This window comes from Microcella frigidaquae (genome assembly GCF_014200395.1).
GTDB classification, from domain to species: Bacteria; Actinomycetota; Actinomycetes; order Actinomycetales; family Microbacteriaceae; genus Microcella; species Microcella frigidaquae.
Genome location: NZ_JACHBS010000001.1, coordinates 113,701 through 171,371, shown reverse-complemented (window position 1 = coordinate 171,371; position 57,671 = coordinate 113,701). Strand labels below are relative to the sequence as shown.

Here is a 57,671-nt window from a genome sequence, read left to right as displayed (position 1 = left end):
GTGAGTGCCCGCGCACAACTCGCGCGACCACGGGCCGCCGATGTCGACGACGCGCACGGTGTCGCCGTACTTCTCACCGAAGAGGGCCATCGCGCCGAGCGCCTTAGCCTCATCGAGCGCCATGACGCGGGTCTCGACGGGCAGGTTGTCGCGCACCGCGATGTTGCTGATCTCCTCGATCTCGCTGCGGGTCGCCGGGCTGAGAGCCTGGTTCCAGCTGAAGTCGAGGCGCATGTAGCCGGCCTTGTTGTACGAACCGGACTGGTGGGCGTCACCGCCCAGCGTCTGCCGCAGCGCAGCGTGGATGACGTGGGTGGCCGAGTGCGCCTGCGTCGCCGCACGGCGGTACTGGGTGTCGACCTGGGTGCGTGCGACGTCGCCGACGTGCACCTCGCCCGCCCGCACCTGCACGGTGTGGCTGATGAGGCCCTTGACGGGCTTCTGCACGTCGAGCACCTCGAGGTCGAAACCGCTGCCCACGATGGCGCCCTCGTCGCTGTCCTGACCGCCCGACTCGGCGTACAGGGTCGTCTCGGCGAGGATCACCTCGGCGATGTCACCGGCCTGCGCCACCGGCACGCTCTGCCCCCCGACGAGGAGGCCGAGCACGCGGGTCTCGGTCTCGAGCTCGTCGTACCCGAGGAAGACGGTCTCGCCCGCGGCCCGGAACTCGCCGTAGACGCTGAGGTCGGCGAGGGCGCCCTTCTTCGACTTCGCGTCGGCCTTGGCCCGCGCACGCTGCTCGGCCATGAGCCGGTCGAACTCGCCGCGGTCGACGGTCAGGCCCGCCTCCTCGGCCATCTCGAGGGTCAGATCGAGCGGGAACCCGAAGGTGTCGTGCAGCTGGAAGACCGTGTCGCCCGGGAGAGCGGCCGACCCGGTGCTCTTCGCGTCGGAGACGGCGAGGTCGAGGATCGTCGTGCCCGCGGCGAGCGTGCGGAGGAAGGCCTCCTCCTCGCCGAGCGCAAGGCGCGAGACGCGGTCGTAGTTCTCGGTGATTTCCGGGTAGGCGGCGCTCATCGCGTCGCGCGAGGCGGCGAACAGCACCTCGAAGGTGGGCGCGTCGACGCCGAGCAGACGCATCGCGCGGATGCTGCGCCGCAGCAGGCGGCGCAGGATGTAGCCCCGCCCCTCGTTGCCGGGCGCCACGCCGTCGGTCATGAGCATGAGCCCGCTGCGCACGTGGTCGGCGATGACGCGCATCCGCACGTCGTCGTCGTGGTCGGCACCGTAGCGGCGCCCGGAGAGCTCGGCAGCGGCATCCAGCACCGGACGCACCTGATCGATCTCGTACATGTTCTCGACGCCCTGGAGCAGGAACGCGACGCGCTCCATGCCCATGCCGGTGTCGATGTTCTTGTTGGGCAGCTCGCCGAGGATCTCGAAGTCGTTCTTGCCGGTGCCCTCGCCACGGAGGTACTGCATGAACACGAGGTTCCAGATCTCGACGTAGCGGTCATCGTCGGTGGCGGGGCCGCCGTCGACGCCGTAGGCGGGGCCGCGGTCGAAGAAGATCTCCGAGCACGGGCCGGCCGGGCCCGGCTGGCCTGTCGACCAGTAGTTGGTGTCCATGTCGAGGCGCTGGATGCGGTCGTCGGGCAGGCCCGCGATCTTCTTCCACAGCGCGATCGCCTCGTCGTCGTCCTTGTAGACGGTGACCCAGAGGTCCTTCTCCTGGAAGCCGAGGCCGCCGTCGCTCTGCGACGCGGTCAGCAGCTCCCACGCGTAGGAGATCGCCCCCTCCTTGAAGTAGTCACCGAACGAGAAGTTGCCGTTCATCTGGAAGAACGTGCCGTGCCGCGGGGTCTTCCCGACCTCGTCGATGTCGTTCGTGCGGATGCACTTCTGGACGCTCGTCGCGCGCGGGTACGGTGCAGGCACGACGCCGGTGAGGTACGGCACGAACGGCACCATCCCCGCCACGGTGAAGAGGAGGGTGGGGTCGTCGCTGACGAGCGAGGCGGAGGGCACGACGGTGTGGCCGCGGGTTCCGAAGAACTCGAGCCACCGGCGCTGGATGTCGGCGGTCTGCACGGAGGGGTCTGTTCCTGAATCGTTCGGGCGCGGTGCGGACCGCGCCGGTTACTTGAGGCGGCTGGTGAGGTCGGCGATGGTGTCTTCGGCCTCGGCCACAGCGGCGCGGAGCTCGGCCTCGCGCTGCTTGTAGCCGTCGACGACCGCCGACCCGAACTCACGGGCCTTGGTGTCGACCTCGTCGAAGAACTGCCTGCCCTGCGGGGTCTTCGAGACCTGGTGGGCGGCGACGAAGCCGATCGCGATGCCGGCGATGAGCCAGGCGACGTTCTTCATGAGTTCTCCCTCGGTGGTGGGTCGGGCGGAAGGGTCGAGCGCCAGCCTAGCGGGAGGACGCGAACGGGGGCCCGGCTGAAAGCCGGACCCCCGTCGTGACGCTGCGCTGGCGGGAATCGCCTAGCGGGCGGCGTAGTACTCGACGACGAGCTGCACGTCGCAGGTGACGGGCACCTCCGCGCGCTTCGGGCGGCGCACGAGGCGCGCCTGCAGCTTGTCGAGCTCGACCTCGAGGTAGCCCGGGGTCTTGGGGAGCACGTCGACGTGACCGCCGGCGGCGGCCACCTGGAACGGCTCGGTGCCCTCGGAGCGCGCCTTGACGTGGATCAGCTGACCCGGCTTCACGCGGAACGACGGACGGTCGACGATCTTGCCGTCGACCATGATGTGACGGTGCACGACCATCTGGCGGGCCTGCGCGGTGGTGCGGGCGAACGCCGCACGCAGCACGAGCGCATCGAGGCGCATCTCGAGCAGCTCGACCAGGTTCTCACCGGTCAGGCCCTCGGTGCGGCGCGCCTCGTTGAACGCGATGCGGAGCTGCTTCTCGCGGATTCCGTACTGGGCGCGCAGACGCTGCTTCTCGCGCAGACGGACGGCGTAGTCGCTGTCGGCCTTGCGCTTGGTGCGGCCGTGCTCACCGGGAGCGTAGGGGCGCTTCTCGAGGTACTTGGCGGCCTTCGGAGTGAGGGCGATGCCGAGCGAGCGGGAGAGGCGGGTCTTGCTGCGAGTACGTGACTTGGTAGACACGGTTTCCTTCCATGGGCGTGGCCGAGACTCTCACGGCTCACGGACGTACACCTCTCCGTCCGTTCCGGACGCACGTCGGGGCGTTCCGGCGGAGGCTGCGAGGGAGGGTGTGCCCATATCTGACGGGCCGGTAGAGCCTACCAGAGCCCGCCCGGTCACTTCTCGGGCGTGCGCCCCCGCGTGATGGCGCGAAGCTTCGCCAGGCGCGCAGCGATCTCGCGCTCGTGCCCGCGCTCGGTCGGCCGGTAGTACTCCGTGCCCACGAGCGGATCGGGCAGGTACTGCTGCTCAGCGACACCGACCGCCTCGTCGTGCGGGTAGACGTAGCCCTTCCCATGCCCCAGGCGCTTGGCGCCCGGGTAGTGCGCGTCGCGCAGAGGCTTCGGCACGCGGCCCAGACGTCCGGTACGCACATCCGCGATCGCCGCGTCGATGCCGACGTACGCGGCATTCGACTTGGGGGCGGTCGCAAGGTAGACGACCGCCTCGGCGAGCGGGATGCGCCCCTCGGGCATCCCGATGAGCTGCACGGCCTGCGCCGCAGCGACCGCGATCGGCAGCGCCTGCGGGTCGGCCATTCCAATGTCCTCCGCCGCGGAGATGATGACGCGCCGGGCGATGAAGCGCGGGTCCTCCCCCGCCTCAATCATGCGCGCGAGGTAGTGCAGCGCGGCATCGGGGTCGCTGCCCCGGATCGACTTGATGAACGCGCTGATCACGTCGTAGTGCTCGTCGCCCTGCTTGTCGTAGCGCAGCAGCGCGCGATCGACGGCGGCCGCCACGATCTCGGCGGTGACCACCGGATCGGCCCCGGCCTCGGCGTCCCGGGATGCGAGCGCCGACTGCGCCGCGGCCTCCAGGACGGTCAGCGCACGGCGGGCGTCGCCCGAGGCGAGCCGGACGATCGCGTCGAGCGCGGCCGGCTCGACCGCGACCGCGCCCGCGAGCCCGCGCCGATCGACCACCGCGCGCTCGACGAGCATCCGCAGGTCGTCGTCGGAGAGCGCCTCGAGGGTGAGCAAGAGGCTGCGGCTGAGGAGCGGAGCGATCACCGAGAAGGACGGGTTCTCGGTCGTCGCCGCGATGAGGATCACCCAGCCGTTCTCGACCCCCGGAAGCAGGGCATCCTGCTGCGCCTTCGTGAAGCGGTGGATCTCGTCGAGGAACAGCACGGTGGAGGTGCCGTAGAGGTCGCGGTCGGCGAGGGCGCGCTCCATGACCTCGCGCACGTCCTTCACCCCGGCCGTGATCGCCGAGAGCTCGACGAACCGCCGCCCCGACTGCCGGGCGATCGCCTGCGCGAGCGTGGTCTTCCCCGTGCCCGGAGGGCCCCACAGGATCACGGAGACGGCACTGGGCGCGTGCGCCGGGTCCTCGCTCGCCAGGCTGACGAGCGGCGAGCCGGGTGCCAGCAGGTGTCGCTGCCCGGCGACCTCGTCGAGGCGGGTGGGCCGCATCCGCACGGCGAGCGGCACGGCGGCCGAGCCGAGCCCCGGAGCAGCATCCATGCTCCCAGGCTAGCCGCCACCCCGGACACCGGGTCGGCGCTCCGCCGCCGCACGGCGGGCCGCGGACGGCTCGACTAGAGTTCACTGCGGCGCGGTCAGCACCGCGCATCCCGCGACATCACTTGGAGGACCCGTGGCAGCCGGATCGGCCAACTCCCGCGAGGCCCAGGAGCGCCTGCGCCGCTACCAGGCGCGCCAGACGGTGCACGAGACGGCCACCGCCCGACGCAAGCGCGACAACCTCGTCGCGGTCGTCGCGCTCGTCGTCGTCGCCGCCCTCGCGACCACCGCGCAGATCGTCTACTTCACGAGCGGTCCCGGCGCTCCCGAGCCCGTGGCGAGCGCGACGCCGGTGCCCAGCGAGACGCCTGCCACGGCGCCGGATGCCGCCCTGAGCGAGTTCCGCACCTGGACCGGAACCATGACGATCAACGAGTCGATCGCTCTCGACTACGAGCTCGACGGGCTCGCCGCTCCGCAGGCCGTGGCCTCGTTCGTCTCGCTCGTGCAGGACGGCTTCTACGACGGCCTCACCTGCCACCGCCTCACCACCCAGGGCATCTTCGTGCTGCAGTGCGGCGACCCGAACGGCGACGGCACCGGCGGCCCGGACTACCGGTTCGGCCCGATCGAGAACTCGCCGCTCGACGACGTGTACGCCACGGGCGTGATCGCCATGGCCCGCCAGAGCGGCGACGGCTCGAGCATGGGCAGCCAGTTCTTCATCGTGTACGACGAGTCGACGATCCCCTCCGACGCCGCCGGCGGCTACACCGTCATCGGTCGGGTGACCGCCGGGCTCGATGCGCTCGTGAGCGAGGTCATCGCCGCGGGCGTCGACGGCGGCGCGCCCGACGGCCCTCCGGCCGTCGCCACGACGATCACCGGCATCACGATCGAGTAGCGATCGGGCTCGGCTCGCCCCCTCGCCGGGGTCGCCGCTCGGGCCGTGCCATATGCTGAACAACCGCGCGGATGACGCCGCGCGCGCCCACTCGATGAGGATGTAGCAGACGTGTCAGCGAACGAGAGCACCTGGGGCCGGGTCGACGAGACCGGCACCGTGTACGTCACCGACCGCGGGGCCGAGCGTGCCGTCGGGCAGTACCCCGACGGCTCTCCCGAGGAGGCCCTGGCCTACTTCACCCGCAAGTACACCGAGCTCGAGGGGCAGGTGCGGCTGCTCGAGCAGCGCGCCCGCGCCGGAGCGCCGGCCGCCGACGTCGCCAAGACCGTGACGGCTCTCACCGAGGCCCTCGAGACCGCCGCCGCCGTCGGAGATCTGGAAGCCCTCCGCACCCGGGTCGCCGCCCTGTCGACGACCGTCGAGAAGCTCACGGAGGCGCAGCAGGCCGAGGCCGCCGCCGCCACCGAGGCCGCGATCGCCGAGCGCATCGCGATCGTGGAGGCCGCCGAGGCACTCGCCGCGAAGGACCCGCAGAGCATCCAGTGGAAGAAGGCCACGGCCGACCTCGACGCGCTGTTCACCCGCTGGAAGGACCACCAGCAGAACGGTCCACGCATCCCCAAGAAGCAGGCCGATGACCTGTGGAAGCGCTTCCGCGCGGCGCGCTCGACCGTCGACGGTCACCGCCGCTCCTACTTTGCCGGTCTGGATGCGGAGCACAAGGAGGTCCGCTCCCGGAAGCAGGCGCTCGTCGAGAAGGCCCTTGCCCTCGCCCCGCAGGGGCCCGCGGGGATCCCGGCGTACCGCCGTCTGCTCGACGAGTGGAAGACCGCCGGTCGCGCGGGCAAGAAGATCGACGACGCCCTGTGGGAGCAGTTCAAGGCTGCCGGCGATGCCCTGTACGCGGCGAAGGCCGAGGTCGACGCCCGTGAGAACGAGGAGTACGCCGGCAACCTCCAGGTGAAGCTGGCTCTCCTCGACGAGGCGGCTCCCCTCCTCACCGCGACCGATCGGGTGCAGGCGCGCAACACCCTGTCGAGCATCCAGCGCCGCTGGGAGGCGGCCGGCAAGGTGCCGCGCGACCAGGTGCGCGTGGTCGAGGACCGGCTCCGTCAGATCGAGCTCGCCGTGAAGAAGCTCGAGGAGGACCACTGGAACAGGACCGACCCCGAGAAGAAGGCTCGCTCGGAGGGTCTCGCCGCCCAGCTGGAGCAGGCGATCGCCGGGCTTGAGGCCGACCTCGCCGCCGCCACCGCTGCCAAGGACGCGCGGAAGATCACGGAGATCACGGAGGCACTCGAGGCGCGTCGCGCCTGGCTGGGCGCCGTCGACCGCTGAGACTCCGCTGCTGACGAACGGCCGCCGAGCGGCGGTCGCTGGGGTGCCACCTCGGCGTTCTCCACAGGATGACGGCCCCGGCGCCGCGGCGCCTCCTGGGCGTGCACACTGCCGCGCATGACGACGGCACACGCTCCCCGAGGCACCCTCGCCCTTCTCGCGCACCTCAGCACCGTGGAGCTGCGCAGCGCCGTGCTGGATGGCGAGCTCGTGCCGCTCGGCGAGGGCTTCGCCCCGCTCGATCTCCCCGTGACCGCGACCGACCGCGCTCGCACGCTCGCGGCGACGATCGCCGACTCGCGCGTGATCGTCGCCGACCGCACCGCTGCCTGGGTGTGGGGCTGGTGCTCCGCGCCGGGGCGCCTGCGCACCTGCGTGTCGATCGCCGCGCGCATCCCCTCGACCCAGCGCCGCCGACTCGGCGCCCGTGAAGCGGTCATCGACGACGATGAGCACCGCCTCCTCGCCGATGTGCGGGTGACGACGCCCCTGCGCACCCTCGTCGACCTCGCGCGGCACGGCACCGAACCGGAGACGGTGGACCTGCTCGCGCAGGGGCTGCGGGAGTCGGGCATCTCGCTCGCCGCCGCTCTCGCCGCCCTCGACAGGCGCGCGCGACTGTCGTTCGTGCGCGCGGCGCGGCAGCGCCTCACCGAGGCGGCCGCGAAGGCGGACCGGCTCAGCCGTTGCTGACGCGATAGACGTCGTAGACGGCGTCGATGCGGCGCACGGCGTTCAGCACGCGGTCGAGGTGCGTGACATCACCCATCTCGAAGACGAAGCGGCTCAGGGCGAGACGCTCCTTCGAGGTGTTGACGCTCGCCGACAGGATGTTCACGTGGTGCTCGGAGAGCACCCGGGTGACATCGCTCAGCAGGCCGCTGCGGTCGAGGGCCTCCACCTGGATCTGCACGAGGAACACGCTCTTCGAGGTGGGTGCCCACTCGACCTCGATCATCCGGTCGGGTTCATTCAGGAGCGACTGGACGTTGCTGCAGTCGGCTCGGTGCACGCTGACGCCCTGGCCCCGGGTGATGAAGCCGACGATGCCGTCACCGGGCACCGGCGTGCAGCACTTCGCGAGCTTGACGAGGATGTCCGGGGCGCCCCGCACGAGCACCCCCGAGTCGCTCGTCCGCACCGGCGTGCGGCCGCGCGTGGGAACGCTGAACGGCTCGTCATCGCTCTCCGCCTCGACGTGCAGGGCCGCGAGGATCTTCTCGATCACCGACTGGGTCGAGACGTGGCCCTCGCCGACCGCGGCGTAGAGGGCATCTACCGTCTCGTAGCGCAGCTGGGCGGCGACGTGGGCCACCGAATCCTGCGTCATCAGCCGTTGGAGGGGCAGGTTCTGCTTCCGCATCGCGCGGGCGATCGCATCCTTGCCCTGCTCGATCGCCTCGTCGCGCCGCTCCTTGGTGAACCACTGGCGGATCTTCGAGCGCGCCCGGGTGCTGGTGACGAAGTTCAGCCAGTCCTGGCTCGGGCCGGCATCAGGGTTCTTCGAGGTGAAGACCTCGACGGAGTCCCCGCTGCTGAGCGGGGTGTCGAGCGGCACGAGCCGTCCGTTCACCTTCGCGCCCATCGTGCGGTGGCCGACCTCGGTGTGCACGGCGTATGCGAAGTCGACCGGGGTCGCTCCGCCCGGGAGGCCGATGACCTTGCCCTGCGGCGTGAAGACGTAGACCTCCTTCGCGCCGATCTCGTAGCGGAGGTTGTCGAGGAACTCGGTCGGGTCGCTCGTCTCGGCCTGCCAGTCGGAGATGTGCGCGAGCCAGGCCATGTCGGTGTCGGAACGCTCGATGCCCGCCTCGCCGCGCGCGGACCCCGCCATCCGCTCCTTGTACTTCCAGTGCGCGGCCACACCGAACTCGGCCCGCTGGTGCATCTCATGCGTGCGGATCTGCAGCTCGACCGGCCGACCACCGGGGCCGTAGACGGTCGTGTGCAGCGACTGGTAGAGGTTGAACTTCGGGGTCGCGATGTAGTCCTTGAAGCGGCCCGGCATGGGGTTCCAGCGCGCGTGCACGGCGCCGAGCACCGCGTAGCAGTCGCGGATGCTGTTCACGAGGATCCGGACGCCGGTGAGGTCGTAGATCTCATCGAAGTCGCGGCCTCGGTGCACCATCTTCTGGTAGATCGAGTAGTACTGCTTCGGCCGGCCCTTGATCTCGGCCTTGATCCGGGCCTGCCGCAGGTCATCCTTGACCGCATCGATGACCAGCTGCACGAAGGCCTCGCGCTCGGGCGTGCGGTTGCGCACCAGGCTCTCGATCTCGACGTAGATCTTGGGGTGCAGAACGGCAAAGGAGAGGTCCTCGAGCTCCCACTTGATGGTCTGGATGCCCAGCCGGTGCGCGAGCGGCGTGTAGATCTCGAGCGTCTCCTGGGCCTTGCGCCGCGCCGACTCCCCCTCGACGAAGCCCCAGGTGCGCGCGTTGTGGAGGCGATCGGCGAGCTTGACGATCAGCACGCGGATGTCTTTCGACATCGCGACGATCATCTTCCGGACGGTCTCGGCCTGCGCGCTGTCGCCGTACTTGACCTTGTCGAGCTTGGTCACCCCGTCGACGAGCATCGCGATCTCGTCGCCGAAATCGCGGCGCAGCTCATCGAGGCTGTACGAGGTGTCTTCGACCGTGTCGTGGAGCAGCGCGGCGGCGATCGTCTTCGCGCCGATGCCGAGGTCGGCCAGGATCTGCGCGACGGCGAGCGGGTGGGTGATGTACGGCTCACCGCTCTTGCGCTTCTGGCCCTCGTGGGCGCGCTCCGCGACCTGGTACGCCCGCTCGATGAGGCCCACGTCGGCCTTGGGGTGATGCGTGCGGAGGGTTCGGATGAGGTTCTCGAGCGCACCACCGGTCTGCGACCGCGAGAAGATGCGGGGCAGGAGCGCGCGCAACGACGCCGAGCTCTGCTGCGTCGTGTCGGTCATCCGCGCCTCCGCCTCGATTCTACGGCTCGACGGCAGCCCGGATGCCCGCACCCCGTCCGTGGCGAGACCGCCACGGACGGCAGGCTCAGCGCACCGCGCCCGACTCGGTGCGCGCGACCCGCGGGCGCGAGCCCTGCTTCTTGAGCTCCGGCTCGTTCTGCCGCAGGTGCACGTAGAGCGGCGCCGCGAGGAAGATCGACGAGTAGGTGCCCACGATCGTGCCGACGGTGAGGGCGAGCGCGATGTCGCGCAGCGTTCCCGCGCCGAGGAGCACCGACCCGATGAGGAGGATCGAGGCGGTCGGCAGCACCGCGACGATCGAGGTGTTGATCGAGCGCACGAGGGTCTGGTTGACCGCGAGGTTGACCGACTGGGCGAAGGTGCGACGCGACTCCACGCCGTCTTCGCTGGTGTTCTCGCGCACCTTGTCGAACACGACCACCGTGTCGTAGAGCGAGTAGCCGAGGATCGTCAGGAACCCAATGACCGCCGCCGGGGTGATCTCGAGCCCGAACACGCCGTAGACGCCGGCCGTCACCACGAGGTCGTGGAACAGGGCGATGAGCGCGGCGACCGACATCTTCCAGGTGCGGAAGTAGATGGCCAGGACGAGGCTCGCGAGCAGGAGGAACACGACGAGCGCGATGAGCGCCTGCCGGGTGATGTCCGCCCCCCAGCTCGCGCCGATGAACGAGGCGCTGACGTCGGAGACGGGCACGCCGTAGGCCTCCGCGAGCGCGGCCCGCACGTCATCGGTCTGGGCGGGCGTCAGCTGCTCGGTCTGGACGCGCACCGAGTCGCCGCCGACGATCGACACGCGCGGGTTGGCGCCCGGAACGACCGCCGAGACGGCCTCGTCCGCGAGCGCCGTCGCCGCTGCGGTTCCCTGCTCGACGACGGAGGTGCTCTGCACGCGGAACTCCGAGCCGCCGCGGAACTCGATGCCGAAGACGAAGCCCCCGCGCAGGGCGGTGAGGCCGATCGCGAGGATGACGAAGACGGCGGCGATCACGTACCAGGTTCGACGGCGCCCGACGAAGTCGAACGAGCGCTCGCCGGTGTAGAGGTCGTTGCCGAACTGGGTGAGCCTGCTCATCGCTCGTCCTTCCCTTCGCCAGCCGCCTCGGCGGCCTTGCGCTCTGCGATCGTCTGGCGACGCTGGGCCTCGCGGCTGCTGCTCGCGACCTTCGTGCTGGTCACACCCACGGGAGCCCGGAACTGGGCACGGCCACGGTAGACGGCGCCGAGCGCCTTCGGGTCGAGCCCGCTCAGCGGGTGGCCACCGCCGAAGAACTGCGTGCGGGCCAGCAGCTGCATCATCGGGTGGGTGAACAGGGCGACGACGATGATGTCGACGATCGTCGTGATTCCGAGCGTGAAGGCGAAGCCGCGCACGTTGCCGACCGCGAGGATGAACAGCACGATCGCGGCGATGAAGTTGATCATGTCGCTGATGAGGATCGTGCGCCAGGCGCGCTTCCAGCCCGCCTCCACAGCACCGTCGACACGACGACCGTCGCGCAGCTCGTCGCGGATGCGCTCGAAGTAGACGATGAACGAGTCCGCGATGACGCCGATCGAGATCACCAGACCGGCGACGCCCGCGAGCGAGAGGCGGAAGCCCTGCTGGTTCGAGAGGTAGGTGATGATCAGGTAGGTGATGATCGCCGAGACGACCAGCGAGGCGAGCACCACGCCGCCGAGAGCGCGGTACTGCAGGAACGAGTAGAGCCCGACGAGGATCAGCCCGATGATGCCGGCGATGATGCCGCTCTGCAGCTGCGAGACACCGAGCGTGGCGCTGATGTTCTCACTCGACTGGATCTCGAAACCGATCGGGAGGGCACCGAACTTCAGCTGATCGGCGAGCGTGAGGGCGCTCTCCTCGGTGAAGTTGCCGCTGATCTGCGGGCGGCCGTCCGTGATCGCGCTGAGGGTGCGCGGGGCACTGATGACAGCGCCGTCGAGCACGATCGCGAACTGGTTCTGCACGCCGGTCAGCGTGATGAGCCGCTCGGTGACGGCGCGGAACTGCGCGGTGCCGTCCGCGTCGAACTCGATGAACACGCCCCACTCGTTGGTGGTGACACCGGTCTGCGACGAGATGAGGCCGGCGCGGGCATCCCCGATGCGCTCGCCCGCGACCTCGACCGGGCCGAGGATGTACTTGATCGAGCCGTCCTGCTCGCAGGTGATGAGGGGCTCGTCGACGGGGGCGACGTTGGCGCCAACCTGGGCGAGGGTGGCGCAGTCGAAGGCGTCGAACTGCTCCTGCAGCTCGGGCGTGATCCATGCCAGGTCGCTCGCGTCGGTGGGCGAGGCACTCGGCGCAGGTGCCGCGCTCGGATCGACGGAGGGCTCCGCACTGGGTGAGGCCGAGGGATCGGCGCTCGGCGAGGCACTGGGATCCGTGGAGGGGTCGGTGCCGTCGTCCTCGCCGACCGACGAGGCCGAGGGCAGGTCGGCGATCAGCACCGGGCGGAACTCGAGCTTGGCCGAGCTCTGGATGCGCTCTCGGGTCGCCTCATCGGGCTCGCCCGGGATCGACACGACGATGTTCTCATTGCCCTGAGTGGTGATCTCGGCCTCGCTGACACCCGAGGCGTCGACGCGCTGACGGATGATCGCCACCGCGCGCTCGAGCTGCTCGGGGGTCACCGTCTCGCCGCTCGAGAGCTGGGGGCTGAGCGTGATCTGGGTGCCGCCCTCGAGGTCGAGGGCGAGCTTGGGCGTCCACTGCCCGTTGTTGAACAGCACGCTCGCACCGTTCGCCGCGATGAGGGCGATGATGATGACGAGCAGCCAGACGAGGGAGCGGATGGCCTTGCGCTCGGGGGTGCTTCTGACCACGTCAGGAACTCATTTCTGCCAGGGCGGTGGTGGGCACGCCGCAGAGCGGCGCACCGGCGCAGGGAGCAGTCGGACTAGCTCTCGGACTTCTTGGTGCGCTTCGGCTTCTCGGCCGGGGCGTCGAGGCTCGAGGTGTTGAGCTGGGGAGCCTCCTCGACGGGAGCGTCGGCGGTGTCCGCGGCGTCGTCGACGACGGGCTCGTCCTCGATGACGCGGGCGAGGGTCTGCCGGTGCACGCGCACGGTGCTTCCGGGGCTCGTCTCGATCGTGGCGACGTTGTTCTCCTCGTCGAGGTCGACGAGGGTTCCGAAGAGACCGAAGTTGGTCATGACCTCGGCACCGGGCACCATCTTGAGTTGCAGCTCCTCCATCTCCTGCTTCCGCTTCCGCGAGTTGCGGAACATGAAGAAGACGAGCAGGCCGAGGATGCCCAGCATGACGATGGTCAACGGATCCATGGGAGGAGTGCCTTTCGGGACGTTCGCGGCGTGGCGCCGGGATCAGCGCCGGACGGCGTGCGGATGCACGGCCGAGGGCCAGCGACAACTATAGGTCATCGCCCACGGTCGTCCGGGGCGCGAGGCCGAGGTGCTGCCAGGCGCGCACCGTCGCGACCCGCCCGCGCGGCGTCCGCGACAGCAGGCCCGAGCGCACGAGGAACGGCTCGACCACCGCCTCGATGGTCTCGGCCTCCTCCCCCACCGACACGGCGAGGGTGGAGAGTCCGACCGGGCCCCCGTCGAAGCGCTCCACCACTGCGGAGAGCACGGCGCGGTCGAGGCGGTCGAGACCCTGCTCGTCGACGTCGTACAGCTCGAGGGCCGCGCGAACGGCGGTGCGGTCGGCGGCTCCCCCGTGCACGAGCGCATAGTCGCGCACTCGGCGCAGAAGGCGGTTGGCGATGCGGGGCGTGCCGCGCGAACGGCGGGCGATCTCGCCGAGGGCGTCGTCATCGATCGCGAGCGTGAGCAGGCGCGCGGCGCGGACGAGCACCTGGTGCAGCTCCTCCGGCTCGTAGAACTCGAGGTGCGCCGTGAAGCCGAACCGGTCGCGCAGCGGATTGGGCAGGAGCCCGGCCCGTGTCGTCGCGCCGACGAGGGTGAACGGCGCGAGCTCGAGCGGGATGCTCGTCGCCCCCGCCCCCTTGCCGACCATGATGTCGACGCGGAAGTCCTCCATCGCGAGGTAGAGCATCTCCTCGGCCGAGCGGGCCATGCGGTGGATCTCGTCGATGAACAGCACCTCGCCGGGAACCAGCGACGACAGCACGGCGGCAAGATCCCCCGCGTGCTGGATGGCCGGACCGCTTGTCATCCGTAGCGGTCGCTGACCCTCGTGGGCGACGATCATCGCGAGCGTCGTCTTGCCGAGTCCGGGCGGGCCCGCCAGCAGGATGTGGTCGGGAGTGCGGCTCTGCAGCGCCGCGGCCTCGAGGAGCAGCTGGAGCTGCCGGCGCACCTTGTGCTGGCCGACGAACTCGCCGAGGCTCTGCGGCCGGAGGGCTCCCTCGAAGGCGAGCTCCGCATCCGATTCGGGGGTGACGCGCCGCACCTCGTCGCTCACGCGCGATCACCCGCCTCATCGGCGCGGCGGGCGGGGCCCAGGATGCTCAGCGCCCGCCGCAGCAACACCGGGAGCCCCGCGCTCGCGGCGTCGGGGTCGCCCTCGACCACGGTCGTCGCCGCCTCGAGCGCGACGCGCTCGGGCCAGCCGAGCCCGCTCAGCGCCGCCACGAGCGCCGTGATGGTGTCGGCGGCACCGCCGACGACGGATTGCTCGTCGCGAGGGGCGGCACCGGCGGCCGGGGCGACGAGCTTGCCCGCGAGGGACACCACGATGAGCTTCGCCGTCTTCGGGCCGATGCCGCTGACGGCCCGGAACGGCGCGTCATCGTCATCGGCGATCGCGCGAGCGATGCTCTCGGGCGTCATCGCGCCGAGCACGCCGAGCGCCGACTTGGGGCCGACCCCCGAAACGGTGCGCAGCAGGTCGAAGATCGCGAGCTCGGTCTCGTCGGCGAAGCCGAACAGGCTCATGTCGTCCTCGCGGACGACGAGCGCGGTGTGTACGAGAACGGTGTCGCCGATGCGCAGCGCGCGGGCGTGCCGCTCGGTGAGGGTCACGAGGTAGCCGACGCCGGCGACGTCGATGACGGCCCGTCCGCTCGTGAGGGCGATGACGGGTCCGCGGAGGCTCGCGATCACCCGTCGAGCCTACGGGCGCGGGCCGTCTTCTCGGCCGCGCGCCACGCCTCCTGCGCGGGCGTGAGCGCGCGCCCGGTCGCCGACCTCGCCGCCGACCCCGCTGCGGGCGCGCTCGCGCCGCGCCAACCGTGGCAGATGGCGAGGGCGAGAGCATCGGCGGCGTCCGCGGGCCGGGGCGGAGCATCCAGTCGCAGAATGCGCTGGACCATCGCCGTGACCTGCTTCTTGTCGGCGCCACCGTGGCCGGTGACGGCCGCCTTCACCTCGGTCGGGGTGTGCAGCGTGACGGTGAGCCCGCGCGCCGCGGCCGCGCGGAGCACGACACCGCTCGCCTGCGCCGTGCCCATCACGGTGCGCACATTGTGCTGGGCGAAGACCCGCTCCAGGGCGACCGCATCGGGCCGGTGCTCGTCGAGCAGAGCCTCGACGCCGTCGGCGATGGCGAGCAGGCGCCGCTCGAGCGGCAGATCCGCGGCCGTCTCGATCACCGTGACCGCGACCAGCGCGGCCCGCCGCGTCGGCCCGATGTCGACGATGCCCACCCCGCAGCGGGTGAGGCCGGGGTCGACACCGAGCACCCGCAGCACGGGCTACTCGTCGTCGGCGTCGAGCTCGGCGCGCACCGCGTCGCTCAGCGACACGTTCGTGTACACGTTCTGCACGTCGTCGAGGTCGTCGACGGCATCGATGAGCTTGAACAGCTTTCGGGCGGTCTCAGCGTCGGCCTCGATCTTGACGTTGGCGAGGAACTCCGCCTCGGCCGAGTCGTAGTCGAGTCCGGCCTCCTGCAGCGCCGTGCGGGCCGCGACCAGCTGCGAGGGCTCGGTGACGACCTCGAAGCCGCCGCCCTGGTCGATGACCTCCTCGGCGCCCGCGTCGAGCACGGCCATGAGGATGTCGTCCTCGGTCACGCCGTCGGTCTTCGTGATCGCGATCACGCCCTTGCGGCTGAAGTTGTAGGCGACGCTGCCCGGGTCGGCCATGGTGCCGCCGTTGCGCGACATCGCCGTGCGCACCTCGGCGGCGGCACGGTTGCGGTTGTCGGTGAGGCACTCGATGAGCAGCGCGATGCCGCCGGGGCCGTAGCCCTCGTACATGATCGACTGGTAGTCGATCGACTCGCCGGTGAGCCCGGCGCCGCGCTTGACGGCGCGGTCGATGTTGTCGTTCGGAACGCTGGTCTTCTTCGCCTTCTGGATGGCGTCGGCGAGCGTGGGGTTGCCCGAGATGTCGGGGCCGCCGATCTTCGCGGCGACCTCGATGTTCTTGATGAGCTTGGCGAACGACTTGGCACGACGGGCGTCGATGACGGCCTTCTTGTGCTTGGTGGTCGCCCACTTGGAATGGCCGGACATGGGGCTCCTTGCGGGTGTCGAGAACTGCTCCCCAGTTTAGGGCAGGGCGTCGGCGGCGATTCCGGCCCGCCGTAGCTCGACTCCGGCGAGGGCGCGCACGAGCGCCGGGTCGTTCGAGCGCCACGCGGCGGCGGGGTCGGGATGCACCGCGACGAGCTGCCGCAGCGGGGCACGGGCGACCGCGCGGGCAGCGAGCGTGTCGGCGGTCATCCCGGCCGCGATCATCGCGCGCAGGCGCCGCTTGCGCACGGCGAACCGGATGCGGGGCAGCAGCCACACGAGAGCGAGCACGGTCAGCGGCAGCAGCGCGATGAGCCACCCGGTCGTGGCCGCGATCAGCTCGACGAAGGCCTGCTGCTGGCGCCCGGCCTCCGCGACCGAGCCTCCGGCGCCGGCCGCGAGGTCGAACGGGCCGCGGATGCCGTCCCCGATGAGCGGGATGCCACCGAGCGAGTCGGCCGCATCGGTGAGCCCGGACTGGAAGTCGAGCCCGGCCGCCTCGAGGTCGCGACCGAAGGCCCCCAGCGCACGGATCGCGCCCGCGACCGCGGCGGCGAGGGCGATCGCGAGGGCCGCCACGGCGCCCGCGATGACGTCGGCGACGATCTGCCGGGTGCGGGCCGGGGCATAGTCGGAATAGAGCACCATGCGCCCATCGTGCCACCCGCCGGGGGACGGCGGGTCGGCAGGGGCTCGGTCAGCAGGCGGCGCCGCAGCGGGCGACGCGTCAGGACGCGGCGGCCACGTGCGCGAGGAACCGCTCGTGGAACCGGGTCTCCCCCGCCACCTCGGGATGGAAGGCGGTGGCGAGCAAGCGCCCCTGCTCGACGGCGACGATCCGGCCGTCGTCGAGAGCCGAGAGCACGGTGACATCGGGCCCGGCATCGACCACGACCGGCGCGCGGATGAACACGGCGTGCACGGGGAGCTCCCCGAGCGCGGGCATCGCGAGGTCGGTCTCGAACGAGTCGAGCTGGGTGCCGAAGGCGTTGCGCCGCACCGTGACGTCGAGCCCGCCGAGCGTCAGCTGCCCCTCGATCGCATCGAGCACACGATCGGCGAGCATGATCATGCCCGCGCACGTGCCGTAGACGGGCATCCCATCGGCGATGCGCTGCCGCAGCGGCTCGCGCAGACCGAACAGTCGGCTGAGCTTGTCCATCACGCTCGACTCGCCGCCGGGGATCACCAGGCCGGCGACCTCCGCGAGCTGGGCCGGCGTGCGCACCTCGCGCACGTCGGCCCCGAGCCCGCGGAGCACGGCGACGTGCTCGCGCACGTCGCCCTGGAGGGCGAAGACCCCGACGGGCGGGAGCGCGCTACCAGCCACGCTCGGCGAGGCGGTGCGGCGCGGGCAGGTCAGCGACGTTGATGCCGACCATGGCCTCGCCGAGCCCGCGCGACGCCTCCGCGATGATCGCGGGGTCGGTGTACCCGGCGGTCGCCTTGACGATCGCGGCGGCGCGCGCGGCCGGGTTGCCCGACTTGAAGATGCCGGAGCCGACGAAGACGCCGTCGGCACCGAGCTGCATCATGAGCGCGGCGTCAGCGGGCGTGGCGACGCCGCCCGCGGTGAACAGCACGACGGGAAGCTTCCCGGTCTGGGCGACCTCGGCCACGAGCTCGTACGGCGCCTGGAGCTCCTTGGCCGCGACGTACCACTCGTCGGGCGTCTTGGCCGAGAGAGCCCGGATCTCGCCGAGGATCGTGCGGATGTGCTTGGTCGCCTCGGAGACGTCGCCGGTGCCGGCCTCGCCCTTCGAGCGGATCATCGCGGCACCTTCCGTGATGCGACGGAGGGCCTCGCCGAGGTTGGTGGCGCCGCAGACGAAGGGCACGGTGAAGGGCCACTTGTCGATGTGGTTGACGTAGTCGGCGGGGCTGAGCACCTCGGACTCGTCGATGTAGTCGACGCCGAGCGACTGCAGCACCTGCGCTTCGACGAAGTGTCCGATGCGGGCCTTCGCCATGACGGGGATCGAGACGGCGGCGATGATCTCGTCGATGAGGTCGGGGTCGCTCATGCGGGCGACGCCGCCCTGAGCGCGGATGTCCGCGGGAACCCGCTCGAGCGCCATGACGGCGACGGCGCCGGCGTCCTCGGCGATCCGCGCCTGCTCGGCGGTGACGACGTCCATGATCACGCCGCCCTTCAGCATCTCGGCGAGGCCGCGCTTCACGCGGCTCGAGCCGGTCTCGGCAGTGCTCATGAGGGTGTCCCTTCGACGGAGGGCGCGCTCCCGCGCGCGGCTGTCCGGCCATCGGGTCGCAATGGCCTAGGCCAAAAGATAGCATGGGGTCGACCCTCGTCCCTGAGCAGCGATGGACCCCTCATGACCCTCGAGATCACCGGCCGATCGGCCGCGGAGATCGCCGCCAGCGTGCGCGAGCGAATCGAGCGGGGCGCGCTGCGGCCGGGCGATCCCCTCCCCTCGGTGCGCACGCTCGCCGACGAGCTCGGGGTCAACCGCAACACCGCTGTCGCCGCCTATCGGCAGCTCACCCTCGCCGGCCTCGTCGAGACTCGCGGGCGCGGAGGGACCCGTGTGGTCGACCGCGCCCCCACCGCGCAGGAGGGCTTCACCCCCGACAGCGTGCTGCGCGACGTGGCGACCGGCAATCCGGACCCCGCGCTGATCCCCGACCCGGCCACGGCGCTCGCCGGGGTCGCCGGCCATCGTGTGCTCTACGGCGAGCCCGTCATCGATCCGGGCCTCGAGCGCTGGGCCGACGCCTGGATGCGGGCCGACCTGGCGCCGTCCGAGGTGCGCTTGACGATCACGAGCGGCGCCGCGGACGCGGTCGAGCGGCTTCTCGCCCAGGCCCTCGTGCGCGACGACGCCGTCGCTCTCGAGGACCCGTGCTTCCTGACCAGCATCCACACCGTCCGCATGGGCGGGTACCGTCCCGTCCCCGTGCCGGTCGATGACGAGGGGATGACCGTCGCGGGTCTCCGCGCGGCGCTCGACCAGGGCGTGCGCGCGCTCGTGTGCACCCCGCGCGCCCAGAACCCGACGGGCGCCAGCCTGAGCGAGCGCCGGGCCGCCGAGCTGCGGGAGATGCTGCGCGAGCACCCCTACGTGCTGGTGATCGAGGACGACCACTTCTCGATGCTCTCGCGCTCGCCGTTCCGCTCGGTGATCGGGCCCGATCACCAGCGGTGGGCGCTCGTGCGCTCCGTGTCCAAATTCCTCGGCCCCGACATGTGCCTCGCCGTCACGGCCTCGGACGCCGAGACCGCGGAGCGCCTGGCGATGCGGCTCTCCCCCGGCACCACCTGGGTCAGCCACCTGCTGCAGCGCCTGACGCTCGCGCTCGTCAGCGATCCCGGGGTCGCGGCCGGCATCGCCCGCGCCGGCGGCCACTACGCCGCCCGCAACGCAGCCTTCGCCGCGCGCCTCACAGCGCTCGGCATCCCGGCCCGTGCCGGTGACGGGCTGAACCTGTGGGTGGCCCTGCCCGTCCCGGCCCGCGAGGTCTCGACGCACCTGATGCGCCGGGGCTGGCTCGCGCGCACCGGCGACGAGTTCTCGCTCGGGTCCGTACCGACCACGCATCGCCTCCGGCTCACCGTGCACGACCTCAGCGACGAGGACGCGGGCCGCCTGGCCGCCGACATCGCGGCGGCCGTCGACACTGCCGCCGCCTCGGCCGGCGGGCGCCGGGCGCGCACCGAGGTGGGATGATCGAGCGGTGAAGGTGCTCTCCATCCAGTCCGCCGTCGCCTACGGGCACGTCGGCAACTCCGCGGCCGTGTTTCCCCTGCAGCGCATCGGTGTCGAGGTCATGCCGGTCTACACGGTGAACTTCTCCAACCACACCGGCTATGGCGCCTGGCGCGGCCCGCTCATCGCGCCCGACGATGTGCGCGAGGTCATCACGGGCATCGAGGAGCGCGGCGCCTTCCCGCAGATCGACGTGATCCTCTCCGGCTACCAGGGCTCGGAGGGCATCGCCGACGTGATCCTCGACGCCGTCGCCCGCATCAAGGCGGCGAACCCCGCAGCGATCTACGCCTGCGACCCCGTCATGGGCAACGCGAAGAGCGGCTGCTTCGTGGCCCCCGCGATCCCGGTGCTACTGCGCGAGCGGGTCGTCCCCGCCGCCGATCTGATCACGCCGAACCAGTTCGAGCTCGGCTACTTGACGGGCACCGAGCCCGACACACTCGAGTCGACCCTCGCCTCGGTCGACCTCGCCCGCGCCATGGGCCCGCGCACGGTGCTCGTGACGAGCGTCGAGCGCCCCGACCGCGAGGAGGGCACCCTCGAGATGCTCGCCGTCGACGATCAGGGCGCCTGGATCGTCACCACCCCGCAGCTGCCGATGAAGGCGAACGGCTCGGGCGACGTGACGGCCGCGCTGTTCACCGCGCACTACCGCCGCACGGGCGACGCGGCCGACGCGCTCGCGCGCACCGCCTCGAGCGTCTTCGACCTGCTCACGGCCACCCTCGAGTCGGGTGAGCGCGAGCTGCAGCTTGTCGAGTCGCAGGAGGCCTACGCGCACCCCCGCCTGCAGTTCGCCGTGCGGCAGGTGCGCTGAGCAGCTCCGCCTGATCGGATGCCGTTCGGCAGGACCGCGACGCCGGCCAGGGGGTCCGTGATGCCGGTCAGCGCGGCCAGGCCGCCGCGATCTCCGCGCGCACCTCGCCGAGCAGCCGGGGCATCGCCTTGGTGCCCGCGACGATCGGCATGAAGTTCGCGTCCGCGCTCCAGCGCGGCACCACGTGCTGGTGCAGGTGCTCGGCGATGCCCGCACCCGCCAGGCGACCCTGGTTCATGCCGATGTTGAAGCCGTCGCACCGCATCGTCGCCCGCAGCACCCGCATGGCGGTCTGCGTCAGCGCCGCGATCTCGGCGGCCTCGGCCTCAGTCGCCTCGTCGTAGAGCCCCACGTGCCGGTACGGGCAGACCAGCAGGTGCCCGGTGTTGTACGGGTACAGGTTGAGCACCACGAAGGCGCGCTCGCCGCGCGCGACGATCAGCGCCTCCTCATCGGTCTCCCGCGGCACGCGACAGAACGGGCACTCGTCGTCGCTCTCCTGCACGTGGTGCGACTGGATGTACGCCATGCGGTGCGGCGTCCAGAGCCGCGCGTAGCCGTCGGGCGCGGCCGCGAACCCCGAGGCCGGCTCGGCCTCGACGCCGTCGAGCGACGGCTTCTCCGCATCCCGCTGCGTCATCGCCGGATGCCCGCCTACAGCTCGCTCGACCGCGTCGAGATCGCCGTGGTGATGCGCTGGATCGCCTGCTCGATCGGCACGCCGTTGACCTGCGTGCCGTCGCGGAACCGGAAGCTGACCGCGCCGTTCGCGACGTCCTCGGCGCCCGCGATCAGCAGGTAGGGCACCTTGCCGGTCGTATGCGTGCGGATCTTCTTCTGCATGCGGTCATCGCTGCGGTCGACATGGGCGCGCACGCCCGCCGCCCGAAGCTGCTCGATCACGTGCTCGAGGTGCTCGGCGTAGTCCTCGGCGACCGGGATGCCCACCACCTGCTCGGGAGCGAGCCAGGCGGGGAACGCGCCGGCGTAGTGCTCGAGCAGGATCGCGAAGAAGCGCTCGATCGAGCCGAGCAACGCGCGGTGGATCATGATCGGCTGCTGGCGCGTGCCGTCGGGGGCGGTGTACTCGAGCTCGAAGCGCTCGGGCTGGTTGAAGTCGAGCTGCACCGTCGACAGCTGCCAGGTACGGCCGATCGCGTCGCGCGCCTGCACCGAGATCTTCGGGCCGTAGAACGCGGCACCGCCCGGGTCGGGAACGAGCTCGAGCCCGGAGTCGACGGCGACCTGCCGCAGCGTCTCGGTCGCCTGCTCCCACAGCTCGTCGCTGCCGACCGACTTCTCGGGGTTGCGGGTCGACAGCTCGAGGTAGAAGTCGTCGAGGCCGTATCCGCGCAGGGTCTCGAGCACGAACTCGAGCTGGCGGGCCACCTCGTCGCGCACCTGATCGGGGGTGACGTAGATGTGCGCGTCGTCCTGGGTCAGGCCACGGACGCGAGTGAGCCCCGAGAGGGTGCCGCTCTTCTCGTAGCGGTAGACGGTGCCGAACTCGGCGAGCCGCAGCGGCAGCTCGCGGTAGCTGCGGCCGCGCGCACGGAAGATCAGGTTGTGGAAGGGGCAGTTCATGGGCTTCAGGTAGTAGTCCTGGCCCTGCTTCGTGATCTGCCCGTCGGCGTCGCGCTCCTCGTCGAGGTGCATCGCCGGGAACATCCCCTCCTCGTACCACTGGAGGTGGCCGCTCGTCTCGAACAGGGCGCCCTTCGTGATGTGCGGCGAGTACACGAGCTCGTAGCCGTTGGCGAGCAGCCGCTCGCGCATGTACGACTCGATCTCCGCCCGCACGATGCCGCCCTTGGGGTGGAACACCGCGAGGCCTGATCCGATCTCATCGGGGAAGCTGAACAGGTCGAGCTCGACCCCGAGCTTGCGGTGGTCGCGCTTGGCGGCCTCCTCGAGGCGGGCGAGGTGTTCACGGAGGGCATCCTTCGACGGCCACGCGGTGCCGTAGATGCGCTGCAGCTGGGGGTTCTTCTCGCTGCCCCGCCAGTAGGCCGCGGCGACCCGCATGAGCGACCAGCCGTTGCCGATCATCCGGGTGTTGGGCAGGTGCGGGCCGCGGCAGAGGTCCTTCCAGTAGACCTCGCCCGTCTTGCCGTCGACATTGTCGTAGATCGTCAGCTCGCCGCCGCCGACCTCCACGCTCTCGCCGTCGGCACCGTCGGCCGCCGCGCCCTTGAGCCCGATGAGCTCGAGCTTGTAGGGCTCGCCGGCGAGCTCGGCGCGCGCCTCCTCCTCCGTGACGACACGGCGCACGAAGCGCTGGCCCTGACGGATGATGCGATCCATCGCCTTGCTCAGGGCCGAGAAATCGTCGGTCGTAAACGGGGTCACGACGTCGAAGTCGTAGTAGAAGCCGTCCGTGACGGGCGGGCCGATGCCGAGCTTCGCCTCCGGGTTGATCGACTGCACCGCCTGCGCCAGCACGTGCGCGGTCGAGTGCCGCAGGATCGCCAGGCCGTCGGGCGAGTCGATGGTCACCGGCTCGGCCGTCTCGCCCGGGTCCAGCCGGTGGGCGAGGTCGCGCAGCTCGCCGCCGACCCGCATGGCGACGACGCTTCGGTCGGTGAACAGACCGAAGCCGTCCGTCGGCTCCGTCGCGGTGATCGCGGCGGGGGCGGCAGGGGCGGCCGGATGCTCGGCCGGGGCGTCGACAGACACGCGGTCTCCTCACGGAGGTCGAGGGGCGAAGGGCGGGCTCAACTCTACCGGCGGCCGCCGGTGGCTCAGCCCGAGACGAGCACCCACGCCGTCGCGACCGACTGCATCCAGTCGAGCACGATGGCGCGGTCGAGCGCCGCCGCCCAGGCGATGAGGATCTGCAGCACCGCGACGAGGTCGACGAGCGCGTTCGTCAGGGGGGTGCGGGCGCCGGGGATCAGGGTGATCGCGAGCAGGCTGAGGAGCAGGAACGTGGTCCCCGCGGCGCCCGGGTGGAACACCCCGAGCAGGAAGGCGACGTTGAGCAGCACGAAGACGATCGCCGATACCGGGATCGCCGCGGGCCGTCGCACGATCGCGGCGACCAGCCACGCGCTCGCGAGCGGAGCGGCGATGAGCCAGCCGGTCGGGGTCGAGTACAGTCCGACGAGGGCAGTGACGCCGGCCGGCACGCCCGCGACGATCACCGCGAGGTCGAACCCCGGCCAGGCCGAGCCGAAGAACAGCAGGTTGAGGAACATGATCGTCGCGAAGGCCCCGAGCGTGGGGAACGCGAGCACGAGCATGTTGGCGGCCCGGAGGCCCGGGGCCGCCGTGCGGCCGTGCCGGAGGAAGGGCGATGCCAGGACGGCCACCAGTGCGTAGAGGATGCCGGAGGGGTCGCTGAGCGCGGCCAGCATGAGCAGGATGCCCGCGCGGAAGCCCGCCTCGGTGCTTCCCCAGTTGACGAAGCGCACCAGATCGGCGAGCGCGAGCCCGAAGAAGGTCAGTGCGAGGAAACCGGGCAGGTTCTCCAGGGCGAAGTAGGCGAACAGCGGGTTGGCGGCGAGCCCGAGCACCAGGATGATGCCCGTCGAGCGCGGGATCGAGCGCTGGGCGATGATCTCGGCCACCTTCTGCAGCAGGAAGCCCGCCGCGATCGCGCCGATGATGCTGAGGCCGACCCGCCCGACGGGATTCGCCGAGGCCAGCAGGACCGCTGTGTGCGGATACAGCAGCGCGAGCCACTCCGCATCACCGCGCGTCCAGTCGATGGCCGCCACGGCCGTCTCGAGGTCGGCGTTCGGGGCCGTCTGCGGATGCGGGACCGCCTCGAGCAGGAGCGCGAGCAGCACCAACGGTGCCGCCGTGCCGAGGCGGAGCATCCACCGCCAGATCGGGTTGCGCGGGAACGGATCGAAGCGGGTGCGGCCGGTCGAGCGGTTCGAGCGATCGCGCCGCAGCACCGGGGCCTCAGTCGTGCTGGACATGCGTCGTCAGTCCGTGCTCGGTCTTCTCCCAGTAGTGCGGCTTCGTGAGCAGCTGCCAGAGGCCCTTGTACGAGGCGATCGAGTGCAGCAGCCAGTACACCGGGTTGAGCAGCGCCCACAGCACGAGGTGGAACGTGCCGCGCTTGTACGGGCCCATCATCGAGAGGTAGATCATGATCACGTTGCCGAACACGAAGTTCAGCAGGGTCAGCCAGAGCAGCCAGACCGGGAAGAGCTCGGCGAGGGCGTTCACGGGGAGCGCGATCGTGATGGCCGTGACGACGTAGAACGGGATCACGCCGAGGAACGTCGCAGGGGTGCCCGCGATCAGCAGCACGAAGCTCAGGAACCGACGCAGACCGATCTGCCGGATCAGGGCCACCGGCTGCCGGGCGTGCACCAGCGTGGTCTGCATGTAGCCCTTGATCCAGCGCGAGCGCTGCCGGATGAAGTTCGGGATCGAGGTGTTCGCCTCCTCCATCGTCGTCGAGTTGATGACGCCGATGCGGTAGCCGAGAGCGCTCGCGCGGATGCCCAGGTCGGCGTCCTCGGTCACGTTGTACGGGTCCCAGCCGCCGAGCTCGATGAGCGCCGAGGTGCGGAAGTGGTTCGACGTGCCGCCGAGCGGGATCGGCAGGTCGCCGTAGTCCAGGCCGGCCAGCATGTAGTCGAACCAGTAGCTGTACTCGAGCGTGAACATCCGCGTCAGGGCGTTCTCGGAGTCGTTGAAGTAGTTCAGCGAGGCCTGCACGCAGACCATGTCGTCGCCGCCGCGCCGGAAGGCGACGACGGCCTTCTTGAGCTGGTCCGGGTCGGGAGTGTCCTCCGCGTCGTAGATGACGAGGTACTCGCCGGTGGCGAAGTAGAGGCCCACGTTGCAGGCGCGTGGCTTCGTCTGCGGCTGCCCCTTCGGGATCGTCACGACGCGGAAGTGCGGCGGCGGATTCGAGGCCTCGACCGCGGCGAGGGTCTCGGCGTCCTCCTCCTCGATCAGGATGAGCACCTCGAGCTTCTCGGTCGGGTAGTCGAGACCGCCGAGGTTGCGGATCAGCTGCCCGACGATGTTCGCCTCGCGGAACACCGGGACGAGCACCGTGTAGCGCGGGAGATCGCGGTCATCGAGCGCGTGCACCTGCGCGGTGGTGATGCGCTCGACGACGTCGTAACGCGCCCCGCGCATGGCGACGATGAACTTGAAGCTCGTACCGGCGAGGAAGACCAGGCTCAGCACGGTGAGCGCGCCGATCCCGGTCTCCAGGGGGCGCAGCACCGCCGCGAGCAGGATGCCCACCGCGAGCACCGCGCCGAGCACCTTCTGCGACCGGCTGAACGTGATGCGCGCCGACATCATCGGGTTCTGCCGCCACAGCTCGTTCGCCGCCTCGTCGGCGATCTCGGAGCGGAACAGCCGCAGGCAGGCGTTCTTGATGTCCCAGGAGGTCGTGGCGACGAACTGCACCTCCGCCCCGCCGAGCAGCGCGCGGATGTGCGCGACACGCTCGGGGGCGACGCCGCGGGCCGTGGCGATGAAGATCACGCCGGCGTCGTTACGGCGGATGGGCATCCAGTTCTCGGCGAGGTAGGTCTGGCCCGGGAATCGGCGCACGACGGCATCGTCGAACTTGACGGCCTCCAGATCGATGGGATGCACGCCCCAGGCGTGGGCCTCCGCGAGCAGCAGGCTCTCGGAGTCGAGAAGCCCCTGGCTGATCAGCACCTCGTCGATGTGGGCGCCGGTGCGTTCCTTCACCCGACGGGCGAATGCGAGGTTCTCCGGCGACACGAGTCCCGAACGCAGCAGCAGATCGGCGAATGCCTCGCTGTCGGCCACGCGCGCGGCGGCCTCTCCCCCCGGAGCCATAGCTTCAGCCTAGAGTCTTCGTGAATGCCGGTCATGCCCCCGTAGTGGGTGCACAGCACCGCGAGGTCAAACACGAAAACCCCCGGCAGACCGGGGGCTTTTTGGTGGGCGATACTGGGATCGAACCAGTGACCTCTTCCGTGTCAGGGAAGCGCGCTACCGCTGCGCCAATCGCCCATTTCTGGGATGTTGCCGGTAGTCGACCAGCGAGGTGGCGACGGGATTCGAACCCGTGTGCACGGCTTTGCAGGCCGCTGCCTCGCCTCTCGGCCACGCCACCGTGGGCACGACCCCGACTACCAGAGGTCATTGCTCGAGCGGATGACGAGATTCGAACTCGCGACCCTCACCTTGGCAAGGTGATGCGCTACCACTGCGCCACATCCGCATTTCGCCTCCCGCTCTCGCGGGGTGCATCGAAACTCTAGCCCAACTCTCCGGCGAGGGCCAAACCGAGCGGAGGGCGTGTCGCCACCGTCCCGCGAGCCCCGTGCGTGCCGTCGGAACCGCGGCGCGGGATATGGCAAGATAGTGCCGCACGGGCGATTGGCGCAGTTGGTAGCGCGCTTCCTTCACACGGAAGAGGTCATCAGTTCGAGTCTGGTATCGCCCACCGTCACGACTCTCCCGCCTCGATCTCGGCGGCTCGACCGCGCGCCGCGCCGACCAGCCGGCCGGCCGCCGCGGCGGCGCACCACCCGACGAGCGCCGCCAGTGCACTGACGAGCGCGACCACGACCACGGCAACGACCTGCGTCAGCAGCCCGAGTGTCGCCCCCGAGGCCGCGAGGCCGAATCCGTCGGCGAGGATCGTCGCGATCAGACCGCCGATCGCCGTTGCAACGATGATGCCGAGCGCGGCACGGCGCACCGGATCGGCGCCGACCGGCGCGCGCAGGACGATCGCGGTACCCGCCGATGCCCCCACGACCGCGGCGGCGACCAGTCCGAGGGGCGCGAGGAAGGCACCGCCCGCCCCGACGGCCGCCCAGCCGAGCGCGGCACCCAGCACCGCTCCCCCGCGCGGGCGGCCCCGACCGACAATGCGGGCCACGACGAGCCAGCTGAGCACCCCGAGAAGGATGCCCGCCCCGGCATTCACGACGAGCCGACCGGTCGCATCCGACACGACCCGCTCGACACCGACCATCCACGCGGCGGCCCCGAGCGCGAGCAGCCCGATCGCGAGCGCGGAGCGGAGGCGCGACGGTCGCGGCGGCAGGCCTGCAGTGCTCGATGGCTGCGGAGCGTGCGCCGAGTCCGGTCCGGGCCGCACGGAGACCGCGGCGGCCGGGATCAGCGCGAGCACGAACAGCGCCGCGGCCGGCGCCGTGAACAGCGCGAGCACGCCCGTCGCGTCGACCGCGTCGAGAGCCCGCTGGACGAACGACGGCACCGTGCCGACCGTGGCCGCGAGCACCGGACCGATCGCGAGACCACCCCAGATGCCCGCCTGCACGGCGGCGAGGGGAGCGCGGAGGGGGACGCGGCTCCCCCACCGGTCGGCCGAGACGACCGTGACGATGATCGTGACGGCGGCCGCCGCAGCGGCATCGAGCAGCGCGGCCAGAGGGTCCTCGCGGAGGGCGAGCTGAGCATCCAGGGCCAGCACGGAGGTGGCGGCGGCTAGCCCGGCGGCGATCGCGGCCACCAGCATTCCCCTCCGCACCGGGCGGAGCAGCAGCACGGCCGCGGGCGCTGCGGTGAGCACGAGCGCCGCGGCGACGAGCTGCAGCACAGGGTCCGAGGCGAGCACGACGCGTCTCCTTCCACGTGCGGGGCGCAACGACGACGGGGCGCCACCCTCTCGCGAGAGTAGCGCCCCGAGGATCCGCCACGGAGGCGGAACCCGTCGTTACTTGGCGGCGTCGAGCACGTAGCCCTCTTCACCGTGGACGATCGGGTCGATGCCCGCGATCTCGTCCTCCACGGTGACGCGGAACCCGATGGTCTTCTCGATCGCGTAGCCGATGATGTAGGCGACGACGAACGAGTAGATCATGACCACGAAGGCCGCGATCGCCTGAACGATGAGCTGGTTGAACGAGCCGCTGAAGATCAGGCCGGTGCCGTTCGCGAAGAAGCCCAGGTACAGGGTTCCGATGAGGCCGCCGACGAGGTGGATGCCCACGACGTCGAGCGAGTCGTCGAAGCCGAGCTTGAACTTCAGGTCGACCGCAAGGGCGCAGAGAGCACCGGCCAGCAGGCCGAGCACGATCGACCAGAGCGGGGTGAGGAATGCGCAGGCCGGTGTGATCGCGACGAGACCGGCGACCGCACCCGAAGCCGCGCCCACCGAGGTCGGCTTGCCGTCCTTGATCGCCTCGACGACGAGCCACGCCAGCAGCGCGGCAGCCGGGGCGGCGATGGTGTTCAGGAATGCGATGGCGGCGACGCCGTCGGCCGCGAGCTCCGAGCCGGCGTTGAAACCGAACCAGCCGAACCACAGCAGACCGGCGCCGAGCAGCACGAACGGCGGGTTGTGCGGCACGTGCGCACCCTTGGCGAAGCCGACGCGCTTGCCGAGAACGAGCGCGAGCGCGAGGGCGGCGGCACCGGCGTTGATGTGCACCGCCGTACCACCGGCGAAGTCGAGAGCACCCACGCCGAACGCTTCCTGGAGTCCGTAAGTGATCCAGCCGCCGTCGGCGAACGAGCCGTCATCGGCGAGCGAGAAGTTGAAGACCCAGCTCGCGACGGGGAAGTACACGAGGGTCGCCCACAGACCAGCGAAGAGCATCCATGCGCCGAACTTCGCGCGGTCAGCGATCGCACCCGAGATGAGCGCGACGGTGATGATCGCGAAAGTCGCCTGGAACGCCGCAAAGGCGATCAGTGGATATCCACCAGCAGGCTCCGAGGCCTCCTGGAACACGGCGTCAAGGCCGAGGTTCGTCAGGTCGATGTTGAAGGGCGCGTTCACGCCATCGCTGGTGGCGAAGGCGATCGCGTAGCCGTAGAGCACCCAGAGCACACCGATCAGGCCGATGGCGCCGAAGCTCAGCATCATCATGCTGATGACGCTCTTGGCCTTCACCAGGCCGCCGTAGAAGAACGCGAGTCCGGGTGTCATCAGCAGCACGAGCGCTGCCGAGAACAGGAGGAAGGCGGTATTGCCCTGATCCATGTCAAACCTCTCTTACCGTGGCAAAGGGACGCGCCCGGCTCGAGGACTCCCGTTCGGGACGGGATTCCCCCGGCGAGACCGGGTACGTGCTCAGTGTTGGGTCGGGAGGTTTCGGCGGAGGGGTTGCCGTATTTCGCTCGCGTTACGCGCGGAGCCCTCGCGTAAACATCGTGTTTCGGACAGCCCCCAGGGCCTTAAGCATTCGCTCGGTCCTCGTCGTAGATGTCGGGGATGCCGTCGCCGTCCGCGTCGACCGCGTCCTCGGCGACGCGGCGCCGGTAGTGGCGGTTGCGGCCGCCGAGCAGGGCGACCGCAAGCAGGGCTGCGATGAGCGACCCGAGCAGAATGCCCACCTTGCCCACATCGTCGAGGGGCGTGCCCTGCCCGAAGCTCAGCTCGTTGATCAGGAGGGAGACGGTGAAGCCCATGCCCGCGAGCAGCGCGAGCCCCACGAGGTCGATCCACGCCACCCCCCGCGGCAGCGAGACGCCCGGGATGCGCGTGACGAGCCAGGTGGCCACCGTGATGCCCACCGTTTTTCCGACCACGAGCCCGACGATGATGCCGAGCGCGAGCGGGCTCGTGACGGCCTCGACCAGTCCGTCCCAGCCGCCGACCGCGACACCGGCCGAGAAGAACGCGAAGACCGGAACGGCGATGCCCGCGCTGAGCGGACGGTAGCGGTGCTCGAAGATCTCGGCCAGGCCCATCCGCTCGCCGAGCCCGTCGGCGTCGCCGCCCCGCGCGCGCACCGGCACCGTGAACGCCAGCAGCACGCCGGCGACCGTGGCGTGCACCCCCGACTCGAACATGAAGAACCAGACCAGGACGCCCAGCGGCAGCAGCACGAACCACGCTGCCGTCTCGCGCTCGCGGAAGAAGTCCTGGAACCGCTGCACGATCAGCCCGTAGACCGCGACGCCGATCAGCGAGGCGAGCAGGAAGACCGGCTGGAGGTCGGTCGTGTAGAAGAACGCGATGATCGTGATCGCGATGAGGTCGTCCACCACCGCGAGGGTCAGCAGGAAGGTGCGCAGGGCGATCGGCAGTGCCGTGCCGACCACGGCGAGCACCGCGAGCGCGAAGGCGATGTCGGTCGCGACCGGGATCGCCCAGCCGCGGACCACCTCCGGGCCCTCCGCCCGGACGATCGCCAGGAAGATGATCGCGGGGACGACCACGCCCCCGACGGCCGCGACCACCGGCACGAGGGCCTTGCGCGGGTCGCGCAGCTCCCCCGCCACGAACTCGCGCTTGAGCTCGAGCCCGGCCAGGAAGAAGAAGATGGCGAGCAGCGCGTCGGCCGCGAACTTGCCGACCGAGATCTCCCAGGAGAAGGCGCCGAAGGAGATCTCGAGATACGTCGAACGCAGTCCGACGTAGCTCTCCGCCAGCCCCGTGTTCGCGGCGATGAGCGCCAGCACGGTGGCGGCCAGCAGCAGGAAGCCCCCGACGGTCTCGCGGCGAAGGATGCGCTCGATCCAGAGCGACTCGCGGTAGCGGCGCGCGGGCTCGGTCAACGGGGCGGAGACAGCAGGCTGAGACGCCATCGGAGGCCTTTCGGGGTCACGGTACGGTGCTACTCCCCGAGGCCGGTGCGCCGAGGAGGCCGACCAGGCTTCCCGGCGCTCCACCCCCAGTCTACGAGGTGGTGAGGGCGATCATCCGCGAGACGGCCCGTAAGTACTTCTTGCGGTAGCCGCCCGCCAGCATCTCGTCGGGGAAGATCTGGTCGAGCGGGATGCCCGTCGCATGGATCCGCACCTGGGCGTCGTACAGCCGATCGACGAGGGCGACCAACCGCAGCGCGTCGGTCTGGTTGCTCAGCACGCGCACATCGCGCAGGCCCACCGCCTCCAGACCCGCGATGAGCCCGACGTAGCGGCTCGGGTGCACGGTCGCGAGGTGCCGCAGCACGTCGTCGAAGACGTCGACCGTCACGCCCGCCGGCGCCTGCGCCGACTCCGCCGCGATGCGCGCGGCGAACGCGGCCTCGTCGAGCGCGACGGCGTGCCCCTCGATGTCGCGCTTGCGGTAGTCCTCGCCGTCGATCCGGACGGTGGTGAAGCGGTCGGCGAGCGCGTGGATCTCGCGGAGGAAGTCCTGGGCGGCGAAACGGCCCTCGCCCAGCGCGTGCGGCGGCGTGTTCGAGGTCGCCGCGATGCGCGAGCCGCTCGCGACGAGCTCGCCGAGCAGCCGCGACATCACCATCGTGTCGCCCGGGTCGTCGAGCTCGAACTCGTCGATCGCGATCAGCGATGCCCCGCGGAAGTGAGCGACGGCCTCGCGGTAGCCGAGCGCCCCGACGATCGCCGTGTACTCGATGAAAGTGCCGAAGTACTTGCGGCCGCGCGTGCGGTGCCACAGCGCGGCGAGCAGGTGCGTCTTGCCGACGCCGAAGCCGCCATCCAGGTAGACACCGGGCTTCGCGACCGCCGGGGCCGGCTTGCGCGAGAACAGGCCGCGCGGTGCCGCGATGGTCTCGCTCGAGAACGTCCGCATCGCCTCGACAGCCTCGGCCTGCGAGGGGAACCGGGGGTCGGGAACGTAGTTCTCGAGACTCGCGGTCGCGAACTGGGGCGGGGGCATCAGGTGGCCGACGAGCTCGGCAGCGGTCATGCCCGTCTGGCGGTCGATCAGACGGCCGACCGTCATCGTGGAATCCACGCCTCGATTCTACCGGCGCTCCTGGGTGCCGCCTGACTAGCCTGAGCGCATGCACGCGGCATCCGGAACCGAGACCCCGCGCCTGCATCGCGTGCTGCCGGCCGGGCCGACGATCACCCTGACCGATCCGGATGCCCGCTCCGCTCTGCTCGACAGCTACCGGCTCAACGACCCCGCGTGGCTGCGGCTCACGCTCGTCGCGACCCTCGACGGCCGCGCTGCCGGCGGCGACGGCACCTCGGAGTCGCTCACCTCGCGCGTCGACCGCACGGTGCTCGGCGTGGTGCGCGAACTGGCCGACGCGGTGCTGGTGGGGGCGGAGAGCCTGCGGCGCGAGCCCGGCCTCGTCCCCCGCGCCCGACCGCTCGTCGTGCTCTCGGCCAGCGGGCACCTCGGTGCCCCGCGCACCGCGCCGTCCCGTCCCGGGGCTCCCTCGCTGCTCGTCGCGACCACGGCGGCGGGCGCGCGGCGCCTCGCGGACGAGCGCCCCGAGGCCGAGGCCATCGTGCTGACGCCCGACGACACGGGTCGACTGCCGCTCGCGGCGGTGATCGACGTGCTGCGCGACCGCGGGCTGCGCCGGATCGCCGCCGAAGGCGGTCCCCGGGTGGCGGGCGCCCTGCTGCGGGCGGAGCTCGTCGACGAGGTCTGCCTGACGCTCATGCCGCTGCTCGGCGGGGCGGAGCTGCCGCTGCTGGGCGGAGACCTCGACGGGCTGGGAGATCAGCCGCTCAGCCGGCTGCGGCTCCGCCAGCTGCTGGCCGACGACGCGGGCGCGCTGTACGGCCGGTGGTCGACGCACTGACCGACCCGCCGGTCAGCCCGCGCTCGTCGAGCCAGGTGCGGATCGCGCGCTCCCACCGCTCGGCGTCGTAGTTCCAAAGCTTGGTGTGCCGGGCCCGGGTGAAGCGCTCGAGCCGCACGGCGTCCGGCCGCGCGGCGGCGAGGGCGACGCTTCCGTCGCTGGGGACGAAGCCGTCGTCATCGCTGTGCAGCACGAGGATGGGCACCGGGAGCTCCGCGGAACGAGCGACCACGTCGAGCCGGGCGAAGTCGATGGGCGACTCCAGCCCGATGAGGGACGAGCCGCGGGGGGATCCGAGCAGGGCGAGCGCGGCATCCCGCACCGCCGGCGGCAGGCCGAACTCGGACGCCTGGAAGCGCAGCACCGTGACCCAGTCGACGACCGGAGACTCGAGGACGACGCCGTCGATGCGGTGCGCGAGCGAGGAGCTCAGCAGGCACTGCAGCACAGTCGCGCCGCCCATCGACCAGCCCATCAGGACGATGCGGCGCGCACCCCGCTCGATCGCGAGCACGATGGCCGCCTCGACATCGCGCCACTCCTCGCCGCCGAGGGCGTAGCGGCCGTCGGCGCTCGCCGGGGCCTCCCCGTCGTTGCGGTAGCTGACGAGCAGGCAGCGGTACCCGGCCGCACGGAACACCGGGATGGCGCGGAGCGGCTCGGCGCGCGTCACCCCCCGCCCGTGCACGGCGATCAGCCAGGGCGATGCGGTACCCGTGTTGACAGGCTCGACGAGCCAGGCGGGCGCGACCCCGACCGGGGTCTCGACTCCGACCTCGGTGTAGGGCAGCCCGAGATCGGCGGGCGTCTGGTACCACCACGCGCTCCACCGGCCGACGGATGCCCGCTCGAGGTCGCCCCGCTGCACCCCCTCCAGGCGGCGCAGCACCGTGGCCTCCTCGAGGGCGATGACGTCGCCGACTCGCGCGTGGCCGCGATCGTCGTCGAAGCGCAGGCTGTAGCGGCCCGCGACCTCGGTGTCGGGGGTGCGCCCGAGCAGCACCGTGCCGGCGGCGCGATCGACGGCGAGAATGGGGATGTCGTAGGCGCGGCGCCGCGGCGGAGTGACGACGTCGCGCGCGACCCGGACCGCCAGCAGGGCTCCCGCTGCGGCACCGATCAGCCCCGCGGCGACCGCGGCGACGGCGACACGCGCGGCGAGCCGTGCGCCGGCCCTCACGAACGCTCCGGGTGCAGGGGCGGGAGCGGCGCGGCGAGTCTCACGCCCGGAGACTAGCAACTGCGCCTAGTCTGCACACGTGCCTTCCGCTAGCCCCGACGGGTCGACACCGCAGGCCGTCTTCGCGCGTGTCGTCGCCTCGGTCGAGCGCGCTCGGCTGCGCGATGAGCTGGAGGTCTCGACGATCCCCGCTCCGACGGGCCTTGCGCCGTTCGCGCACGCTCTCGCCGCCGACGTCAACCCGGCGCGCCACGCCGACGACTCCGACTTGGGCACCGGCCGGCTCGTGATCCTCTACGACCCCGACTCCCCCGACGGCTGGGGTGGCCCGGTGCGGGTGATCTGCTACGCGCAGGCTCCCCTCGAGACCGAGATCGGGCTCGATCCCTTCGTGACCGATGTCGCCTGGTCATGGTTGGTCGACGCCCTCGCCACCCGCGGCGCGCAGTACACCGCTGCGAGCGGCACGGCGACCAAGGTGCTCTCGACCGGTTACGGCGAGCTCGCCGGCCAGGGCAGCGGGGCGCAGATCGAGCTGCGCGCGTCGTGGACGCCGCTCGAGCTCGACCTCTCCTCCCACGTCGAGGGCTGGGCCGAGCTGCTGTGCATGGTCGCCGGGTACCCGCCGGCAGCGGATGGCGTGGCGGTGCTGCCGCCGCGACGGGGGTCGCGTGGCTGACCGTCCGCCGATCACCGACCCCTTCGCCATCCCGCCCGAGCTCGCGCGGGCTATGACCACGGAGCGCGCCGCCATTCCCGCGGTCACGGCCGGACCGACCGCCCCCAGGGAATCCGCAGCGTCAACGCTCCCGCCCGCCCGCCTCGCCGAGGTGCCCCGCGTGATCGACAGCCCCGACGACTTCGCGGCCGCGGTATCGGCCCTCGCGGCCGCCACGGGGCCGGTTGCGGTGGATGCCGAGCGCGCGAGCGGCTTCCGGTACTCGCAGCGCGCCTACCTCATCCAGGTGTTCCGCCGTGGTGCCGGAACCTTCCTCGTCGACCCGATCGCGATCGACGACTTCGCTCCGCTGCAGGCAGCGATCGGTGATGCCGAGTGGGTGCTGCACGCCGCCAGCCAGGACCTCCCCTGCCTCCGCGAGCTGGCACTCGAACCCACGACGCTGTTCGACACCGAGCTCGGCGCCCGCCTTGCGGGCATGCCGCGTGTCGGGCTCGGCGCGGTCGTCGAGGAGACCCTCGGCCTGCACCTCGCGAAGGAGCACTCCGCGGCCGACTGGTCGACCCGCCCCCTGCCCGACGCGTGGCTCACCTACGCCGCGCTCGATGTGGAGCTGCTGCTCGACGTGCGCGATCACATCGCCGAACGGCTCGACGCCGCTGGCAAGCTCTCTCTCGCCCACGAGGAGTTCGCGGCCGTGCTGGCCAAGCCGTCGACGCCCGTGCGCGCCGAGCCTTGGCGACGGCTCACGGGCATCTCGTCCCTGCGCGGTCAGCGGTCCCTCGCCGTGGCGCGCGAGCTGTGGCGTGCCCGCGACGCCTACGCCCAGGAAGTCGACACGGCACCCGGACGCCTGCTGCCCGACGCGTCCATCGTGGCCGCGGCCCGCGCACCGCTCACCGCCAAGCGCGACCTCGCCGCGCTCAAGGCGTTCACCGGGAGGGCGAGTCGCTCGCAGATCGACCGCTGGTGGGGTGCCATCGAGACCGGCATGAGCACCGACGACCTGCCATCGATCCGCAGCGGAGAGGAGAGCATCCCGCCGCCGCGATCATGGGCCGATCGCGACCCGGAGGCCGACCGACGCTACAGGGCCATGCGCCCTCGCCTGCAGGAGATCGCCGAGTCGCTGGATCTCCCGGTCGAGAACCTGCTGACGCCGGAGCACGCCCGTCGCCTCGCCTGGCGTCCGCCGGTCGATCGCGGGGTCGACGGCATCGCCGCGGCACTGCGGGAGCTCGGTGCCCGGCCGTGGCAGATTGACGCAACCGCACAGACGATCGCGGCCGCCTTTGTCGAGGCACTCCAAGAGCCCGCAGAGGCCGGCGAGGCCGGTTCGTAGGAAGGCGCAGGCCTCCCCCCGCGCTCGCGCGCCTCTCCCTAGGCTGAGGGCTGACCATCGACCCCCTGGGAGGCAGCATCGTGGCTGAACGAGCCGACGTCGTATTCGTGGACGGAGTCCGCACCCCGTTCGGACGGGCCGGCGAGAAGGGCATGTACTGGAACACCCGAGCCGACGACCTGATCGTCAAGGCGATGATCGGGTTGCTCGAGCGCAACCCCTCGCTCCCGAAGGACCGCGTGGATGACGTGGCCATCGCCGCGACCACGCAGCAGGGCGACCAGGGCCTCACCCTCGGCCGAACCGCGGCGATCCTCGCCGGGCTGCCGCTGAGCGTTCCCGGCTACGCCATCGACCGCATGTGCGCCGGAGCCATGACCTCGGTGACGACCACCGCGGGCGCGATCGCGTTCGGCGCCTACGACGTCGCCATCGCCGGCGGCGTCGAGCACATGGGCCGCCACCCGATGGGCTTCGGCGCCGACCCCAACCCGCGCTTCCTCGCCGAGAAGCTCGTCAGCGTCGATGCCCTCAACATGGGCCTCACCGCCGAGCGCCTGCACGACCGCTTCCCGCAGCTCACCAAGGAGCGCGCCGACCGCTTCGGAATGCGCAGCCAGCAGAAGGTGGCCGCCGCTTATGCCGCTGGCAAGATCCAGCCCGACCTCGTGCCGGTGTCGATCCGCAGCGAGCAGGGCTGGGGGCTCGCAACCTCCGACGAGGGCCTGCGTCCGGAGACCACGATGGAGGGGCTTGCCGGCCTCAAGACCCCGTTCCGCCCGCACGGCCGGGTGACCGCCGGCAACGCATCCCCCCTCACCGACGGCGCGACCGTGAGCCTGCTCGCGAGCGCCGACACCGCGAAGGAGCTCGGTCTGACCTCCAAGATGCGCCTGGTCAGCTTCGCCTACGCGGGCGTCGCCCCCGAGGTGATGGGCATCGGTCCGATCCCGTCGACCGAGAAGGCGCTGAAGAAGGCCGGTCTCACGATCGATGACATCGGCCTGTTCGAGCTCAACGAGGCCTTCGCCGTGCAGGTGCTGAGCCTGCTCGACCACTTCGGCATCGACGATGACGACCCGCGGGTGAACCCGTGGGGCGGCGCGATCGCGCTCGGCCACCCGCTCGCGAGCTCGGGCGTGCGCCTCATGATCCAGCTGGCCCGCCAGTTCGAGGAGCGCCCCGACGTCCGCTACGGCCTCACCGCCATGTGCGTGGGCCTCGGCCAGGGCGGCAGCGTCATCTGGGAGAACCCGCACTACACCGGAAAGAAGGCCTGATCGTGGCGACCCCCAGCGCGACCGCGCAGTACTCCCCCGAGCAGTTCGACGAGCTGCGTGCCATCAGCGGCGACGAGGTGATCACGCACTCCTACGTCCGCGACGTACCGCTCCCGAGCGGCGGGATGCTCGCTCTCGTCACCCTCGACAACGGCCGCGACCACACCCGGCCGAGCACCCTCGGCCCCGCGGGTCTCACCGAGCTCGCCGAGGTGCTCGACGCCCAGAAGGCCCGGGCGGCGGCGGGCGAGATCCGGGCGCTCGCGATCACTGGCAAGCCGTTCATCCTCGCTGCCGGGGCCGACCTGTCGAAGGTCGGCGATATCCCGAGGTACGAGGCGGGCCTGCAGATGGCGCAGCTCGGCCACTACGCGCTCGGCAAGCTCGGCGAGCTGGGCGTGCCGTCGTTCTGCTTCATCAACGGCCTCGCCCTCGGCGGCGGCGTCGAGGTGGCGCTGAACTGCGACTACCGCACGCTCGACTCGAGCGCCGCGGCCCTCGCACTGCCCGAGGTGTTCCTCGGCATCATCCCCGGCTGGGGAGGCGCGTGGCTGCTGCCGAACCTCATCGGCATCGAGAACGCCCTCAAGGTCGTCGTCGAGAACCCGCTGAAGAACAACCGGATGCTCAAGCCCGCCGAGGCCTACGAGCTGGGCATGGCCGACGTGCTGCTCGCCCCGGCGAACTTCCTCGAGGAGTCGATCCGCTGGGCCGACGGCGTGCTCTCGGGCGCGGTGAAGGTCAAGCGCCCGAACGAGCCCGGCAAGCTCGAGCGCGCCGTGAAGTGGGACGCTGCGATCGGCATCGCCCGGAAGATGCTCGAGAAGCGTCTCGGGAAGGTCGCCGCGTCGCCGTACGCGGCCCTGGACCTCCTGGCCGCCGCCAAGAACTCGACGAAGGCCGAGGGTTTCGCCGCCGAGGACAAGGCTCTCGCCGACCTCGTCGCGGGCGACCAGTTCCGGGCATCCATCTACGCCTTCAATCTGGTGCAGAAGCGGGCCAAGAAGCCGGCGGGCGCGCCCGAGAAGGAGCTCGCGAAGAAGGTCACCAAGGTGGGCGTGCTCGGGGCGGGCCTCATGGCCAGCCAGTTCGCGCTGCTCTTCCTGCGCCGCCTGCAGGTGCCGGTGATCATCACCGACCTCGACCAGGCGCGCGTCGACAAGGGCCTCGCATACATTCGCGGCGAGCTCGACACCCTGCTGCAGAAGGGCCGCATCGACGCCGACGAGCGGAACCGCCTGGACGCCCTCCTCACCGGCACGACCGACAAGGCCGACTTCGCCGACTGCGACTGGGTCATCGAGGCCGTGTTCGAGGAGTTGTCGATCAAGCAGCAGGTCTTCGCCGAGATCGAGAAGCATGTCTCCCCCGAGGCCGTGCTCGCGACGAACACCTCGTCGCTCTCGGTCGAGCAGATCGGCGCGACGCTGGAGCACCCCGAGCGCGTCGTCGGCTTCCACTTCTTCAACCCGGTCGCGGTCATGCCGCTCATCGAGGTCGTGAAGGCCCCGAAGACGGATGACGCCACCCTCGCGACCGCGATGGCGACCGCCGCGGCGCTCAAGAAGAACGCGGTGATCACGGCCGACACCCCCGGGTTCGTCGTCAACCGCATCCTGGCGAAGGTGCTCGGCGAGGCCATGCACGCGGTCGAGATCGGCACTCCCTTCGAGACGGTCGTCGAGGCGCAGCGCCACTTCGGACTCCCCATGGATCCGTTCGTGCTGCTCGACCTCGTGGGTCTGAAGGTCGGCGCCCACGTGCTCGACACGCACCACACGGCGTTCCCCGACCGCTTCTTCGAGTCGAAGGCCCTGCACGAACTGGCCGAGGCCGGGGTGCTGCTCGAGAAGGACGGCAAGGGCAACGCCAAGGGCATCGACAAGAAGGCGGTCGCGATCGTCGCGAAGCACCGCCCCGAGGGGGCGCAGCCCTACTCGGTCGAGGAGCTCACGCAGCGCCTCGAGGACGGCCTGGCCGATGAGATCCATCGGATGCTCGCCGACGGTGTCGTCGCCGCTCCCGAGGACATCGACCTCTGCATGATCCTCGGAGCCGGCTGGCCGTTCCAGATGGGAGGGGTCACTCCTTTCCTCGACCGTGTCGGCGCCTCGGAGCGCGTCTTCGGAGCGACCTTCCACGACCCGCGGATCCGCGGCATCCGGTAGGCGGTCTGCGCGTCAGCGCGAGAGCCCCGATCATCGGCGGATGGTCGGGGCTCTCGCGCTGTCGCTACCGAGTGCGCTCGTCCTGATCGACCGCGGCGTGCTCGTCGGGCAGGGGCCGCGCGACGGGCACCTTGGTGCCGAGCACCTGCGCCACGAGGTCGCGCGCGATCGCCTGCGAGGTGAGCCCCACCCGCTCGAGGATCTCCTCCCGGGATGCGTGCTCGAGGAACTCGTCGGGGAGGCCCAGCTCGTCCACGGCGGTGTCGACACCCGCTGCCCGCAGGTCCTGGCGGATCCGGGTGCCGATGCCGCCCACGCGCACACCGTCCTCGATTGACACGAGGATGCGGTGATCGCGTGCGAGGTCGATCACGCTGCCCGGCACGGGAACGACCCAGCGCGGGTCGACGACGGTCGCCCCGATGCCCTGATCGGCGAGCCGCTCAGCGACCTCTAGACCGATCTTCGCCATCGGTCCGACGGTCACGATGAGGACATCCTTGTGCGGCGCCTCGCGCAGCACGTCGACGCCGTCGGCGGTGCGGCGCACCGCGTCGAACTCCGTACCGACGGAGCCCTTCGAGAAGCGCACGACCGTTGGCGCATCGTCCACCGCCACAGCCTCCGCGAGCTCCTCGCGCAGGCGCGTCGCGTCGCGCGGGGCGGCCAGTCGGATGTTCGGCACCACCTGCAGGATCGAGAGGTCCCACATGCCGTGGTGGCTGGCGCCGTCGGGGCCGGTGACGCCCGCGCGGTCGAGCACGAAGGTCACCCCCGCCTTGTGCAGCGCGACGTCCATCAGCACCTGGTCGAACGCGCGGTTGATGAAGGTCGCATACACCGCGACGACCGGGTGCATGCCGCCATAGGCCAGACCCGCTGCCGACGCGACAGCGTGCTGCTCGGCGATGCCGACGTCGATGATGCGGTCGGGGTGCTTCTCCGCGAGCTTGTGAAGCCCCGTGGGCCGGAGCATGGCGGCCGTGATGCCGACGATGCGCGGGTTCGCGTCGGCGAGGCGCACGATCTCGTCCGAAAACACCGAGGTCCAGGACGGTCGGCTCGACTGCTCGACCGACTCCCCCGTCTCGGGATCGATCTGCCCGACCGCGTGGAACTGGTCGGCGACATCGGCGAGGGCGGGCTCGTAGCCGCGGCCCTTCTGCGTGATCGCGTGCACGATCACCGGAGCGCTGAACTCCTTCGCCTGCCGGAGGGCGCGCTCGACGTCTTTCAGATCATGGCCGTCGACCGGGCCGATGTACTTGATGTCGAGGTTCGAGTACAGCGCCTCGTTGTTCGTGAAGCGCGAGAGGAAGCCGTGCAGGCCGCCCCGCATCCCTCGGTACATGGCGCGACCAGGAGCGCCCAGGAACCCGAACGCGCGCTCGGTGCCGCGGCGGAAGCGGTAGTAGGAGCGGCGGGTGCGCACGGTCGAGAGGAAGCGGGCCATGCCGCCGATCGTCGGCGCGTAGGAGCGGCCGTTGTCGTTGACGACGATGACGAGGTTGCGGCTGTTGTCGTCGCTGATGTTGTTCAGCGCCTCCCACGTCATGCCGCCGGTGAGGGCGCCGTCGCCGACGACGGCGACCACGTGCCGGTCGTCCTGCCCCGTCATCTCGAAGGCGCGGGAGATTCCGTCGGCCCAGCTCAGCGAGCTCGACGCGTGCGAGCTCTCGACGATGTCGTGCTCGCTCTCCGATCGCTGGGGGTACCCGGCGAGGCCGTCCTTCTGACGAAGTCGGGAGAAGTCCTGCCGACCGGTCAGCAGCTTGTGCACGTACGACTGGTGGCCGGTATCCCAGACGATCGCGTCCCGGGGCGAATCGAAGACGCGGTGGATGCCGATCGTGAGCTCGACCACCCCGAGGTTCGGGCCCAGGTGGCCGCCCGTCTTCGAGACCTCGGCGACGAGGAAGCGACGGATCTCCTCCGCGAGCTGCTCGAGCTCGGCCTCACTGAGGCGGTCGAGATCGCGCGGGTTCCGGATCGTGTCGAGAAGAGCCATTCCCCCACTCTACGGGAGGGGTCATCGCCCAGGACCCGCCGACGAACGCCTGTTGCTGGGCGTTCGCCGACGGTTCGCTGAACAATCAGACGAGGCTGCGGAGCACGTACTGCAGGATGCCGCCGTTGCGGTAGTAGTCGGCCTCACCGGGCGTGTCGATGCGCACCACGGCGTCGAACTCGATCGGCGCGCGCCCGGGCGCGGAGTGCGCGCTCGGGGTGGCGACGACGCGCACGGTCTTGGGCGTGACGCCCTCGTTGAGCTGCTCGATGCCGCTGATCGCGATCGACTCGGTGCCATCGAGCCCGAGCGAGTCGGCCGACTCCCCCGCCGGGAACTGCAGCGGGATGACCCCCATGCCGATGAGGTTCGAGCGGTGGATGCGCTCGAAGCTCTCGGCGATGACCGCCTTCACGCCGAGCAGGCTCGTGCCCTTCGCGGCCCAGTCGCGGCTCGAGCCCGAACCGTACTCCTTGCCGGCGAGGATGACGAGGGGAACCCCGGCCGCCTGGTAGTTGACGCTCGCGTCGTAGATGAACGACTGGGGAGCATCCGCCTGCGTGAAGTCGCGCGTGAAGCCGCCCTCGACGCCGTCGAGCAGCTGGTTCTTGAGGCGGATGTTCGCGAAGGTTCCACGGATCATGACCTCATGGTTGCCGCGGCGCGAGCCGTAGGAGTTGAAGTCCTTGCGGTCGACGCCGTGCGCCATGAGGTACTGGCCGGCCGGCGAGTCGGCCTTGATCGACCCCGCGGGGCTGATGTGGTCGGTCGTGACCGAGTCGCCGAGCTTCGCGAGCACGCGAGCGCCGTGGATGTCGGAGACCGGCGAGGTCTCGAGCGTCATGCCCTCGAAGTACGGGGGCTTGCGCACGTAGGTCGACTCGGCATCCCAGTCGAAGGTCGCGCCATCGGGCGTCGGCAGCGAGCGCCAGCGCTCGTCGCCCTCGAAGACCGAGGAGTACTGGTGGTCGAACATCGCCGTGTCGATCGAGGAGTCGATCGTGGCCTGCACCTCGGCGGCGTCGGGCCAGATGTCGCGCAGGTACACCGGCGCGCCGTCCGAGCCCGTGCCCAGCGGCTCGCTCTCGAAGTCGAAGTCCATGGTGCCGGCGAGCGCGTACGCGATGACGAGCGGCGGGCTGGCCAGGTAGTTCATCTTCACATCGGGGTTGATGCGGCCCTCGAAGTTGCGGTTGCCCGAGAGCACTGCGGTGACGGCGAGGTCTTTCTCGGCGATGGCCGACGAGATCTCCTCGGCGAGGGGTCCGGAGTTGCCGATGCAGGTCGTGCAGCCGTAGCCGACGGTGTAGAAGCCCAGGGCCTCGAGGTCGTCGGTCAGGCCCGCCTTCTCGTAGTAGTCGGTGACGACCTTCGAGCCGGGCGCGAGGGTGGTCTTCACCCACGGCTTCGCCTTCAGGCCCTTCTGCGCGGCGTTGCGGGCGAGCAGGCCCGCGGCGAGCATGACCGAGGGGTTGGACGTGTTGGTGCACGACGTGATCGCCGCGATCGTCACGTGGCCGTTGTCGAGCGTGAAGCTCTCGCCGCCGACCGTGACGTCGATGGGCGTCGAGGCCTCGGGAGCGTAGGAGGGCAGAACCTCCTCGAACGCTTTCTTGGCCGCAGAGAGCTCGATGCGGTCCTGCGGACGCTTCGGACCGGCGATCGAGGGCACGACGGTCGAGAGGTCGAGCTCGAGATACTCGCTGAAGCGGGGCACGACGCTCGGGTCGTGCCACAGCGACTGCAGCTTGCTGTAGGCCTCGACGAGCGCGACCTGCTCCTCGCTGCGACCGGTCAGGCGCAGGTAGTCGAGCGTGACGTCGTCGATGGGGAACATCGCGGCGGTCGAGCCGAACTCGGGGCTCATGTTGCCGATGGTCGCGCGGTTGGCGAGCGGCACCGCCGAGACGCCCGCACCGTAGAACTCGACGAACTTGCCCACCACGCCGTGCTTGCGGAGCATGTCGGTGATCGTCAGCACCACGTCGGTCGCGGTGACGCCGGTCGGGATCGAGCCGGTGAGCTTGAAGCCCACGACCTTGGGGATGAGCATCGACACGGGCTGGCCGAGCATCGCGGCCTCGGCCTCGATGCCGCCGACGCCCCAGCCCAGCACCCCGAGGCCGTTGACCATGGTGGTGTGCGAGTCGGTGCCCACGCAGGTGTCGGGGTAGGCGCGCAGCACGCCGCCGACCTCGCGGGTGTAGGTGACCTTCGCGAGGTGCTCGATGTTGACCTGGTGCACGATGCCGGTGCCCGGGGGCACCACCTTGAAGTCGTCGAACGCCGTCTGGCCCCAGCGCAGGAACTGGTAGCGCTCGCCGTTGCGCTCGTACTCGATCTCGACGTTGCGCTCGAGGGCATCGGCGGTGCCGAAGAGGTCGGCGATGACCGAGTGGTCGATGACGAGCTCGGCCGGCGCCAGCGGGTTCACCTTGTTGGGGTCGCCGCCGAGCTCGGCGACGGCCTCGCGCATGGTCGCGAGGTCGACGATGCAGGGAACACCGGTGAAGTCCTGCATGACGACGCGGGCGGGCGTGAACTGGATCTCGGTGTCGGGCTCGGCCGACGGGTCCCACGAGCCGAGCGCGCGGATCTGCGCCTCGGTCACATTCGCGCCGTCCTCGGTGCGGAGCAGGTTCTCGAGCAGCACCTTCAGGCTGAAGGGCAGCGTCTCGTACCCGGGAACGCGGTCGACGCGGAACACCTGGTAGTCGGTGCCGGCCACCGAGAGGGTGTCGATCGACTGGAAGCTGTTGACGGCGGACACGGTGACTCCTTAGGACGCGGGGCCGAAACTATCTTGATATCGAGATAAATGGATGCTATCACTCAGTCGGCGCGCCGTGCATAGACAGCACGCACCATGAGCCAGGTGACCCAGAGCACCGCCGCGTAGAGCGGCAGGCCCATGAGCAGCTTGGTCGCCGCGAGCGCGGCGGCCTGCTCGGCGAGGTACAGCGGAACCTGCACGCCGAGGCGCAGAGAGAACAGACCCACCCACAGCCACGTCGTCACGGTCAGCACGGTGCGCTTCGCCGGGTCGCTCCGCCACGCGTGATCGCCGGTGAGCAGCGCGGTGATGACACCGATCAACGGACGCCGGACGGCCAGGCTCACCAGCAGGGCGACGAGCCACACGGCGTTGATCACGAAACCGAGCAGGAAGTTCTCCTCGGCGCGGCCCGACCACAGCGCGAGGCCGGCCGACAGCGCGATGCCGACGAGACCGACCACCGCGGGCATGATCGGCGAGCGGGTGACGGCACGGACCAGGACGAAGACGACCGCGACCGCGACCGGGATCAGCACCGAGGGCGTGACGTCAGCCGTGATCGTGTACACGACGAGGAACAGGAAGCCGGGCAGCAGCGACTCGACGAGTCCCCGCACTCCCCCGACCGCGGCCCAGAGCGCCTGCGCCGTGGGGCGCTCCCCCGGCGCGACGCGCCCGAAGCCCGAGCGCTGCGCGGCATGGGCGAGCGCCTGGCGCAGCTCGGCCGCGGCGTCGGGCTCCCGCTGCCCGTCCGCTTCGTGCCCCTGCTGCGCCGGGAGCTCCTCCTCGGACCGGGTCACGCGGTGCCCGTCGCGATCTGGGCCCCTGCGGGCACCTGGAGCGGGATCAGGTCGCGCGGCGGCATCGGGGTCGAGCCGCGCACGACGACGATGCTGCGGAAGACGTCGTCGATGGCCGCCGCCGCGGCACCGCCAACGGCGCCCTCGCCCGCCACAACCCCGCGGAGGAACCAGCGCGGGCCGTCGACGCCGATGAAGCGGGCCACGCGCGTGGCGCCCGGCGCGCCGCCGGTGACGGGGATGCGGGCCAGGAGCTCCGGCCCGAACGCCCCCTCGCGCTCCTGCGTCTCACCGCCCTGGCTGCGGATCTGCTCGACGATCTGCGCGCGGATCTCGTGCCAGAGCCCGCTCGAGCGCGGCGCGGCGAAGGGCTGCACCTGCAGGGTCGAGCCGGCGATGTCGAGGCTCACCGCGACAACGCGCTTGCTGCCCTCCTCGATCTCGAGGCGCAGCTGCAGGCCCTCACGGGGCACGAGCTTCACCCCGCCGAGGTCGACGTAGGGCCGCACCGCGTTGGCCTCGCTCTCGTCGAGCGGGCCGTTCTCGGCGCGATCGGCCGGCGCCGACTTCGCATCGGCGGAGTCGCCATCCTCCACGATGAACGCTTCGTCGGTCACGGGGTTCCTCCTTCGGTGGGCTCCCCACGGTAGCCGGTCGAGCCGAATCCCTGCTCGCCGCGGTGCGAGCCGGGCAGCGCCTCGACCGGAACGAAGCGGGCGCGCACGATGGGCTGGATCACGAGCTGCGCGATGCGGTCGCCGGGTCGGATCTCGAACGTCTCACGCGCGTCGGTGTTGAGCAGCGTCACGCGGATCTCGCCGCGATAGCCGGCATCGACGGTGCCCGGACCGTTGACGAGCGTGATGCCGTTGCGGGCGGCGAGACCGCTGCGCGGCATCACGAACGCCGCGTAGCCGTCGGGCAGCGCGAGAGCGATGCCGGTACCGACCGTCGCCCGCTCGCCGGGTGCGAGCGAAACCGCCTCCGCAGCGCGCAGGTCTGCCCCCGCGTCACCCGGACGCGCGTACTCGGGCGTCGGCCCGCCCGACAGCAGCACCTCGATCGTTCGCAGCACGGGTCGAGGCTAATGCATGGTCGAATGGGGGCATGGAGTCGTACCGCGAGCGCCTGTGGCCCGCACCCTGGATCGCCCTCGTCGCCGCCCTCGCCATCCCGGCGAGCCTGCTTACGTTCGCCCCGGTGAGCATCCTCGCCGGGGCCGTGGTGGGGGTGATCCTGGCGGGCGGCGTCATCGCGGCCGCGGTGGTCAGTGCTCCGCTGATCGTGGTGGGCGAAGGGATGCTCCGCGCGGGCACGGCCCGCATCCCCCTCGCCGTCATCGCGGGCACGAGCGTCGCCCGGCGCGAGGAGGCGCGTGCGGCGCGCGGCCCGCAGCTCGACGCCCGCGCGCACCTGGTGCTGCGGCCCGACATCGACCCGGTGCTCCGAATCGACCTGGCCGACCCGGACGACCCGACGCCCTACTGGGTCGTGTCGACGCGGCGTCCGGAGGAGCTCGCCGCCGCGATCGAGGCTGGCCGCACGAGCTGAGGCACCGGGCCTAGGCGGCGCACTCCCGGCAGACCGACCCGAGCTTCTCCTCGTGGTCGAGCTGCGAGCGGTGCTTCACGAGGAAGCAGCTGATGCACGTGAACTCATCGGCCTGCGGCGGCAGCACGACGACGTCGAGGTCGATGTCGGCGAGATCCTGGCCAGCGAGCTCGAAACCGGGGTTGTCGGCGTCATCGACGTCGACGACGCCCGAGAGCTTGTCGGGAACGCGCTCCTGCAGGGCCTGGATCGAGTCGGTGTCCTCGTCGGTCTTGCGGGGGGCGTCGTAGTCCGTTGCCATGCCAGTCCACTTCTCATCAGCGCTCGGGGGCCGCGTTCGGCGGCCATAGTTTGCAGGAAGCCCCGGGGAAACGCAAACACGCGCTCCGCGGCCCGCAGGGTGGGCGAGTCGGTGCAACTTCCGGCGCGCCCACCGTATTCCCGGCGTCGCCCTCCGCGGCATGGGATGCTGTCCCCCACGAACCCGATGGGGAGGGAGCCCGGACCGTGGATGAGTTGACCGTCATCGGCGCGGAGAACGGTGCGCTCATCGTGGTGTCGGCCGACGGCGCGCGCTTCCGCGTTCCGATCACCGAGGCGCTGCACACCGCCCTGCGGCAGAACCGGCCCCCGTCGCCCGCGCCGCACCGCGTCGCGCCGCGCGAGATCCAGGCGATGATCCGCCAGGGCCTCACCGCCACCGAGGTGGCCGCGCAGACCGGCGAGCTGCTGGAGTACATCCAGCGCTTCGAGGGCCCGGTGCTGGCCGAGCGCGAGTACGTCGTGACGGCGGCCCGATCGACCCCGGTCGCCGTCGCCGCCGATGTCGAGCCCGGGACGACCGGCACCTTCGGCTCGGTCATCGACCGCCGGCTGAGCGCCCTCGGCGCGCGGGACATCCGCTGGGAGAGCCGCAAGACCGATGCGCACTGGCAGGTCTCGGTGGCGTTCCTCGACGGCGAGACCGCGCGCACCGCGACGTGGAGCTTCGACCCCAAGCGCTCGGTGCTCGCCCCCATCAACCACGAGGCGCAATCGCTCTCGCAGCAGGGCGAGAGCACTGCACCGGTCCTCCCGCGCCTGCGCGCAGTGCCCTCGGAGGCCGGAGCACGCTTCGACAGCGGCGCATTCACCCCCGTTCCCAGCGAGGACGCCCCGGGTGAGCAGGACCGACCGGATGCCCGCGACGGTGGCAACACCGCCGACCTGCTCGAGGCCCTCCGGCGCCGCCGCGGCGAGCGGGAGTCTGCGGCGACCGACGAGTGGGAGACATCGCGGGCGGCGCACCCGTCGACCGGCTCGATCCGCATCGTCGAGGTGCCTCTCGACCCGCCGACGGCCGAGGTGCCCGCTGCCGACCTGCCTACCGGCGATGCACCCGGCGCCGGTCCCTCCCCCGCCGACGACCCGCAGCTCGGCGACACGATCGAGGTGCCGACCGCGACTGACGGCACCGATGCCGTGCACGACGGCGGCGCGGAGGCATCGACGCCCCCGGCTAGCAAGAGCAGCGCGCGGCGCGGCCGTGCGGCGATGCCGAGCTGGGACGAGATCGTGTTCGGCGCTCGTCCCGACGACGACCCGGCCTAGCCGACGCAGCCGTCAGCAGCAGCGGTCAGCAACGGCGGTCAGCGGCCGTCGTCACGGGGCGAAGGCCCCCCAGCGCGCGAGCGGCACGCGGCGCTCGTCGTCGCTGAACGATCCGTGCTGGCCGACCATCGCCAGGGCCGACCGCTCCGCCGTCCGCTCGTCGTAGTAGGCGACCTCCGAGCGCGCGGCCACGATGACGTCGCCGATGCGCTCCGCCGCCTCCGGCGTCACCCGGCCGAACCACCCGGCCTCGATGGCCTCCGCGCGCGTGACCACCCAAGCCCGGCCCGCCTCGGCCGTGCGCCAGCGCTCGACGACCTCGGGCAGGCGCTCCGGCTCATCGACCTGCAGGTGCAGGCACCGCGGCTCGCCCGCCACGTGCCGGATGCCCTGCCACAGCGCGCTGCCGCCCTCGATCACCAGCCGGCGCTCGGGCGGGACGTCGAGCATGCCGTGATCGGCGGTGAGCAGCACCCCGGCATCGGTCGGCAGCCCGCGCTCGAGCGGCGCGAGAGCCGCATCCAGATCCTCCAGCCGTCGCGTCCAGGTTCCCGAGCCAACGCCCTCCGCGTGCCCCGCCTGATCGAGCTCGGGCACATAGACGTAGACCAGTCGGTTCTCGGGGCCGCGCAGCAGCTCGACGGCCGCGGCGACGCGGTCGGCGATCGAACGATGCGCCTCGAAGCGAGCTCCGCGCAGCACGGCGGTCGTGAAACCGGTGTCGCGGTAGCGCTCGGCACCCACCACGACTGGCTCGATGCCGCGAGCGGCGGCACGCTCGAAGACGGTCGGATGCGGCTGCCATTGCTCGGGGCGCGCCCGATCGTCCCAGCCGCGGAGCAGGTTGACGACCCGGTCGTTCTCGCGATCGAGGGCGCTGTAGCTGGTGAGGCCGTGCTCGCCCGCCGCCAGCCCGGTGGTGAGGGTGGCGAGAGCGGCCGCCGTCGTGGTCGGGAAGCCCGCATCGATCGACCCCCCGCGCCGCGGGGCCGCAGCGACGAGCCGACGGGCGTGACCCGCGCGCGGGCGCAGAGCGGACATCCCGAGACCGTCGACGAGAACGACGGCAGCGCTGCGCACCGGAGGGAGGGAGAGGGCGCTCGCCGAGCCCTCGATCGCGGAGAGCGCGCCGGTCAACACGTCGGCGAGTGACGGGGTCTGGCCGCGTGCCGCCGGTAGCATGGGGGCCATCCTATGACTCCCCCTCCTGCCTCCCGCTCCCGGGGCTCCGAGCCCTCCGCCGCGCCGATCACCGAGCGTATCGACGACGTCGATCTCGCCGATGAGATGCAGGGCTCCTTCCTGGAGTACGCGTACTCGGTCATCTACTCGCGCGCGCTCCCGGATGCCCGCGACGGCCTGAAGCCCGTCCAGCGCCGCATCCTCTACATGATGAGCGAGATGGGCCTGCGGCCCGACCGCGGCCACGTGAAGTCGGCGCGCGTCGTCGGCGAGGTCATGGGCAAGCTGCATCCGCACGGCGACGGCGCGATCTACGACGCGCTCGTGCGGCTGGCGCAGGACTTCACGCTGCGCGTGCCCCTCGTCGACGGCCACGGCAACTTCGGCTCGCTCGACGACGGCCCGGCCGCCTCCCGCTACACCGAGGCCCGGCTCCGGCCCGAGGCGATGGCGATGGTCGACAACCTCGACGAGGACGTCGTCGACTTCGTGCCGAACTACGACAACCAGTTGACGCAGCCTTCGGTGCTGCCCGCGGCCTTCCCCAACCTGCTCGTCAACGGGGCGAGCGGCATCGCCGTCGGCATGGCCACGAACATGGCGCCGCACAACCTGATCGAGATGGCGACGGCGGCGCGGCACCTGCTCGAGAACCCCGAGGCCACGCTCGAAGAGCTGATGGCGTTCGTGCCGGGGCCCGACCTCCCGACCGGCGGCACCATCGTCGGCCTCGACGGCGTGCGCGAGGCCTACGCGACCGGGCGCGGCTCGTTCCGCACGCGGGCGAAGGTCTCGATCGAGCCCATCACGGCGCGCAAGACCGGCATCGTCGTCACCGAGCTGCCCTACCTGGTCGGCCCCGAGAAGGTGATCGAGAAGATCAAGGACGGCGTGCAGTCGAAGAAGCTCGCCGGCATCAGCGATGTGACCGACCTCACCGACCGCCGCAACGGCCTGCGCCTGGTCATCGGGATCAAGACCGGGTTCAGCCCGGAGGCAGTGCTCGAGCAGCTCTACCGGTTCACGCCGCTCGAGGACGGCTTCTCGATCAACGCCGTCGCACTCGTCGAGGGACGGCCGCAGACGCTCGGGCTCGTCGACCTGATCCGCGTCTACCTCGACCACCGCATCGCAGTGGTCACGCGCCGCAGCGCCTACCGGCTCGCACGGCGTCAGGAGCGTCTGCACCTCGTGGAGGGTCTGCTCATCGCGATCCTCGACATCGACGAGGTCATCCAGGTCATCCGCACCTCCGACGACGCCGAGGCAGCCCGCACGCGACTCATCGACGTCTTCGACCTCAGCCACCTGCAGGCCGAGTACATCCTCGAGCTGCGCCTGCGCCGGCTCACCAAGTTCAGCCGCATCGAGCTCGAGACCGAGCGCGACCAGCTGCGGGCGGAGATCGCCGAGCTCGAGGCGCTCCTGGCGGACCCGGCGCGCGTCCGCGCCGCCGTCGGTGCCGAGCTCGACGCCACGGCCGAGCGCTTCGGCACCCCGCGCCGCACCCTCCTCACCGAGGCCAGCGGCGCCGCGGCACCCGCAAGGGGCCGCGCGTCGGCGCCCGTCTCGCTCGAGATCGCCGATGCGCCGTGCCGCGTGCTCGTCTCGACCACCGGACGCGCCGTGCGCGTCGAACTCGCCGACGGGGCGACGATCGCGGCACCGAGCCGCCGCAGCAAGCACGACGCGATCCTCGCGGCGGTCGACTCGACGACCCGCGGCGACCTCCTCGCCGTGACCTCGAAGGGGCGCTTCGTGCGGTTCAGCCCGGTCGACCTGCCGAGCGTTCCCGCGACCTCGGTGCAGCTCGCGGCGGGCGCCCGCCTGCGCGACTACCTGGGGCTCACCAATGTCAAGGAGCGCGTGATCACGATCCTCGACCCCACCGGCATGGCCCCGCTCGCTCTCGGGACCCGGCAGGGCGTCGTCAAGCGCGTCGCGACCGATGCCTGGCCGTCGCGCCCCGACGGCGAGGTGATCGCCCTCAAGCCCGGCGACGAGGTCGTCGGTGCGGCCCCGGCGGCCGATGACGACGAATTGGTGTTCATCACCACGGATGCCCAGCTCTTGCACTTCGCGGGCGACCAGGTTCGCCCCCAGGGTCTCGGGGCCGGAGGCATGGCCGGCATCAAGCTCGGCGCGGGCGCATCCGTGCTGCACTTCGGGGTCGTCCGTGGCGAGGGCGTCGCCGTCGTCACGGTGTCCGGCTCCACGCAGACCATCGCCGGTGCGGACCCGGGGCGAGCCAAAGTCTCCGACTTCGAGCAGTTCCCCGGCAAGGGGCGGGCGACCGGCGGCGTTCGCTGCCACGCCTTCCTCAAGGGCGAGGACGTGCTCCAGCTCGCCTGGGCCGGCGCGAACCCCCTCGCGGTCGGTGCTGATGGCTCGAGCCGCACGCTGCCCGAGGGCGGCGCCCGGCGCGACGCCTCCGGCACCCTCCTCGATTCCCCGCTCGGCTCGGTCGGAACGCCGATCGCCTGAGGCCGGGCCGGGAGGATCTCCCGATCAGGCGGACTCAGACGTCGATGCGGTCTCGGTCGAGGCCCTGGCCGGCGACGATGAAATCCTTGCGCGGCGCAACGTCGTTGCCCATGAGCAACTCGAACACCCGCGAGGCGGCCTCGGCGTCGGTCACCCGCACCCGGCGGAGGGTGCGGTGGGCGCGGCTCATGGTCGTGTCGGCGAGCTGGTCGGCATCCATCTCGCCGAGGCCCTTGTAGCGCTGGATCGGGTCCTGGTAGCGCTTGCCCGCCTTCTTCAGCGCGACGAGCACGGCCTGCAGCTCGGCCTCGCTGTAGGTGTAGATCGTCTCGTTCGGTTTGGAGCCGGGGTTCATGACGACGACGCGGTGCAGCGGCGGAACCGCGGCGAACACCCGGCCGGCGTCGATCATCGGGCGCATGTAGCGGAAGAACAAGGTCAGCAAGAGGGTGCGGATGTGCGCGCCGTCGACATCGGCGTCGCTCATGATGATGACCTTGCCGTAGCGGGCCTGCTCAAGATCAAAGGTTCGGCCGGAGCCCGCACCGATGACCTGGATGATCGAGGCGCACTCGGCGTTGCTGAGCATGTCGCTCACCGAGGCCTTCTGCACATTGAGGATCTTGCCGCGTATCGGCAGCAGCGCCTGGAACTCGCTGTCGCGCGCGAGCTTCGCGGTGCCGAGCGCGCTGTCGCCCTCGACGATGAACAGCTCGCTGCTCTCGACGTCGTTCGAGCGGCAGTCGACGAGCTTCGCGGGAAGCGCGGAACTCTCCAGCGCGTTCTTCCGCCGCTGGGTCTCCTTGTGGGCGCGCGCCGAGATGCGGCTCTTCATCTCGGCGACGACCTTGTCGAGCAGCAGCGCGGTCTGCGCCTTGTCATCGCGCTTGCTCGAGCCGAACCGCTCGCCCAGTCCCTTGGCGACGACCGCGGCCACGATCGACCGCACCGCCGGCGTGCCGAGCACCTCCTTGGTCTGACCCTCGAACTGCGGCTCGGGAAGGCGAACCGTCAGAACGGCGGTGAGGCCGGCGAGCACGTCGTCCTTCTCGAGCTTGTGCGTGCCGGCCTTGAGCCGACGAGCGTTCTTCTCGACCTCGGCGCGGAGGAACTTCAGCAGCCCCTGCTCGAACCCGAGCTGGTGGCTGCCGCCCTTCGGCGTCGCGATGATGTTGACGAACGAGCGGAAGGTGGTGTCGTAGCCGGTGCCCCAGCGCAACGCGAGGTCGACAGCGCACTCGCGCTCCACCTCCGTGGGCACCATGTGGCCGTTCTCCTGCAGCACGGGCACCGTCTCGGTGAAGGTGCCGGTGCCGGTGATGCGCCAGGTGTCCGTGAGCGGAGCATCCGGCGCCAGGAAATCGGCGAACTCGCTGATGCCGCCGTCGAACCGGAACGCCTCTGCGACCGGCTCCGCCCCGCGCTCATCGCGCACCGACAGCGTGATGCCGGGAACCAGGAAGGCGGTCTGCCGCAGCCGGCCGAGGAGCTCGTCAGTGAGGAAGCTCGCCCCCTTCGTGAAGATCTGCGGGTCAGCCCAGTAGCGCACGCGGGTGCCGGTCACGCCCTTCGCGACCTTCGCGACCTTCCGCAGTTCGCTGCCCGAGATGAACGGCGCGAACGGGCTGTCGGGGCGCGGGCCCTCGGGGCCGTCGTCGAACACGCCGGGCTCGCCGCGGTGGAACGACATCGCCCAGGTCGCGCCGTCGCGATCCACCTCGACATCGAGCCGCTCGCTCAGGGCGTTCACCACGGACGCGCCGACACCGTGCAGGCCCCCCGAGGCGGCGTAGGAGCCGCCGCCGAACTTGCCGCCGGCGTGCAGCTTGGTGAAGACGACCTCGACGCCCGTCAGGCCCGTCTTCGGTTCCACATCGACCGGGATGCCGCGCGCGCGGTCGCGGACCTCCACGCTGCCGTCCCGATGCAGCACGAGGTCGATCTGCTCGCCGAATCCGCCCAGCGCCTCATCGACCGCATTGTCGATAATTTCCCAGAGGCAGTGCATGAGTCCGCGCGAGTCGGTCGAACCGATGTACATGCCCGGCCGCTTGCGCACCGCCTCGAGGCCCTCGAGAACGGACAGGTGGCGTGCGGAGTAGTCGGAGCTGGACACGACTGCCATCGTAGGCGGCCCGTCCGACCGCCTCCCGGCCGCCACTCCGCCCCGCGCGTGCCTACGCGTTCAGCGAAATCGAGGCGGATTGACACGTCACCGTCGTATCGGTGTGGTGCAATGAACCATCAGCAGTTCCGAGACGCCAACGGAGAGCGAGGGGCATCCCATGACGCAGATCACCACCGACGACCCGACGGTCGCGACGGCGCCTCTCACCGCGCTCGACCGCTGCGACAGCTGCGGCGCCCAGGCCTACGTGCGCGCGACGCTCGCCACCGGTGAGCTGCTGTTCTGCGCGCACCACGCTGCACGCTTCAAGGAGAAGCTCTCCGGCACCGCGCTGACCTGGCACGACGAGACCGCGCGCCTCACCGCGTCGGCCTAGCCGCCCCGGCCCGATGGGTCGACTCGACGCCGCACGACGTCGGCTCCGCTACCTCGCGGGCCGCGCCCGCGCCTTCAACCCCGACAACCTCACTCGCATAGCGACCCGCGTCGCCGACCGCAGCGGCCGGTCGCGCACGCTCATCATCATCGACATGCTCTGGTCGTCGGTGCGGCACGAGGTGAACTTCCAGGACTACGCCGAGTGGGACTTCCACACGCTCAGCCGCCGCGAGCGCGCGACGTACATGACGAGCGCGAAGTCGAACCACCTCTCGCAGCGCTGGAACGCCGCCAGCCACCGGCAGCTGTTCGCGGACAAGGCGCAGTTCTGCGCGCGGTTCGCCGCGCACCTCGGGCGCGAGGTGATCGACCTCCGCGCGGCCAGTGCGGACGAGCTGGCGGGCTTCCTCGCCCGGCATCCGCGGGTCGTGGCGAAGGTCGCCGACAGCCTCGGCGGTGATGGCATCGAGGTCTACGCCAGCGCCGAGGTCGGCGACCCGGAGGCCTTCCGCGCCGCTCGGCTTGCCGGCCGCCAGGTGCTCCTCGAGGAGTTCCTCACGCAGCATCCGGCGATGGCCGCTCTGAATCCCACGAGCGTCAACACCCTCCGCGTCGTCACCTTCCTCGGCGACGACGGCACCGTTCACCGGCTCGTGCGCGTGTTGCGCATCGGCAACGGCGGCGACGTCGACAACTTCAAAGCTGGCGGCATGTACACCGTGCTCGATGAGAACGGTGTGGCGCAGCATCCGGCCATCGACGGCGACGACCGCGTTTTCGAGGCGCACCCGCTCTCGGGAACCCCGATCGTCGGCTTCCGCGTGCCGAACTGGGACGCGCTGGAGACCCTCGTCGACGCGGTCGCGCGCGAGGTCCCCGAGATTCGCTACGTCGGCTGGGACTTCGCCGTCACCCCCATGGGAGCGGCCGTGATCGAGGGCAACTACAACACCGGGGTGTTCCAGCTCAAGCCCAGCGTCACGGGTGTGCGGGAGGGCCTGCTGCCGCTCTACCGGAGCGTCATCGGCTTCTGATCCGCCGGTGCTGGACCGCTCGGGGTGCGGCCGGTCAGGATGCGCGGCGGACGATTCCGATCGGGGTGCTCTCGCGCCCCTGCCCGAGTGGGTTGTCGGCGAGGATCCCCACCAGTGCTTTCTCCCCCGCCGTCGTCAGTGTCGAGCCGAGGATGTTGCCGCCGAAGTCGTTGACGTCGACGATCGCGACCTCGACCTCGCCGCCGAGCGCCTGCCGCAGCTGGCGGGCGACCCCCGCCGAGTCGAGAGGGATCAGCACGACCTGCTGGTTGTACGGCGGGATGGTGTGGGCGGTCGGGCCATCGATGCCACGAGCACGCGGACCGGCGACGCGGTAGAAGTCGCCCTTGCGGCCGAAGGGCTTCGTGACCGCGGCGACCGCGGCGGCGAGCAGGATGCGCGGGGTGCCGCACTCGCGCAGCGCCATCTCCATGGTCTCCGGGATACCCAGGCCGATGCCGTGCGACGTCTTGGTCACGTACTTCGACAGGAAGGTCGCCAGGCGACGGGGCTCGATCTCGTCGACCGGGAAGGCGCGTCCCTGGCTGATGGCCACGATCTTCTCGGTCACGAAGACGATGTCGCCCGGCAGGACGAGCCCTCCCGCGTAGCGCGTAACCACCTCGACGATGTCCTCACCCGACATCACCACGTGCGTGCGCACGGGGATGCGCTGGTAGGTCGCCCCGTCGACGTCGCGCGTGAGCGGCTTGCCCTCGTTGGGCTGAGCGGTCATGAGGTCTCCGTTCGGGATGCGGGGCGCGCGTCGACGCCGATGGCGAGCAGGGCGGCCTACTCGAGGTAGTCGCGCAGCGCCTGCGAGCGCGAGGGGTGGCGGAGCTTCGCCATCGTCTTCGACTCGATCTGGCGGATGCGCTCGCGCGTGACGCCGAAGGTGTCGCCGATCTGGTCGAGCGTCTTCGGCATGCCGTCGCCGAGCCCGAAGCGCATGCGGATCACACCGGCCTCGCGCTCGGAGAGCGAGTCGAGGAGGCTCTCGAGCTGCTTCTGCAGCATCGTGAAGCCCACCGCGTCGGCCGGGACCACCGCCTCGGTGTCCTCGATCAGGTCGCCGAACTCGCTGTCGCCGTCCTCGCCGAGCGGGGTGTGCAGCGAGATCGGCTCGCGGCCGTACTTCTGCACCTCGATGACCTTCTCGGGCGTCATGTCGAGCTCGCGGCTCAGCTCCTCCGGAGTGGGCTCGCGGCCGAGATCCTGCAGCATCTGCCGCTGAACACGGGCCAGCTTGTTGATGACCTCGACCATGTGCACGGGGATGCGGATGGTGCGGGCCTGGTCGGCCATGGCGCGGGTGATCGCCTGACGGATCCACCACGTCGCATAGGTCGAGAACTTGAAGCCCTTGGTGTAGTCGAACTTCTCGACGGCGCGGATCAGACCCAGGTTGCCTTCCTGGATCAGGTCGAGGAACTGCATGCCGCGACCGGTGTACCGCTTGGCGAGCGACACGACGAGGCGGAGGTTCGCGCCGAGCAGGTGGTTCTTCGCCCGCTGACCGTCGCGGGCGACCCAGTCGAGCTCACGGCCGAGGGTCGTGCGCTTCTCCTTGTCGGTCATCTGCGACAGCTTCTCCTCGGCGAAGAGGCCGGCCTCGATGCGCATCGCGAGCTCGACCTCCTCCGCGGCGTTGAGGAGGGGGACCTTGCCGATCTGCTTGAGGTAGTCCTTGACCGGGTCTGCCGTGGCGCCGGTGATGGTCGTCGAGTAGACCGGGAGCTCGTCGTCGTCGGTGTTCGAGATGACGATCGCGCCGGTCGGCAGCGGGCCGGCCGAGCCGGACTCTTCCGCCTCGTCCTCGTCGTCGGCTGCGTCGTCGTCATCGGCGGCGGAGTCGCCGCTCACCGCGTCGTCCGGGGCGGCGATGTCGGCAGCCGGCACCTCGGCCGAGTCATCCGCGACCTCGTCGTCGAGGACGACCTCGACGTCGTCGGGCTCGACCGCGTCGAGGTCCTCGTCGATGTCCGGCTCGACGCCGTCAGCGG

At 70.9% G+C, this 57,671-nt stretch carries 49 protein-coding genes and 4 tRNA genes (2 of these 53 only partly in view); 16 read left to right on the top strand and 37 right to left on the bottom strand.

All coding sequences use genetic code 11. The features are described from left to right. From alaS to BJ959_RS00800, 4 genes are all read right to left on the bottom strand, one after another. A protein-coding gene (gene alaS, locus BJ959_RS00815) for an alanine--tRNA ligase (RefSeq protein ID WP_153981161.1) crosses the window boundary here: on the bottom strand, window positions 1-2,034 show its 5' portion. It extends 624 nt beyond the left edge of the window; the window shows 2,034 of its 2,658 coding nt (coding positions 1-2,034); it begins with the start codon at window positions 2,032-2,034; its stop codon lies beyond the left edge, outside the window. A gap of 48 nt (window positions 2,035-2,082) precedes the next feature. Further along, complete coding sequence (locus BJ959_RS00810; protein ID WP_153981162.1) at window positions 2,083-2,310, bottom strand: hypothetical protein; 228 nt, start codon at window positions 2,308-2,310, stop codon at window positions 2,083-2,085. Between the two features lie 120 nt (window positions 2,311-2,430). Then, window positions 2,431-3,060, bottom strand: a complete 630-nt coding sequence (gene rpsD / locus BJ959_RS00805; protein WP_153981163.1) for a 30S ribosomal protein S4 — start codon at window positions 3,058-3,060, stop codon at window positions 2,431-2,433. Between the two features lie 155 nt (window positions 3,061-3,215). Beyond that, window positions 3,216-4,568 carry a replication-associated recombination protein A gene (locus BJ959_RS00800; protein WP_153981164.1) on the bottom strand — a complete coding sequence of 451 codons (1,353 nt, stop codon included), beginning with the start codon at window positions 4,566-4,568 and terminating at the stop codon, window positions 3,216-3,218. 133 nt (window positions 4,569-4,701) lie between these two features. On the opposite strand from BJ959_RS00800, the gene BJ959_RS00795 reads away from it, so the two are divergent. From BJ959_RS00795 to BJ959_RS00785, 3 genes are all read left to right on the top strand, one after another. Next, on the top strand, window positions 4,702-5,472 hold the full coding sequence (locus tag BJ959_RS00795; protein WP_153981165.1) for a peptidylprolyl isomerase: 771 nt from the start codon (window positions 4,702-4,704) through the stop codon (window positions 5,470-5,472). 111 nt (window positions 5,473-5,583) lie between these two features. Beyond that, complete coding sequence (locus tag BJ959_RS00790; RefSeq protein ID WP_183321814.1) at window positions 5,584-6,813, top strand: DUF349 domain-containing protein; 1,230 nt, start codon at window positions 5,584-5,586, stop codon at window positions 6,811-6,813. 117 nt (window positions 6,814-6,930) lie between these two features. After that, complete coding sequence (locus tag BJ959_RS00785) at window positions 6,931-7,506, top strand: hypothetical protein (RefSeq protein WP_153981166.1); 576 nt, start codon at window positions 6,931-6,933, stop codon at window positions 7,504-7,506. Here the strand turns inward: BJ959_RS00785 and BJ959_RS00780 are convergent. From BJ959_RS00780 to pdxS, 11 genes are all read right to left on the bottom strand, one after another. Next, window positions 7,493-9,748: a RelA/SpoT family protein gene (locus BJ959_RS00780; protein ID WP_153981167.1), complete on the bottom strand. Its 2,256-nt coding sequence runs from the start codon at window positions 9,746-9,748 to the stop codon at window positions 7,493-7,495. The two genes, BJ959_RS00785 and BJ959_RS00780, sit on opposite strands and share 14 nt — an antisense overlap. Window positions 9,749-9,833: 85 nt before the next feature. Next, on the bottom strand, window positions 9,834-10,844 hold the full coding sequence (secF, locus tag BJ959_RS00775) for a protein translocase subunit SecF (protein WP_153981168.1): 1,011 nt from the start codon (window positions 10,842-10,844) through the stop codon (window positions 9,834-9,836). Further along, window positions 10,841-12,598 (bottom strand): protein translocase subunit SecD, encoded by a 1,758-nt coding sequence (gene secD, locus BJ959_RS00770; RefSeq protein ID WP_153981169.1) that lies wholly within the window; start codon window positions 12,596-12,598, stop codon window positions 10,841-10,843. Before secD ends, secF begins: the two co-directional genes overlap by 4 nt. A 74-nt stretch (window positions 12,599-12,672) precedes the next feature. Then, entirely contained in the window at window positions 12,673-13,056 is a 384-nt protein-coding gene (yajC, locus tag BJ959_RS00765) for a preprotein translocase subunit YajC (RefSeq protein ID WP_153981170.1), read from the bottom strand. Window positions 13,057-13,144: 88 nt separating this feature from the next. Further along, window positions 13,145-14,161, bottom strand: coding sequence for a Holliday junction branch migration DNA helicase RuvB (ruvB, locus tag BJ959_RS00760; RefSeq protein WP_153981171.1), 1,017 nt, complete (start codon window positions 14,159-14,161; stop codon window positions 13,145-13,147). Then, a complete protein-coding gene (gene ruvA / locus BJ959_RS00755; RefSeq protein WP_153981172.1) occupies window positions 14,158-14,802 on the bottom strand; it encodes a Holliday junction branch migration protein RuvA in 645 nt (214 codons plus the stop codon). The genes ruvB and ruvA overlap by 4 nt, the downstream gene beginning before the upstream one ends. After that, window positions 14,799-15,389, bottom strand: coding sequence for a crossover junction endodeoxyribonuclease RuvC (gene ruvC / locus BJ959_RS00750; protein ID WP_153981173.1), 591 nt, complete (start codon window positions 15,387-15,389; stop codon window positions 14,799-14,801). The genes ruvA and ruvC overlap by 4 nt, the downstream gene beginning before the upstream one ends. 3 nt (window positions 15,390-15,392) lie before the next feature. Further along, on the bottom strand, window positions 15,393-16,157 hold the full coding sequence (locus BJ959_RS00745) for a YebC/PmpR family DNA-binding transcriptional regulator (RefSeq protein ID WP_153981174.1): 765 nt from the start codon (window positions 16,155-16,157) through the stop codon (window positions 15,393-15,395). A gap of 36 nt (window positions 16,158-16,193) precedes the next feature. Further along, window positions 16,194-16,805, bottom strand: a complete 612-nt coding sequence (locus tag BJ959_RS00740) for a hypothetical protein (RefSeq protein ID WP_153981175.1) — start codon at window positions 16,803-16,805, stop codon at window positions 16,194-16,196. A 79-nt stretch (window positions 16,806-16,884) separates the two neighbouring features. Further along, on the bottom strand, window positions 16,885-17,487 hold the full coding sequence (pdxT, locus tag BJ959_RS00735; RefSeq protein WP_153981176.1) for a pyridoxal 5'-phosphate synthase glutaminase subunit PdxT: 603 nt from the start codon (window positions 17,485-17,487) through the stop codon (window positions 16,885-16,887). After that, window positions 17,477-18,367, bottom strand: a complete 891-nt coding sequence (gene pdxS, locus BJ959_RS00730) for a pyridoxal 5'-phosphate synthase lyase subunit PdxS (protein WP_153981177.1) — start codon at window positions 18,365-18,367, stop codon at window positions 17,477-17,479. The genes pdxT and pdxS overlap by 11 nt, the downstream gene beginning before the upstream one ends. Window positions 18,368-18,490: 123 nt before the next feature. Between pdxS and BJ959_RS00725 the strand changes: the two genes are divergently transcribed. Together BJ959_RS00725 and pdxY are read left to right on the top strand one after the other, a co-directional pair. Continuing rightward, window positions 18,491-19,843, top strand: coding sequence for an aminotransferase class I/II-fold pyridoxal phosphate-dependent enzyme (locus tag BJ959_RS00725; RefSeq protein WP_153981178.1), 1,353 nt, complete (start codon window positions 18,491-18,493; stop codon window positions 19,841-19,843). Window positions 19,844-19,850: 7 nt separating this feature from the next. Further along, window positions 19,851-20,702, top strand: coding sequence for a pyridoxal kinase PdxY (pdxY, locus tag BJ959_RS00720; RefSeq protein ID WP_153981179.1), 852 nt, complete (start codon window positions 19,851-19,853; stop codon window positions 20,700-20,702). 67 nt (window positions 20,703-20,769) lie between these two features. Here the strand turns inward: pdxY and BJ959_RS00715 are convergent, their stop codons facing one another. From BJ959_RS00715 to BJ959_RS00685, 7 genes are all read right to left on the bottom strand, one after another. Then, window positions 20,770-21,342 carry an HIT family protein gene (locus BJ959_RS00715; protein ID WP_153981180.1) on the bottom strand — a complete coding sequence of 191 codons (573 nt, stop codon included), beginning with the start codon at window positions 21,340-21,342 and terminating at the stop codon, window positions 20,770-20,772. A gap of 14 nt (window positions 21,343-21,356) precedes the next feature. After that, a complete protein-coding gene (gene thrS, locus BJ959_RS00710; RefSeq protein WP_221234926.1) occupies window positions 21,357-23,264 on the bottom strand; it encodes a threonine--tRNA ligase in 1,908 nt (635 codons plus the stop codon). A gap of 179 nt (window positions 23,265-23,443) precedes the next feature. Further along, the gene (locus tag BJ959_RS00705) at window positions 23,444-24,628 is read right to left on the bottom strand and encodes a hypothetical protein (RefSeq protein ID WP_153981181.1); all 1,185 of its coding nucleotides are present in this window, start codon (window positions 24,626-24,628) and stop codon (window positions 23,444-23,446) included. Continuing rightward, window positions 24,612-26,489, bottom strand: coding sequence for a glycosyltransferase family 2 protein (locus BJ959_RS00700; protein ID WP_153981182.1), 1,878 nt, complete (start codon window positions 26,487-26,489; stop codon window positions 24,612-24,614). Before BJ959_RS00700 ends, BJ959_RS00705 begins: the two co-directional genes overlap by 17 nt. Window positions 26,490-26,591: 102 nt before the next feature. Beyond that, window positions 26,592-26,666: transfer RNA gene (locus BJ959_RS00695), tRNA-Val, on the bottom strand. A 32-nt stretch (window positions 26,667-26,698) separates the two neighbouring features. Next, window positions 26,699-26,769: transfer RNA gene (locus BJ959_RS00690), tRNA-Cys, on the bottom strand. Between the two features lie 36 nt (window positions 26,770-26,805). Next, a tRNA-Gly gene (locus BJ959_RS00685) sits at window positions 26,806-26,877 on the bottom strand. A gap of 152 nt (window positions 26,878-27,029) precedes the next feature. Between BJ959_RS00685 and BJ959_RS00680 the strand changes: the two genes are divergently transcribed. Then, window positions 27,030-27,102, top strand: a tRNA-Val gene (locus BJ959_RS00680). Window positions 27,103-27,105: 3 nt separating this feature from the next. Here BJ959_RS00680 and BJ959_RS00675 read toward each other — a convergent pair. The 4 genes from BJ959_RS00675 to zapE form a co-directional block, all read right to left on the bottom strand. Continuing rightward, window positions 27,106-28,245: a hypothetical protein gene (locus BJ959_RS00675; RefSeq protein ID WP_153981183.1), complete on the bottom strand. Its 1,140-nt coding sequence runs from the start codon at window positions 28,243-28,245 to the stop codon at window positions 27,106-27,108. A gap of 99 nt (window positions 28,246-28,344) precedes the next feature. Beyond that, entirely contained in the window at window positions 28,345-29,616 is a 1,272-nt protein-coding gene (locus BJ959_RS00670; protein WP_153981184.1) for an ammonium transporter, read from the bottom strand. Window positions 29,617-29,810: 194 nt separating this feature from the next. Beyond that, window positions 29,811-31,166, bottom strand: coding sequence for a Na+/H+ antiporter NhaA (gene nhaA, locus BJ959_RS00665; RefSeq protein ID WP_153981185.1), 1,356 nt, complete (start codon window positions 31,164-31,166; stop codon window positions 29,811-29,813). A gap of 91 nt (window positions 31,167-31,257) precedes the next feature. After that, window positions 31,258-32,271 carry a cell division protein ZapE gene (gene zapE, locus BJ959_RS00660; RefSeq protein ID WP_153981252.1) on the bottom strand — a complete coding sequence of 338 codons (1,014 nt, stop codon included), beginning with the start codon at window positions 32,269-32,271 and terminating at the stop codon, window positions 31,258-31,260. 61 nt (window positions 32,272-32,332) lie between these two features. Between zapE and BJ959_RS00655 the strand changes: the two genes are divergently transcribed. After that, window positions 32,333-33,088 (top strand): dihydrofolate reductase family protein, encoded by a 756-nt coding sequence (locus BJ959_RS00655; RefSeq protein WP_153981186.1) that lies wholly within the window; start codon window positions 32,333-32,335, stop codon window positions 33,086-33,088. Here the strand turns inward: BJ959_RS00655 and BJ959_RS00650 are convergent. Then, a complete protein-coding gene (locus BJ959_RS00650; protein ID WP_153981187.1) occupies window positions 33,015-34,268 on the bottom strand; it encodes an alpha/beta fold hydrolase in 1,254 nt (417 codons plus the stop codon). The two genes, BJ959_RS00655 and BJ959_RS00650, sit on opposite strands and share 74 nt — an antisense overlap. 79 nt (window positions 34,269-34,347) lie before the next feature. Between BJ959_RS00650 and BJ959_RS00645 the strand changes: the two genes are divergently transcribed. The 4 genes from BJ959_RS00645 (at window position 34,348) to BJ959_RS00630 (ending at window position 39,737) form a co-directional block, all read left to right on the top strand. Then, complete coding sequence (locus tag BJ959_RS00645) at window positions 34,348-34,947, top strand: DUF3000 family protein (protein ID WP_153981188.1); 600 nt, start codon at window positions 34,348-34,350, stop codon at window positions 34,945-34,947. Then, on the top strand, window positions 34,940-36,289 hold the full coding sequence (locus BJ959_RS00640; protein WP_341799847.1) for an HRDC domain-containing protein: 1,350 nt from the start codon (window positions 34,940-34,942) through the stop codon (window positions 36,287-36,289). Before BJ959_RS00645 ends, BJ959_RS00640 begins: the two co-directional genes overlap by 8 nt. Window positions 36,290-36,369: 80 nt before the next feature. After that, window positions 36,370-37,569, top strand: coding sequence for an acetyl-CoA C-acyltransferase (locus BJ959_RS00635; RefSeq protein ID WP_153981189.1), 1,200 nt, complete (start codon window positions 36,370-36,372; stop codon window positions 37,567-37,569). Between the two features lie 2 nt (window positions 37,570-37,571). Then, window positions 37,572-39,737 carry a 3-hydroxyacyl-CoA dehydrogenase NAD-binding domain-containing protein gene (locus tag BJ959_RS00630; RefSeq protein ID WP_341799848.1) on the top strand — a complete coding sequence of 722 codons (2,166 nt, stop codon included), beginning with the start codon at window positions 37,572-37,574 and terminating at the stop codon, window positions 39,735-39,737. Between the two features lie 64 nt (window positions 39,738-39,801). Here BJ959_RS00630 and dxs read toward each other — a convergent pair whose 3' ends face one another. The 5 genes from dxs to dut form a co-directional block, all read right to left on the bottom strand. Next, window positions 39,802-41,745, bottom strand: coding sequence for a 1-deoxy-D-xylulose-5-phosphate synthase (dxs, locus tag BJ959_RS00625; protein WP_153981190.1), 1,944 nt, complete (start codon window positions 41,743-41,745; stop codon window positions 39,802-39,804). A gap of 85 nt (window positions 41,746-41,830) precedes the next feature. Continuing rightward, a complete protein-coding gene (acnA, locus tag BJ959_RS00620; RefSeq protein ID WP_153981191.1) occupies window positions 41,831-44,515 on the bottom strand; it encodes an aconitate hydratase AcnA in 2,685 nt (894 codons plus the stop codon). Window positions 44,516-44,577: 62 nt separating this feature from the next. Continuing rightward, window positions 44,578-45,321 (bottom strand): DUF3159 domain-containing protein, encoded by a 744-nt coding sequence (locus BJ959_RS00615; RefSeq protein WP_153981192.1) that lies wholly within the window; start codon window positions 45,319-45,321, stop codon window positions 44,578-44,580. Continuing rightward, entirely contained in the window at window positions 45,318-45,938 is a 621-nt protein-coding gene (locus BJ959_RS00610) for a DUF3710 domain-containing protein (RefSeq protein ID WP_341799850.1), read from the bottom strand. Before BJ959_RS00610 ends, BJ959_RS00615 begins: the two co-directional genes overlap by 4 nt. Beyond that, window positions 45,935-46,396 (bottom strand): dUTP diphosphatase, encoded by a 462-nt coding sequence (dut, locus tag BJ959_RS00605; RefSeq protein ID WP_153981193.1) that lies wholly within the window; start codon window positions 46,394-46,396, stop codon window positions 45,935-45,937. Before dut ends, BJ959_RS00610 begins: the two co-directional genes overlap by 4 nt. A gap of 32 nt (window positions 46,397-46,428) precedes the next feature. Between dut and BJ959_RS00600 the strand changes: the two genes are divergently transcribed. Beyond that, window positions 46,429-46,872 (top strand): DUF3093 domain-containing protein, encoded by a 444-nt coding sequence (locus BJ959_RS00600; RefSeq protein ID WP_153981194.1) that lies wholly within the window; start codon window positions 46,429-46,431, stop codon window positions 46,870-46,872. A 10-nt stretch (window positions 46,873-46,882) separates the two neighbouring features. Here the strand turns inward: BJ959_RS00600 and BJ959_RS00595 are convergent, their stop codons facing one another. Next, on the bottom strand, window positions 46,883-47,173 hold the full coding sequence (locus BJ959_RS00595) for a DUF4193 domain-containing protein (RefSeq protein ID WP_047564621.1): 291 nt from the start codon (window positions 47,171-47,173) through the stop codon (window positions 46,883-46,885). A 206-nt stretch (window positions 47,174-47,379) separates the two neighbouring features. On the opposite strand from BJ959_RS00595, the gene sepH reads away from it, so the two are divergent. Then, a complete protein-coding gene (gene sepH / locus BJ959_RS00590) occupies window positions 47,380-48,462 on the top strand; it encodes a septation protein SepH (protein WP_165878971.1) in 1,083 nt (360 codons plus the stop codon). A gap of 51 nt (window positions 48,463-48,513) precedes the next feature. Here sepH and BJ959_RS00585 read toward each other — a convergent pair whose 3' ends face one another. Then, a complete protein-coding gene (locus BJ959_RS00585; RefSeq protein ID WP_243738786.1) occupies window positions 48,514-49,644 on the bottom strand; it encodes an alkaline phosphatase family protein in 1,131 nt (376 codons plus the stop codon). A gap of 12 nt (window positions 49,645-49,656) precedes the next feature. Between BJ959_RS00585 and BJ959_RS00580 the strand changes: the two genes are divergently transcribed. Then, window positions 49,657-52,128 carry a DNA gyrase/topoisomerase IV subunit A gene (locus BJ959_RS00580; RefSeq protein WP_183321812.1) on the top strand — a complete coding sequence of 824 codons (2,472 nt, stop codon included), beginning with the start codon at window positions 49,657-49,659 and terminating at the stop codon, window positions 52,126-52,128. 34 nt (window positions 52,129-52,162) lie between these two features. Here BJ959_RS00580 and BJ959_RS00575 read toward each other — a convergent pair whose 3' ends face one another. Beyond that, a complete protein-coding gene (locus BJ959_RS00575; protein ID WP_153981198.1) occupies window positions 52,163-54,244 on the bottom strand; it encodes a toprim domain-containing protein in 2,082 nt (693 codons plus the stop codon). A 169-nt stretch (window positions 54,245-54,413) separates the two neighbouring features. Between BJ959_RS00575 and BJ959_RS00570 the strand changes: the two genes are divergently transcribed. Then, window positions 54,414-54,632, top strand: coding sequence for a DUF7455 domain-containing protein (locus BJ959_RS00570; RefSeq protein ID WP_153981199.1), 219 nt, complete (start codon window positions 54,414-54,416; stop codon window positions 54,630-54,632). A 13-nt stretch (window positions 54,633-54,645) separates the two neighbouring features. After that, a complete protein-coding gene (locus tag BJ959_RS00565) occupies window positions 54,646-55,668 on the top strand; it encodes a sugar-transfer associated ATP-grasp domain-containing protein (protein ID WP_153981200.1) in 1,023 nt (340 codons plus the stop codon). Between the two features lie 34 nt (window positions 55,669-55,702). Here the strand turns inward: BJ959_RS00565 and BJ959_RS00560 are convergent, their stop codons facing one another. Together BJ959_RS00560 and BJ959_RS00555 are read right to left on the bottom strand one after the other, a co-directional pair. After that, complete coding sequence (locus BJ959_RS00560; RefSeq protein ID WP_153981201.1) at window positions 55,703-56,404, bottom strand: coenzyme F420-0:L-glutamate ligase; 702 nt, start codon at window positions 56,402-56,404, stop codon at window positions 55,703-55,705. A 56-nt stretch (window positions 56,405-56,460) separates the two neighbouring features. Beyond that, window positions 56,461-57,671, bottom strand: the 3' portion of a protein-coding gene (locus tag BJ959_RS00555; protein WP_153981202.1) for an RNA polymerase sigma factor. It continues 379 nt past the right edge of the window; the window shows 1,211 of its 1,590 coding nt (coding positions 380-1,590); its start codon lies off the right edge, out of view; the stop codon is at window positions 56,461-56,463.

Coding starts and splice junctions, on each gene's coding strand:
- BJ959_RS00570 (WP_153981199.1), top strand. CDS start 54,414: ATGACGCAGATCACCACCGACGACCCGACGGTCGCGACGGCGCCTCTC.
- dxs (WP_153981190.1), bottom strand. CDS start 41,745: ATGGCTCTTCTCGACACGATCCGGAACCCGCGCGATCTCGACCGCCTC.
- BJ959_RS00595 (WP_047564621.1), bottom strand. CDS start 47,173: ATGGCAACGGACTACGACGCCCCCCGCAAGACCGACGAGGACACCGAC.
- BJ959_RS00715 (WP_153981180.1), bottom strand. CDS start 21,342: ATGACGCAGCGGGATGCGGAGAAGCCGTCGCTCGACGGCGTCGAGGCC.
- BJ959_RS00800 (WP_153981164.1), bottom strand. CDS start 4,568: ATGGATGCTGCTCCGGGGCTCGGCTCGGCCGCCGTGCCGCTCGCCGTG.
- BJ959_RS00560 (WP_153981201.1), bottom strand. CDS start 56,404: ATGACCGCTCAGCCCAACGAGGGCAAGCCGCTCACGCGCGACGTCGAC.
- thrS (WP_221234926.1), bottom strand. CDS start 23,264: ATGCGGGTCGGCGGCGAGCTGCGCGACCTCGCCCACCGGCTGGACCCG.
- BJ959_RS00740 (WP_153981175.1), bottom strand. CDS start 16,805: ATGGTGCTCTATTCCGACTATGCCCCGGCCCGCACCCGGCAGATCGTC.
- BJ959_RS00745 (WP_153981174.1), bottom strand. CDS start 16,157: ATGTCCGGCCATTCCAAGTGGGCGACCACCAAGCACAAGAAGGCCGTC.
- BJ959_RS00780 (WP_153981167.1), bottom strand. CDS start 9,748: ATGACCGACACGACGCAGCAGAGCTCGGCGTCGTTGCGCGCGCTCCTG.
- BJ959_RS00785 (WP_153981166.1), top strand. CDS start 6,931: ATGACGACGGCACACGCTCCCCGAGGCACCCTCGCCCTTCTCGCGCAC.
- BJ959_RS00580 (WP_183321812.1), top strand. CDS start 49,657: ATGACTCCCCCTCCTGCCTCCCGCTCCCGGGGCTCCGAGCCCTCCGCC.
- pdxS (WP_153981177.1), bottom strand. CDS start 18,367: ATGAGCACTGCCGAGACCGGCTCGAGCCGCGTGAAGCGCGGCCTCGCC.
- zapE (WP_153981252.1), bottom strand. CDS start 32,271: ATGACGGTCGGCCGTCTGATCGACCGCCAGACGGGCATGACCGCTGCC.
- yajC (WP_153981170.1), bottom strand. CDS start 13,056: ATGGATCCGTTGACCATCGTCATGCTGGGCATCCTCGGCCTGCTCGTC.
- BJ959_RS00585 (WP_243738786.1), bottom strand. CDS start 49,644: ATGCTACCGGCGGCACGCGGCCAGACCCCGTCACTCGCCGACGTGTTG.
- BJ959_RS00705 (WP_153981181.1), bottom strand. CDS start 24,628: ATGTCCAGCACGACTGAGGCCCCGGTGCTGCGGCGCGATCGCTCGAAC.
- secF (WP_153981168.1), bottom strand. CDS start 10,844: ATGAGCAGGCTCACCCAGTTCGGCAACGACCTCTACACCGGCGAGCGC.
- BJ959_RS00655 (WP_153981186.1), top strand. CDS start 32,333: ATGCACGCGGCATCCGGAACCGAGACCCCGCGCCTGCATCGCGTGCTG.
- nhaA (WP_153981185.1), bottom strand. CDS start 31,166: ATGGCGTCTCAGCCTGCTGTCTCCGCCCCGTTGACCGAGCCCGCGCGC.
- BJ959_RS00700 (WP_153981182.1), bottom strand. CDS start 26,489: ATGGCTCCGGGGGGAGAGGCCGCCGCGCGCGTGGCCGACAGCGAGGCA.
- BJ959_RS00600 (WP_153981194.1), top strand. CDS start 46,429: ATGGAGTCGTACCGCGAGCGCCTGTGGCCCGCACCCTGGATCGCCCTC.
- BJ959_RS00565 (WP_153981200.1), top strand. CDS start 54,646: ATGGGTCGACTCGACGCCGCACGACGTCGGCTCCGCTACCTCGCGGGC.
- BJ959_RS00810 (WP_153981162.1), bottom strand. CDS start 2,310: ATGAAGAACGTCGCCTGGCTCATCGCCGGCATCGCGATCGGCTTCGTC.
- BJ959_RS00670 (WP_153981184.1), bottom strand. CDS start 29,616: ATGGATCAGGGCAATACCGCCTTCCTCCTGTTCTCGGCAGCGCTCGTG.
- BJ959_RS00725 (WP_153981178.1), top strand. CDS start 18,491: ATGACCCTCGAGATCACCGGCCGATCGGCCGCGGAGATCGCCGCCAGC.